Origin of the sequence: Janthinobacterium sp. BJB446, assembly GCF_002735655.1 — a bacterium.
In the GTDB taxonomy this organism is placed as follows: Bacteria; Pseudomonadota; Gammaproteobacteria; order Burkholderiales; family Burkholderiaceae_D; genus Janthinobacterium; species Janthinobacterium lividum.
In genome coordinates this window covers 2282581-2340251 of record NZ_PDZK01000001.1, presented here as the reverse complement: position 1 = coordinate 2340251, position 57671 = coordinate 2282581, and the positions used below count along the sequence as shown (strand labels likewise).

The following is a 57671-nucleotide window of genomic DNA, read 5'->3' as shown; positions in this document are numbered from 1 at the left end:
CGCCAGGACGGCGGCGAGCAGTCCGGCGGGGCTGTCGTGCGGCAGAATCAGCTCGTCGAGCATGGGCCGCAGCAAGGGCTCGCGCGCGGCGAGCCGCAGCGCCAGTTCGCGTACCTGCTCCCAGGCGCAGTCCACGCTGGCGGGCTGGCAGGCTGCGGCGGCGTCGATGCGGCGCAGGGGCGGCGCGGGCGGCAGGGGGCTGGCGTATGTCAAGTAAGTCATCGTGGCGCCTGTCCAGGCAAAGGAAGGAAAAGTGGAGCGCCTGGCAACAACGCCGGCGCCGGCTGGCAAGTGCCCAGGGCCCCGGAAGGCCGGGCTGCGCGGATTGCGGGTACACGATAAGCCGCCGCAGGGGGCGAAGCAAATCGTAAATACTGAGCGCGCGGCTCACGATTCCTGATGCTTGGGGAGGGTGTGGCAGGGGCGCATGCCGCGCCGGCGCTCGGGCAGGCGGCGCCATGGGGCGGTGCGATGTGGCGGGAAGGAGGGGGCGCAGCGTGGCCCCGCGAAATTACAGCGCGTTGAGCGGAATCTTCAGGTAGCGCACGCCGTTGTCTTCCGGCTCGGGCAGCTTGCCCGCATTGATGTTGACCTGGATGGCGGGCAGGATCAGTGTCGGCATGTCGAGGGTGGCGTCGCGGCTGGTGCGCATGGCCACGAACTGCTCTTCCGTGATGCCGTCGCGCAAGTGGATGTTGCCGGCGCGCTGCTCGGCCACCGTCACTTCCCAGCGCGCCTCGCGGCCGTTGGGCGGGTAGTCGTGGCACATGAACAGCCGCGTCTGCGGCGGCAGCGCCAGCAATCGCTGCGCGGAGCGGTACAGCAGGGCAGCGGAACCGCCGGGAAAGTCGCAGCGGGCCGAGCCCACGTCCGGCATGAACAGGGTGTCGCCGACAAACACGGCGTCGCCGATCTGGTACGCCAGGTCGGCCGGCGTATGGCCGGGCACATGCAGGGCGCGTACTTCCAGCTTGCCGATATGAAACACCTGGTCTGGCGCGAACAGCTGGTCGAACTGCGAGCCGTCGGCCCTGGCGTCATCCTGGTGGTAGACGGCCGCGAACGCCTGCTGCACCGTCTGGATGGCGGCGCCGATGGCCACGTCGCCGCCCAGCTGCTGCTGCAGGTAGGGCGCGGCGGAAAGATGATCGGCGTGCGCGTGGGTTTCCAGCAGCCAGCGGCATTGCAAGCCGTGTTCGCGCACGAAGGCGATCACCTTGTCGGCCGAGGAGGTGGACGTGCGCCCCGCCTTGGGGTCGTAGTCGAGCACGGAATCGATGATGGCGCAGTCCCGGCCATCGGCCTCGTACACAACATAGGTGACGGTGGCGGTGGCGGGGTCGAAGAAAGCTTGGATTTGTGGAGTCATCACGGCGGCAAGGGGCGGGCAAGGGAGGGACAGGGAATGGCATTATATCGCCAGAGTTTGCCCAAAAAATGTTGAAAATTGACATTTAACATGCGAAAAACAGATAAGCGGGCGCGCATGCGCCTGGCACAGTCGTGCGCACCCTGGCGCTTGCAGCATGGTAACCTCATTCTTACAAGGAGGAATTCATGAACGATATCACTGCACGCAGCGAACAATACCGCGGTTTTACGATTTCGGTGACCCCGCAAAAGGATAACGACGATTTATGGGATTTCACCTACCGCCTGCAGCGCGAAGGCGAACCCGAGGCACAGGCGATCACGCGCAGCCGCACCCTGGGCGGCTACGCGGCCCCGGAGACGGCTTGCACGGCTGGCCTGGAAGTGGCCAGGACGGAAGTGGATAATCTGCTGCGCCCTTGAGCCGGCGTAAATCGTTTAGCCCGATTGCCCGCTGGCGCGTGAAACACATCGCTGCCAGTCGCGCTTCATGCTACGATTTCCACTATTGAGTCAGTCACGAAGGAGGCACCCCATGGATAGCAGTTCTAAAATTCACTATAAAGGCTGGGAAATCGTTCCCCTGGCCGTGCCCACCACCGACGGCAAATGGTCGGCCAGTTGCGATATCGAGCGCGCCACCGCGGAAGGCCTGGAAGTGTTCGAAGGCTCGACCATGCAATTCGTGCGCGACGACGAGGAGGGCGCCATTGCCGCCGCCTGCGAAGAAGCCGTGCGCCAGATCGACAACATCATCGCCAACCCGCTGGTGCGGCTGGCCTAGTTTGCCTTCGCACTATCTGTCGCAGTCCCTGTATTACTCAGCCGGCGCCCGCCGGCTGTTTTTATTGCGCGTCTTGCCAGCCTTGGCCTTCATCCCCGCTGTTCTCCTGTTTGTTGCATGTTTCATGCTATGTTTCAAAGTGGATTAAATGAAACATAATTGAAACATCCTTGACGCCAAACGTGACATCGCTGCTCCGCTGCGTGACAGCGCACGATGCCCGGCACATGGCCGTCTTGCCCACATTTTCACTCTGCGGCAGATGGTGTCGCCCCTGGCCGGCGGGTCCTGGCACGGCATTTGCAATACTGATGCTCATAGCCACTCCGTGAAACATTCGGGAACATCCGAAACCCATAAGGTGAACACATGACTCAATACTCCGCAGGTGCCGCATTCCGCAAGGCCGTCCAGGAAGAATCCCCGTTGCAAGTCGTCGGCGCCATCAACGCCAACCACGCCTTGCTGGCCAAGCGCGCCGGTTACAAGGCCATCTATCTGTCCGGCGGCGGTGTCGCGGCCGGCTCGCTGGGCTTGCCCGACCTGGGCATTTCCAGCCTGGATGACGTGCTGACCGATATCCGCCGCATCACCGACGTGTGCGACCTGCCGCTGCTGGTTGACGCCGACACGGGTTTCGGTTCGTCCGCCTTCAACGTGGCGCGCACCGTGAAATCGATGATCAAGTTTGGCGCGGCGGGCCTGCATATCGAAGACCAGGTGGGCGCCAAGCGCTGCGGCCACCGTCCGGGCAAGGAAATCGTCAGCAAGGAAGAAATGGTCGACCGCATCAAGGCGGCCGTCGATGCGCGCACGGACCCGAATTTCGTCATCATGGCGCGCACCGATGCGCTGGCCGTCGATGGCCTGGAAGCGGCGCTCGAGCGCGCTGTCGCCTGCGTCGAAGCGGGCGCCGACATGATCTTCCCGGAAGCCATCACGGACCTGGACATGTACGCCACGTTCGCCAAGGCCGTCAACGTGCCGATCCTGGCCAACATCACGGAATTCGGATCCACGCCGCTGTTCACGCTGGACGAATTGCGCAGCGCCCACGTGGGCCTGGCCTTGTATCCGCTGTCGGCCTTCCGCGCCATGAACAAGGCGGCGGAAAACGTCTACCAGGCGCTGCGCCGCGATGGCACGCAAAAGAACGTCGTCGACACCATGCAGACGCGCATGGAGCTGTATGAATCGATCAATTACCATGATTTCGAGCAAAAGCTCGACGCGCTGTTCGCCGCGCAAAAGAAATAAACAGAAGCAGGGGCCGCATGCCGGCCCCGCAGTGACGCAACCGAGACTAGTCAATTTTTGGAGAAATCAATGAACGCACCGCAAGCCGCCACTTTCAAGCCTAAAAAATCCGTCGCCCTGTCCGGCGTCACCGCCGGCAACACGGCGCTGTGCTCGGTCGGCAAGACCGGCAACGATTTGCACTACCGCGGCTATGACATCCTGGACGTGGCCGACAGCTGCGAGTTCGAGGAAATCGCCTACCTGCTGGTGCACGGCAAGCTGCCCACCAGCGCCGAACTGAAAGGCTACAAGGCCAAACTGAAATCCTTGCGCGGCCTGCCGTCCGCCGTCAAAGCCGCGCTGGAAGCCTTGCCCGCCGCCGCGCACCCGATGGACGTGATGCGCACGGGCGTGTCCGTGCTGGGCTGCACCTTGCCGGAAAAAGACGACCATAACGCGCCAGGCGCGCGCGACATCGCCGACCGCCTGATGGCGTCGTTCGGCTCCATGCTGCTGTACTGGTACCACTATAGCCATAACGGCAAGCGCATCGAAGTGGAAACGGACGACGACTCGATCGGCGGCCACTTCCTGCACCTGCTGCATGGCGAAAAACCGTCGGCGTCGTGGGAAAAAGCCATGCATACGTCGCTGATCCTGTACGCGGAACACGAATTCAACGCTTCGACCTTTACCAGCCGCGTGATCGCCGGCACGGGTTCGGACATCCACTCGGCCATCACGGGCGCCATCGGCGCGCTGCGCGGCCCGAAACACGGCGGCGCGAACGAAGTGGCGCTGGAGATCCAGAAACGCTACGACAACGCCGACGAAGCGGAAGCGGATATCCGCGAGCGCGTGGCCAACAAGGAAGTGGTGATCGGCTTCGGCCACCCCGTCTACACGATCTCCGACCCGCGCAACGTCGTCATCAAGGAAGTGGCGCGCAATCTGTCGCTGGAAGCCGGTTCCACGAAAATGTTCGACATCGCCGAGCGCCTGGAATCGGTCATGTGGGAAATCAAGAACATGTTCCCTAACCTGGACTGGTTCTCGGCCGTGTCGTACCACATGATGGGCGTGCCGACGGCGATGTTTACGCCGCTGTTCGTCATCTCGCGCACCTCGGGCTGGGCCGCGCACATCATCGAGCAGCGCATCGACAACAAGATCATCCGCCCGAGCGCCAACTACGTGGGCCCGGAAGACCTGGAATTCGTGCCGATCAAGGACCGCAAATAATGAGCATCAAGATGAATACCTTGCACCGCAAATCCTTGCCGGGCACCCAGCTAGACTACTTCGATACGCGCGCCGCCGTCGATGCGATCCAGCCAGGCGCCTACGCCACCTTGCCCTATACCTCGCGCGTACTGGCCGAAAACCTCGTGCGCCGCTGCGACCCGGCCACCCTGGACGCTTCGCTGAGCCAGTTCATCGAACGCCGCCGCGACCTCGATTTCCCCTGGTTCCCCGCGCGCGTCGTCTGCCATGACATCCTGGGCCAGACGGCCCTGGTCGACCTGGCCGGCTTGCGCGACGCCATCGCGGCCCAGGGCGGCGACCCGGCCCTCGTCAATCCGGTGGTCCCCACGCAGCTGGTGGTCGACCATTCGCTGGCCGTCGAATGCGGCGGTTTCGACCCGGACGCCTTCGCCAAGAACCGCGCCATCGAAGACCGCCGCAACGAAGACCGTTTCGACTTCATCGACTGGACGAAAAAAGCGTTCAAGAACGTCGACGTGATCCCTCCGGGCAACGGCATCCTGCACCAGATTAACCTCGAGCGCATGTCGCCCGTGATCCAGGTGCAGGACGGCGTGGCCTATCCCGACACCCTGGTGGGCACGGATTCGCACACGCCCATGGTCGATGCGCTGGGCGTGATCGCCATCGGCGTGGGCGGCCTGGAAGCGGAAAGCGTGATGCTGGGCCGCGCCTCGTGGATGCGCCTGCCCGACATTATCGGCGTCAAGCTGACGGGCAAGCCGCAGCCGGGCATCACGGCCACGGACACGGTGCTGGCGCTGACGGAATTTCTGCGCAAGCAGAAGGTCGTCTCGTCCTACCTGGAATTCTTTGGCGAAGGCGCTTCGCACCTGACCCTGGGCGACCGCGCCACGATTTCCAACATGGCGCCGGAATTCGGCGCCACGGCCGCCATGTTCTACATCGACGCGCAAACCATCAAATATCTGAAACTGACGGGCCGCGACGACGAACTGGTGAAGCTGGTGGAGCTGTATGCCAAAGAGACGGGCCTGTGGGCCGACAGCCTGGCCGACGCGCAGTACGAGCGCGTGTTGAGCTTCGACCTGTCGTCCGTCGTGCGCAATATCGCCGGCCCATCGAACCCGCACAACCGCGTGCCGACGTCGGAACTGGCCGCGCGCGGGATTTCCGGCGTGGTGGAAGACGAACCGGGCAAGATGCCGGACGGCGCCGTCATCATCGCGGCCATCACCAGCTGCACCAATACGAACAATCCGCGCAACATGATCGCGGCCGGTCTGATCGCGCGCAATGCGAACCGCCTCGGCTTGACGCGCAAGCCGTGGGTGAAATCGTCGCTGGCGCCCGGCTCGAAAACCGTGGAACTGTACCTGCAGGAAGCGGGCCTGATGCCGGAACTCGAAACACTGGGCTTCGGCGTGGTGGCTTTCGCCTGCACCTCGTGCAACGGCATGTCGGGCGCGCTCGACCCCGTGATCCAGGATGAAGTGGTGTCGCGCGACCTGTACGCCACGGCCGTCTTGTCGGGCAACCGCAACTTCGACGGCCGCATCCACCCATATGCGAAGCAGGCTTTCCTCGCTTCGCCGCCGCTGGTGGTGGCCTACGCAATCGCCGGCACCATCCGCTTCGATATCGAAAAGGATGTGCTGGGCCATGATGCGGACGGGAAGGCTATCCTGCTGAAGGATATCTGGCCGTCTGACGAGGAAATCGACGCCATCGTCGCTTCCAGCGTCAAGCCGGAGCAGTTCCGCAAGGTGTATATCCCCATGTTCGCCAAGCAGGCGGACGACGGCATCAAGGTCAGCCCCCTGTACGACTGGCGTCCGCAGACGACGTATATCCGCCGTCCGCCATACTGGGAAGGCGCGCTGGCTGGCGCTCGCCCATTGAAAGGCATGCGTCCCCTGGCCGTTTTGGGCGACAACATCACGACCGACCACTTGTCGCCATCGAACGCCATCATGCTCGATAGCGCGGCCGGCGAATACCTGGCGAAGATGGGCTTGCCGGAGGAAGACTTCAATTCCTACGCCACGCACCGGGGCGACCATCTGACGGCGCAGCGCGCCACGTTTGCCAACCCGACCCTGAAGAACGAGATGGTCATCGAGGATGGCAAGGTCAAGGCCGGTTCGCTCACGCGCATCGAACCGGAAGGCACGATTTCACGCATGTGGGAAGCCATCGAGGTGTACATGGAGCGCAAGCAGCCATTGATCATCATCGCCGGCGCCGACTACGGCCAGGGTTCCTCGCGCGACTGGGCCGCCAAGGGCGTGCGCCTGGCCGGCGTGGAAGCTATCGTGGCCGAAGGCTTCGAGCGCATCCACCGCACCAACCTGGTGGGCATGGGCGTGCTGCCGCTGGAATTCCTCCCTGGCGTGAACCGCAAGACCCTGGGCCTGGACGGCAGTGAAACCTACGACGTCGCCGGCGAGCGCACGCCGCGCTCCAGCTTGACCTTGTTGATCCATCGCAAGAACGGCGACACGGTGGAAGTGCCCGTCACCTGCCGCCTCGACACGGCGGAAGAGGTGTCGATCTACGAGGCCGGCGGCGTCTTGCAGCGCTTTGCGCAGGACTTTTTGGAGTCCTCAAAAGCCGCGTAAACGGGTAGGTCGGATTAACGTAGCGTAATCCGACAATATTTGTGAAAAACCCGCCAACAATGTGTCGGATTACGCGTGGCGATGCCACGCTAATCCGACCTACTTTCGGACAGACAATGACTCACATCCCCCAAATCAAGATCCCCGCCACCTACATGCGCGGCGGCACCAGCAAGGGCGTGTTCTTCCGCCTGCAGGACCTGCCCGCCAGCGCGCAAGTGCCGGGCGCGGCGCGCGATGCGCTGCTGCTGCGCGTCATCGGCAGCCCCGACCCGTACGGCAAGCAGATCGACGGCATGGGCGGCGCCACGTCGAGCACCAGCAAGACGGTGATCCTGGCAAAAAGTAGCAAGCCGGAGCACGACGTCGACTACCTGTTCGGCCAGGTCTCCATCGACAAGCCTTTTGTCGACTGGAGCGGCAATTGCGGCAACCTGTCGGCCGCCGTCGGCTCGTTCGCCATCGCAAGCGGACTGGTGGACGCCGCCCGCGTGCCGCAAGACGGCATCGCCACGGTGCGCATCTGGCAAGCCAATATCGGCAAGACCATCATCGCCCATGTCCCCATGACGCATGGCGAAGTACAGGAAACGGGCGACTTCGAACTCGATGGCGTGACTTTTCCGGCCGCCGAAGTAAAACTGGAATTCCTCGATCCGGCCGCGGAGGAAGAGGGGGGCGGTGGCGCCATGTTCCCTACTGGCAACCTCGTCGATGACCTCGACGTGCCCGGCATCGGCAGCCTGAAAGTCACCATGATCAACGCCGGCATCCCGACGATCTTTGTCGACGCGGACGCCATCGGCTACACGGGCACGGAACTGCAGGACGCCATCAATGGCGACCCTGCCGCGCTGGCCCGTTTCGAGACCATCCGCGCGCATGGCGCGCTGCGCATGGGCCTTATTGCGCATCTCGACGAGGCGGCGAAACGCCAGCACACGCCGAAGGTCGCGTTTGTCGCCAAGCCGGCCGGCTATGTCTCGTCCAGCGGCAAGCAGGTGGACGCGGGCGATATCGACCTGCTGGTGCGCGCCATGTCCATGGGCAAGCTGCACCACGCCATGATGGGCACGGCCGCTGTCGCCATCGGCACGGCGGCAGCCATCCCCGGCACCCTGGTCAACCTGGCGGCGGGCGGAGGCGAAAAAACCAGCGTGCGCTTCGGCCATCCGTCCGGCACCCTGATGGTGGGCGCGGAAGCGGCGCTGGCCGATGGCGCATGGAGCGTCACCAAGGCCATCATGAGCCGCAGCGCGCGCGTGCTGATGGAAGGGTTCGTGCGCATTCCCGGCGACGCGTTTTAAGTCCAAGCAGGCGGATGCGCATGCAGATCAGTTGATATTTCTGCTAGCAAAGAAATTGAGCGACAAGGAAAATGGGGGAGCGCCGGCAGCGATGCGCATGCGGCGGCGACCTTCCATGCTTCCCGACGGGTGAATTGATGCTATTTAACTCCTACGTCTTCCTGTTTGCGTATCTGCCCATCACGGTGGCGGGATTTTTCATCCTGGGACGGCGCAGCCAGTTGTGGGCCGCCGCCTGGCTGGCTTGCGCCTCGCTGTTTTTCTATGGCTGGTGGGATTACCGCTACCTGCCGCTGCTGCTCGGCTCCATCCTCTTCAATTACGGCAGCGCCGCCCTGCTTGGGCCCGGACGCATCCGTCACCGCAAGGGCCTGTTGATCGTGGCCATTGCCGCCAACCTGGGGCTGCTCGCCTATTACAAGTATGCGGGATTCTTTGTGGCCAGCCTGGCGCAATTGCTGGCGCAGCCGCTGCCCGCCCTGCACGTGGTGCTGCCTATCGGGATCTCGTTCTTTACGTTTACCCAGATCGCCTTCCTGGTCGATACCTACCAGGGCAAGGCGCAGGAAAGCCGCTTTGTCCATTATCTGCTGTTCGTTACCTATTTCCCTCACCTGATCGCCGGCCCTGTATTGCATCACAAGGAAATGATGCCGCAGTTTGCCGACAGGCGGATATTCAGGCTCTCGGCCCGGAACATCGCTATCGGCAGCACGATCTTTTTCATCGGCCTGGCAAAAAAAGTGTTAATTGCCGACAATGTCGGTCCGTATGCGGCGCCGCTGTTCGATGCCCCTGCCGAACCTTCGCTGCTGCTCGCCTGGGGCGGGGTGCTGGCGTACACCTTCCAGCTGTACTTTGATTTCTCCGGCTATTCCGATATGGCCATCGGTTTGTCGCGCCTGTTTGGCGTGCGCCTGCCGCTCAATTTCGATTCGCCCTATAAATCGCGCAATATCGCCCAATTCTGGCGCCGCTGGCACATGACGCTGTCGCGTTTCCTGCGCGATTACCTGTATATTCCGCTGGGTGGCAAGCGCTGCGGGCCGGCGCGGCGCTACCTGAACCTCATGATCACCATGGTGCTGGGCGGCTTGTGGCATGGCGCCGGATGGAATTTTCTCGTCTGGGGTGCGCTGCATGGCGCCTACCTGGCCATCCACAAGGCCTGGAGCGCGGCTGCGCGGCGGCTGCATCTGCCGCTCGATAGTCGCGCCTGGAAGATCGTCGCCACCTTGATCACCTTTGCCGCCGTCAGCGTTGCGTGGGTCTTTTTCCGCGCCCCGGACATGGCGACGTCATGGACGATCCTGCAGGGTATGGCGGGCCGCTATGGCGTGGCCGTGCCCGATGTGCTGGCCAGCGGCGTGCCGTCGCTGCAGCATCTGCTGGAGACGATAGGCACGACGTTTTATCTGGGCGGTGGACGTCTGTTCGTCGAGACCTGGGCGTGGATAGCCGTCGCCGCGCTGCTGGCCTTTGCCTTTCCGAACACGCAGCAAATCATGCGCCGCTGCGAACCGGCGCTGGATTTCCGGCGTGCGCGCACTGCAGGAACGGCAAGCCGGGACATGGCGCGCCTGCTGACGTGGCGCGCCTCGCCGGCGTGGGCGGCCGCCATCGCGCTGCTGGCGCTGGCGGGCATCCTGGGCCTGAACCGGCCCGCCGATTTCCTGTATTTCCAGTTCTGATGGGGATCGGTGAAATGACAAGACCATCGTACGGCCGATATCTGTCCATTCTGGTGCTGGTGCTGCTGTCCTGCGCATGCCTGATATGCGCCTTTGTGTACATTGTCGACCCCTACAATCTGTATGGCGCGGTCAGGCGCGACAATTTCAACGCCGTCAAGCCTGGCCTGCAACGCTACCAGAGCCAGATCAAGCACGAACACGCGCTGCGCCTGCAGCCGCGCTTCATCATCCTGGGCAATTCGCGCGCGGAGATTGGCTTCGATCCACGTGCCGCTGCATTTGGTGCAATGCATGGTGCCGGCTACAATATGGGGATTCCCGGCACCGGAATGGCCACGGCCATCAGCCAGTTCGCGCAACTGTCGCAGGCAGGCATCAAGCCGGGGACGGTGATCGTGGGACTTGAGTTCATCGACTTTCTGAAGCCGGCCATCGCGCCGCCGGCGCGTACAGAGGCGCCGTCCGGCCATGTTGCCGGATTCTGGCGTTTCGATACCTTGTTTTCTCTGGCCTCGGTGAAGGACGCCGTGAAGACTCCGCTCATACAGCATGACAGGGCGGCGTTCACCATGGCGCCGAGCGGCCTCAATCCCGCGCTGGACTATGGCGCGCAAGTGGTCCGCGATGGCTATTACAAGGTGTTCAAGCATCGGGCACAGAAAAGTGCCGCTCGATTTGTCAAAATGTCGACGACCGATTTTGCCGACGGCGATTTTCAATCGCTGCACGACTTCTTGCTGGCGATGGCGGCCACGCAGGCCGATGTCAAACTGGTGATCTATCCGTATCACGCACAGATGCTTACCCTGTTCGAAGGGGCAGGCCTGTGGCTCCTGTTCGACGAGTGGAAACGGCAGGTTGTGCTGGAAGTGGCGGCAGTGAAAAAAATGAACCCGTCGGCCAGCATCACGGTGACCGATTTCAGTGGCTTTGGCCCGTACAACTGCGAGCCGATTCCCACACAACAGCAGCGCCACGCCAGCACGCGGTGGTATTGGGAAGCAGGACACTTCAAGAAGGCGCTGGGCGATATCGTCATGCAGCGCATCATGACGCAAAAGGATAGCGCACCGGACGACGGCCAGTTTGGCATGCCGCTGACCGGCGCCACCTTGGCGGCGAACCGCGACAGGATTGCGGCCGAGCGTCGCGCCTGCGTGGCGGCGCAGCCAGAGATGTTCGCGTTCTCGAAAAAACTGTTTGAAAAATTTTTGGAGGGTGCCCCGATCCACAGATAAAAAGAGCTGCGCAGGCAGACGATATACAGGTGATACAAAGGTGGAACACAAAAGCGCGGCGGCCAGACCAGTTCGCCCAAGCCCGATACAAGGTTGCACGACTACCGGAGGAGACATGAATTTCGCAGCATTTTACCAACGCTCGATCGACACACCTGACGCTTTCTGGCGCGAGGAAGCGGACAAGATCGACTGGAACATCCCGTTTTCGCAAGTGCTCGATTATTCCCGTCCGCCATTCGCCAAATGGTTCGTCGGCGGCACCACGAATTTGTGCCACAACGCCGTTGACCGCTGGGTGGAAAGCCAGGGCGATGCCGCCGCGCTGATCGCCATTTCCACCGAGACCAATACCGAGCGCAGCTACAGCTTTCGCGAACTGCAGCGCGAAGTGGAGCGCTGCGCCGCCATCCTGCTGGCGCTGGGTGTGGGCAAGGGCGACCGCGTATTGATCTACATGCCGATGATCGCCGAGGCGGCGTTCGCCATGCTCGCTTGCGCGCGTATCGGCGCCGTGCATTCCGTGGTGTTCGGCGGCTTTGCCGCCAACAGCCTGGCCAGCCGCATCGACGATGCGCAGCCCAAGCTGGTGTTCTCCGCCGATGCCGGCTCGCGCAATGGCAAGGCGATAGCCTACAAGCCGCTGCTCGACGAAGCCATCCGCATCGCCGCGCACAAGCCGCGTCAGGTGCTGCTGGTCGACCGCCATCTCGTGCCGATGGAACTGACGCCCGGCCGCGACGTCGATTACGCGGCTCTGCGCGAGCAGCACATGGACGCGCAGGTGCCCGTCGCCTGGCTCGAATCGAACGAGCCGTCGTATGTGCTGTACACCTCGGGCACGACGGGCAAACCGAAGGGGGTGCAGCGCGACGTGGGCGGCTACGCGGTGGCGCTGGCATCGTCGATGCAGTACAACTTCTGCGGCAAGCCCGGCGAAACCTTCTTTGCCACCTCGGATATCGGCTGGGTGGTGGGCCATTCCTACATCGTGTATGGTCCGCTGATCGCCGGCATGGCCACCATCCTGTACGAAGGCTTGCCCATCTGTCCCGATGCCGGCATCTGGTGGAGCATCGTTGAAAAATACAGGGTCACGCGCATGTTCTCGGCGCCGACGGCCATCCGCGTGCTGCGCAAGCACCCGGTGGAACTGATGCGCAAATATGACCTGTCTTCCCTGAAGGCGCTGTACCTGGCGGGCGAGCCGCTCGATGAAACCACTTCGCAGTGGATCGCCGATGAACTGAAAGTGGACATCATCGACAACTACTGGCAGACGGAGACGGGCTGGCCGATTCTCTCGGTGGCGAAAGGCGTAGCTGATACCCCGACGCGCCTGGGCAGCCCCGGCCTGGCCATGTACGGCTACCAGGTCAAGCTGCTCAACGAAGCGACGGGCGAGGAGTGCGCCGCCAACGAGAAGGGCGTGCTGGTGCTGGAAGGCCCGCTGCCGCCGGGCTGCATGCAAACAGTCTACGGTGATGACGAGCGCTTCGTCGACACCTACTGGTCCACCTTCAGCGGCCGGCAAGTGTATTCCACCTTCGACTGGGGCCTGCGCGATGCGGATGGCTATTATTTTATTCTGGGCCGCACCGATGACGTGATCAACGTGGCCGGCCATCGCCTGGGCACGCGCGAAATCGAGGAAAGCATCACCAGCCACCCGAATGTGTCGGAAGTGGCGGTGGTGGGCGTGGAAGACAAGCTCAAAGGCCAGGTGGCGATGGCTTTCGTGATCCTGAAGGACCCGCGCGGTTTCGACAGCGTCGAAGCGAAAGCGGTGCTGGAGCGCGAAGTGATGGCCGTCGTCGACCGCCAGCTGGGCGCCGTGGCGCGGCCTGCGCGCGTGCTGTTCGTGTCGCAGCTGCCGAAGACGCGCTCGGGCAAGCTGCTGCGCCGTTCGATCCAGGCCATCTGCGAAGGGCGCAGCCCGGGCGACCTGACGTCGATGGACGACCCGGCATCGCTGCAGCAGATCCAGGCAGCGCTGGCGTAAGCACCAGGAAGCAAGCGAAGTTTATCAATCGATAAACTTCGCTTTCAAATCCGGTCGCTTTCCTTGCGCACGACCCTGCCGACGATCAGGCATTCATTGCCACGGCACAGCTTGCGATGGTATTTGCGCTGGTCGGGGTTGTCCGACGTCAGCCACCATTCGCCGATGTCGCGCGCCATGCGCTTGACCACCGGCTCGCCTTCATAATTGATGGCGAACACAATGCCGTCGGCTGGCCGGTTGTCGGCCGTGTTGATGATCACCACGTCATCCTCGTACAGGGCCGGCTCCATGCTCTCGCCCTTGACCTTGATCGCCACCAGTTTTTCAGGATGGTAGCCATTGCGCTCGACCCAGCTGCGGGGCACGCTGATGGTGCTGCCGTCGTGCGTTTCCGGTTCGATGGCAAAGCCCGTGATGCCTGCCGACAGGCGCAGTTTCACCTTGCGGATCGGGTAGAAGCGTTCATCCTCGCCATCTTCCACCACCACGGCCTGCACGCCTGCCAGCGCGCGCGCGGCCATGGTCACCTGGTCCGGCGCCGCACCCTGGTCGAAGTACATGCTGTCCAACTGCAGGTCCGCTTCCAGCTTGCGCGCGATCTTTTCGCTGAAGGCGCGGCCCTCGCGGTAGGTGGGCGAGAGGATTTGCGAGATGCGCGCCTCGCTCCAGCCGCTGACGTCGGAAACTTTCTTGCGCGTGTTGTCGTAGTGCTCGCGGATCAGGGCCAGCAGGCGGTCGCGTCTGTATTGATACATATTCATCTCCACATTAAACCTGAAATTTACCGTTTGATAAATTACCAAATGCTTGACTTTAACATTAGCGATTGATAAAGTCCACTCGTTGCCTGTCGCAAACGCACTACAGCGTTTGCCGGTTGGCGACACCACGGGAGGTCAGGCAGATGTTGAACAGCAGTCAGTTGGTTGAAAGCAGGGCGGCGGCGCGGCAGGGGCGCCAATTACAGGGACGCAGCAAGAAGTCGCAGCTGCATATCGCCCGCATCGCGCAGTACATACGCGAGCAGGGCCAGGCCAGCGCGGCGCAATTGTCCGCCTTGCTGGGACTCGATGCGGGCACCATGAGCCGCTATTTGCGCCACATGTGCGGCATGGGACAGATCCACCTGGCGCAGCGCCATTGCACGGAACCGGGACGCCAGCGGCCCGCCCTGTACGCGCTGGGCGAGCAGGATGACGAGGTCGATGGCTGGGCCGAACTGCCGCCGCAAGTGCGCCGTACGGCCAGCTGGGCACGCGGCACGGCGCACCGCGATCCGCTGGTGGCGGCGCTGTTTGGCCCGGCACAGAATAACGATTAGTATCAACGAGGAGAAATCATGGGGTTTGCAGAAAAATTCATCGCATCGCTGTCGTCGCAGAACTTGCGCGACGATGCCGTCCACCACGACCTGGATGTTATCGCGGCGGCCGCGCTGGCCGGCGACATGGGTGCCTTGCTGTGCCGCGTCAAGTATGCGGACGGCACCGTCAGCCGCCTGTTCGAAGGCAATGCGGGCAACCTGGCGCAGTTGCTGCGCGCCTGGACGGCTGCCGTGACGCAGAAGGGCCGCGCGCGGCGCTGGGTCAAGGCGCAGACGGCCTGGGATGCGCAGGCGGCCAATACCTTGTACCGCCGCGTTGCCGAAGCGTCGCTCGCGCATTGGCTCGACAGTAAATGCAAGGTCTGCCACGGCACGGGCGTCGTCGCTGCCATGCAGGCCGGCGCGCCTGTCGTCTGCAAGGCTTGCCACGGCGCCGGCGAGGCGGCCATCAGCTGCTCCGGCGGCTTCGAACTCGAACGCATCAAGGATATGGTCAGCGAACTGGAAGGCATCTTCCAGTCGCACGGCGCCCGCGCCATGCGCCGCCTCGGCCACTGACAAATTTTCTGCAATATGCCTGGCACTGGAAAAAAACGCCCCTACAATAGAGTCTCGATCACGCAGCAACAGCAACACCGGCAGCACCGCAGTACACCACATGCTTCTCCACTCGTAATAGACGCGCCCAAGGCGCGACACCGATAGGGGAACTCAGCGCAGCGAACGGCCTTCATGGCCTTTTCGCCCACCTTCCGTCCGGCATGGCCCCGCGCCATCCGGACGCCAGCCCGCCGCCTCACCGCGCGCGGGTTTTTGTCTTCCTGATTATTCGCAGTTCCTTCCCCAAGACCGCAGATGCGGTCTTTTTTTTCATCCCACGAAAGGTATTACTTATGGCATCGACAGCAAACGGCATCGACAGCTTGATCGTTATCAGCAAACAAAGCGCCGAAGGCAGCAAGGCCGCCGCCGGCGGCGGCCAGATTTATCCCCGCGTCACTGCCACTTTCGACACGGAAGCGGACAAATACGCGAGCGCCGAAATCGACGCCAGCCAGCAGCAGGGCGATACCCGCCTGGGCAATTTCCGCACCACGGGCGCCATCAAGGCCGAAGCGGCGTGCGGCACGTATGCGCCGCTGATGGCGGCGCTGCTGCGCCGCGACTTCACGGCAGGCGGCGTGGCTGCCGCGCAAACCACTATCGCCGCGGCAGCCTCCGGCCTGACGCGCAGTGCCGGTTCCTGGCTGAGCGAAGGCTTCCGTGCCGGCAGCGTGGTGCGCATCACCGGCATGACGGCGCCGGCCGCCGCCAACAACGCGAAGAATTTCTTCGTCACGTCGGTGACGGCCACCAACCTGAATGGCCAGTTCATGGACGGCTCGGCGATGATCGTCAAGGCGGCCGGCGACTCGGTCGGCGTGGCGGCCGTGGGCAAGCGCAGCTTCACCCCGTTGACGGGCCATACCACCGACTGGTTCACGGCCGAAGTGCAGGACCCGAAGATCGGCGTGCACCGCAGCTTCATCGACCAGCTGGTCAGCAAGATGGATATCGCGGTGCAGCCGAACGGCATCACCAGCCTGGACTTCACCCTGATGGGCAAGGCGGAAGGCCCGACCACGGCCGTGCCGTACTTCCCCGCGCCGCTGGCCGCGCCGGGCAGCGGCAAGTTTTCGGGCGCCACGGCCATGTTGTCGGTGAACGGCATCCCGTCGCAGATCTGCACCGGCATGTCCGTCTCGCTCGATGGCCAGGTCAAGGTCGACCCGGTGATCGGCTCGAAGTACGCCACGGCCGCCTCGCGCGGCAAGGTGATGGGCTCGGGCCAGTTCACGGTGCTGTTGCAGGACGCCACCTACCTCGACTACTTCAAGTCCGAGACGGAAATCCCGCTGGCCTACGCCATGGCATCGGGCACCGCGCCGGCCGCCGACGTGCTGGCGCTGGCCATGGGCCGCATCAAGATCACCTCGGCCAAGATCGACGACGGCGAGAAGAACAAGATCGTCACCTGCGCCTTCGACGTCCTGCGCTACAAGGGCACGGACGCGCAGCACGAAGCGACCACCTTGACCATCCAGGACAGCGCGCTGTAAGCGGCTGACGCTTGACCCGGGGCCGCCTGATGGCGGCCTTTTTACTTTTACCTCAATCAAGAAAGCAAATACATATGAACAACGCACAAATGATCGCCTCGGCTGGTTTTGATATTTCCCTGTTGAATGATGGCAACAAATCGGTGGATCAGGTGCACCTGGTGTCGGTGTTGTTTGACGAAGACGGCGCACACAAGGCGGGCTTTGAAATCGTCAGCAAAAATTCCGACCAGTACCGTGCCGTGATTCGCGAAACGTCGGTGGTGGCGATCAAGCGCTCGGTGCAAAAAAGCAAGCAAATCGACGCGAAGACCGACGAAGGCGCCGCGGAACTGTATGACCTGGCGGAAAACCGCAACATGAAGATCGCCATCGCGGTGGTGGTGGGCATGCCTGGTTTCGTCGACAAGGGCGTCCCGGTACAGCCTTCCCCGGCTTTGCTGAAGGCGATTTTTGAAAAAATGCCGTCCTGGCAGGAAAAAGTGCTGGCCGCACTCGAGGCGGACGGCAATTTTTTGACGGTCTAACCGCCGCCTTGCTGCTCTTTGCCGAGGAACAGTTCGAGCGTTCGGCAAAGGCGGCTGATGGCAATGCGAAAGGCGAGCACCTGGATGCCGCCAAGCGCCATCCACTCTACCGGGAGCCGCAGGCTCCCGTTCGCGCGCAACTGCCGTTTGAACTGGCGCATGTGTGGCAGTTTTTCGTGCAGATGAGCCGCAAGCGGCAAAACGGCATGGCGGTCAATCCCTTGAGCAGCCTGGATATCCTGGCATGGCAACTGCGGCATCGTATCCGTCTGGCGGTTTGGGAAGAGGAGCTGGTCGATCAGCTCGACGCAGCCTATATCTCCCATCAAAACAGTTCGCCTTAGCCCTGGTTTTGCCCTGATTTTTACAGCAGAGGTGACACGGAAAACACAACAGCCGTCGTGAAGGTGGCCTCGATTGCACGGTCACCTTTGCGGTGGCTTTTTTTTATGGGTAAATTATGACCGTTGAAATTGAAACATTACAGATACGCATCGATACGCTCAATGTGCGCATCGCGGCAGATGACCTGGAACGCATGCGCGAGGCCAGCGAGCGGGCTGCCAAGTCGACTTTCAAACTCGAAGATGTCACGAAAAAATACACGGAGATACTCTCCAACCTGGGTATTTCCAACAATATTGGCCAGATCGTCAAACTGTCTGATGAATATACGAAACTGACAGCGCAACTGCGCATGTCGACCAGTTCGACGCAGGAATATGGCGAGGCGTACGACAATGTCAAGCGCATTGCCGCCTCGGGGCAGACAGACCTTGCCGCCACGGCAGGGTTGTACGCCCAAATGAACGATGCGACCAAGAAACTGGGCATCAGCCAGGCCGAAGTGGCCGGCATCACCGAGGCGCTCAATCTTGGCGTCAAGATCAGCGGCGCCTCGGCGGCAGATTCCGCCACCGCCTTCAAGGGGCTGTCCGACGCCTTCGCCGATGGCGCCCTGAGCAGCCAGCAATTTAACGATATCAGCCAGGCTGCGCCCGAAGTCATGGCGGCCATGGCCGCCGGCCTGGGCGTGTCGAAAGAAGCGCTCGCCGGGCTTGCTGGCGCAGGATTGATCACTGCCGACGTGATGGCCGTCGCGCTGCCAAATGCGCTGGGCGAGTTGCGCAAGGAAGCTGTGCAGTTCGAAACCATCGGTGGGAGCTTTACCGTCTTGAGCAACAACGTGATGGAGTTCACGGCGAGACAGGCGGAGTCGACCGGCTCCGTGCGCCTGATGACGAGCGGCCTCGAATTTCTGTCGAATAACCTGACCCTGGTCGTTGGCGTGCTCGAAACGCTGACCACCGCGAAATTTGGTTCCTGGGCTGCCGGCGTCGTCGTGGCTACGTATAGCAAGGTCACGGCCAACCGGGCCTTGCTGGCATCCACCCTGGCGGCGGCGAATGCCGACGTGACGGCGACCGCCGCCACCTCTGCACTGGCGACCGCACGTGTTGCTGAATTACAAGCGACGATACGCGCCAGCCAGGCCGACGTGGCGCTGGCGCTGACCACCAATGGCCTGATTCCGGCACAAGCCCGTGCTGCAGTTGCCGCCGAAGCCCATGCTGGCGCATTGGTGGCGCAGACAGCGGCAATGCGTGCCGCGTCCGTTACCGCTGGCGTTTTGCGCGGTGCGTTGGCCTTCCTGGGCGGCCCGATCGGCTTGATTGTCACGGTGCTGGGCTTGGGCGCAACTGCCTGGGCCATGTGGGGGAGTTCTTCGAAGGACAATGCGGAGAAAGCCGTAGAACCCATGCGCAAGAGTACCAAGGAAATCGTTGCTGAACTCGACAAGCAGATGGTCCAGCTTGCAAAGCGCAATGAGCTGGCAAAGCTGGGCGTGTCGGAGAAAGGACTGAATACCCCGGCTGGCGAACGCATGCTGGAGATTTCGACGGAAATGGATGCCGTGCGCAATCGCACGGGAAAATACCAGTCCCTGGACAAGGCCGGGGTGGACAGCAACCTGGCAAGGCTGCAGGGCGAACTGGATATGGTGCGCGGCAAGCTCAAGCAGCTAGAGCAGCAAGGTGCGTCGGGTAAACCGCAGGGTGGAACTGGTACAGGCGCGCCATCGCTTCCCGCTCCGCCCACGCCTTTCGAATCCATGATGAATGAGATGCACGGCAAGGCCCGCGACCTGAAGCGTGAAGCTGCCGGCTATGCCGAGATGAACGAGGCGCAAAAGTTCGATTTTCAGTTGAAGGAACTCCGCGAGAGTCAGACGAAAAAACTGACTGCGTCGGAGCAGGCGGGATTCGAGGTTGCGCGTAAGGTGCTTCAGGCCCGCGTCGATGAGATCGAGGTGGGCAAGCAAGCCAAGGCTGTGACCGAGCAGGCGCTGGCAGACGCGAAAGCGCTGTCCGATACACGGACGCAGGCCGTCGCCGATGCCGTCAAGGAAGCCGAGGCTGGCGAAAAGCTGGTGGCGGTGTATGGCATGAGCAAGACCGCCATCGCGCAAAACGAAATGGCGCTGCTGAAGGAACAGCGCGCGGCGCTGGCGGTGAGCAAGGAAAACGCGGCCCAGATTGAGTATTTGAATGCATTGATCGATGCCAAGCAGCGCAGCATGACGGCGACGGAAGAACTGGCCGCCAAGGAAGCGTCTGCCGCTGCGGCCAAGAAGGCCTCCGATGACTGGGCCGCCAGCGCCAAGGATATCGAAAAGTCACTGACTGACGCGTTCATGAACGGCTTCGAAGGCGGCAAGAACCTGGCGACCATGTTCAAGGATAAGTTGAAGAGCATGTTCAACAACCTCGTGTTGCAACCGATCATGTCGCCCATCGCGGCCGGCTTTGCCTCATTCCTAAATCCGGGCGCGGCGCAGGCACAGGGCAGTTTGGCCAACGGCGGGGGCATCCAGTCGTTCCTGAGTTCGGCGAAGGGCATCTACGATTCACTATCCAGCGGACTTTCCGGTATTGGTACATCGGTGGCCAATGGCGTGCAGCGTGGCATGAGCATGCTGCAAGGCACTCCTTACACGGCCGGGGCCAATGGCGCATTCGCCACCGGTGCTGGTGCGGCGGCAAGCGTTGCTGCCGGCGTCATGGGCGGAGTATATGGCGGCAAGATGATTTCAGGGGAGTACGGCCGTAATGGCATCGTCAATGCTGGCACGGCGATCGGAGCTGTCGTTGGCAGCGTTTTCCCGGTGGTAGGTACTGCCGTGGGCGCGCTGGTGGGCGGCTTGCTGGGCGGAGCAGCGAACCGCCTGTTCGGCATGGGCGAGAAAAAGGTCAGCAGTGCCGGTATTTCCGGCAACCTCGGTGCCGATGGCTTTACGGGTGAGAGTTATTCGAACTGGACCCAGAAGGGCGGCCTTTTCCGCAAGAATAAAAAAGGTACCGACCGCTCTGAAGTCGATGCCGAGCTGGCGGCCTCGCTTGGCGATACGTATGCGCAGATGAAGGCGGTGACGGGCGCTTTCGCCAGTACCTTGGGCGTCAACACGGATAGCCTGGTCACACGCACGCAGTCGCTCAATATCGTCATGACCAAGGATGACGCCGCGAACCAGAAAGCCATTGCCGATTTCTTTACCGGCGTCGGCGATGCGATGGCAAAGGAACTGGTGCCATCGCTGTCGCAACTGAGCCAGAAGGGCGAATCGGCCAGCGCTGCGCTGCAGCGCCTGGCGGGCAACTACGCGGTCGTCGATGGCGTGCTGGCTACCATGGGCAGCACATCGCAGCAGGCATTCGGCGCCGTTGGCGTGGCGTCCCTGGCGGCACGCGAGCAGCTGGTCAAGGCTGCCGGCGGCGTGGAAGCACTGGGCAATCGGACTGCATTCTTTGCCGAAAACTATCTGACTGAAGCCGAGCGTCTGGCGCCCGTGCAAAAACACGTGACGGAACAGATGGCGGCCCTGGGCTATGCCAGTGTGACTACGCGAGCGCAGTTCAAGGACACGGTATTGCAATTGGTCAATTCTGGCGCATTGGCTACCAAGACGGGGGCCGACCAGTATGCGGGCCTGATGGCATTGGCCGATGCGTTCGCGAAGACGCATGCGGCGACGGAAAGCCTGACCAGGTCGGAACAGAGTATTGCCGACGAGCGCAAGGGTATCCAGGAAAAGCTTGACCAGATGACGATGACTACGGCGCAATTGCGTGCCAGGGAGCGTACAGCGGTCGATGCCGCTAACCTGGCCTTGTATGACCAGTTGCAGGCGCGGCAGGATATTGCAATTGCCTATGAAACGGAGTCTTCGGCCCTTAAGTCCACCATCGAGCGCCTGAAATCGTTTGGCGACGGCATCCGCACCTTCAAGGATTCTCTGTTGCTGGGCAACTTGTCGACCTTGACGCCGATGCAGAAGATGGTAGAGGCGCAGCGTCAGTATGAAGAGACGCTGGCCAAGGCGAAGACGGGCGATGCTGCGGCGCAGTCGGCGCTGACAGGTACTGCCACCGCGTATTTGACGGCCAGCCAGGTCGTGAACGCTGCAAGCGCGAGCTATGCCGCCGATGCGGCCAGGGTCCAGGCCGAGCTGGCGGCGCTGGCTGCGGTCACCGGAACACAGTTGAATGATGCGCAGAAGCAACTGACGGCACTCGATATGCAAGTGGGGCAGTTGATCAACCTAAACAAGACGGCGGTCGGCATCCAGCAGGCGGTCGATGCGCTGGGTGCTGCGTTGCGGGCAGGCGGGCAGACCGATGTCACGGGTGGCATGCGCTTTGCGCCTGCTGCCGGCATGTCTGTCGCCGCCTCCTTTGGCGAAGCAGCGGTGGAAGCGCCGGCCGTCTTCGACCCCGTGCGCTACTCGTCGGCGGCGAACGTCGGCTCCGATGTACTGGTGGCCGAAATCCGCGGCCTGCGCGAAGACAACCAGGCCATGCGCGTGGAGCTGGAAGGTTTGCGCGCCGACCAGCGGGCGCAGACGGGCGCCACCATCCAGGCTACCTTTGAATCGAATGCCAACGCCGCCAGGACGGTGGTCGATGGCGTGGATAAATCGTCCCGGGCATCCGCCTGGGCCAATGCAGTGAAAGGAGAGTACGCATGACCGATGCGCAATTTCAGGATTGGCTGCAAAGCCCGTCGGCCATCCGCATGGTGCTGATCGAGGCGCAGGTGAATGTGGCCGGCAGCGAGGTGACGCGGTATATCGCTTCGCGGCCCTACATCACCGGGCCGCGCGAAGTGCCGGCGAATACCGTATACCAGCCGGTGGCCAAGGGCGGCCTGGCCTTCACGGAACAGGTCAGCCTGTCCGGCGAGGCGGGGCTGTCGGGCGGCGATATCGAACTCGATAACGCCGATGGCGCGCTTGATGGCTGGCTGGATGATGTCTGGATGAACCGGCCGATCAAGGCCTGGGCCGGCGATCCGTCCTGGCCGCGCGCCGACTTCCAGCTGGTCTTTGACGGCATTATCGCCGACGTGGCCAGTGCGGGGCGCGAGTCGGTCAACCTGGTACTGCGCGACAAGCTGCAGCGCCTGAATACGCCGATCTCCGAGGCGAAGCTGGGTGGCACGACGCCGAACAAGGACGCCATCCTGCCGATACCGTTTGGCGAGTGCCACAACGTGACGCCCTTGCTGACCAATCCCGCCACGCTGGAATACGGTTTTCTTGGCGCCGTCGAATCGACGTTTGAAGTGCGCACCAACGGCAAGCCGATTGCCGTGGCCTTGAATGACCAGGCGGGCCGCTTCAACCTGACTACCGATCCGTTTTCCACCACGATCACGGCCAGCGTACAGGGCGACAAGGGCGGCGGCTATGCGCCGCGCATCGCGCCGCTGGTGCAGCGTATCGCCACGGCCTACGGCAAGGTGGCCGACCGTTTTGCCCTGGCGGACCTGGACCTGGACAACCTGGCCGCCTTCGACGCGTCCCACCCGCAGCTGGTGGGGCTGTATGTTGCTGACCGTACGAACCAGGCGCAGGCCATCCAGCAACTGGCGGCCAGCGTGGGCGCCCAGGCGATCATGTCGCGCACGGGCCAGCTGCGCCTGGTGCAGATCGCGCTGCCGGCCGCCGGCGTGCCGGTGGCGATCGGTCCGGAGCAGATGCGCGAACGCTCGCTGCGTCCCGCGCAGCGCCTGCCGGTGACGGCCGCCGTGAAGATCGGTTTTGACCGGAACTGGACGCCGCAGGCTGGCCTGACGACCAGCATACCGCCCGCGCATGCGGATTTGTATGCCACCGAATGGCTGACGGAGACGGTGGTCGACGCGGCGGTGCGCACGCGTTACCGCTTGAGCGACGACCCGGTGCAGATCGATACGTGCCTGAAGACGCGGGCCGATGCCCGCGCGGAAGCGCAGCGGCGCCTGGCCTTGAGCAAGGTACCGCGCACCATTTACGAATTCGATGGAGAACCCGAGATGATGATGCTGGAACTGGGACAGCCCGTACAACTGCGCGCTGAACGCTTTGGCTTGCAGGACGGCGTGCCGGGCGTGGTGGTACTGCTGTCGCGCTTCTGGCTGACCGGCCGAGTGACGGTGGGGGTGCTGGCATGAGCGCCATAGTGGGGGAACGCGATACGCTGCTGCAGGCGACGGCGGAGCGCTTCAGCACGACGGCCGATGGCAAGGCGCTCCTGATGTCCGCCAGTACGCCCGTCTTTCGCGTGAACAGCGCCGGCGCCGGCGCGCCCGGCTCGATCGCCATCACCGCCAAGCCCGTCAATGTGGTGGGCGATATCGTCTTTTCCGTATCCGCCGGCACGGCGTTGCGGGTGAACGGCAACGTGGCCACGGTCGATTTTTCCAGCATGACTACGGATACGGCGCTGGTGCAGGCACGCATCCGTGAATTTGGTGTCGATTACATCGCCAACTACATGGTCAGCAAGGTCTTCGACGGCGTTAATGGCGATACCGGCCTGGCCGGATTGAACACGGGCCAGGCCTTCGCCTACAAGCGCGCCGCTGCGGTACCCGGAGACTCTCCGGGCGACGTTATCTTTACCTTCGCCACGGCGGCCATCACGACGCCGGCCGGCAATGATCTGGCCAATGGCTGGTCGAAGAACATCCCTGCCGGCACGGCGCCGCTGTACGTGCGCGTGGCTGCAGCCAGTTCGCGCAATGCCACGGACAATATCGCCGCCAATGAGTGGTCGGCGGCGGTGCAACTGGCCAAGGACGGCACCGACGGTTTGAACGTGGCACCCGTGCGCATCTACCAGCGCGGCGCCACCAACATCGCGCCGGCACTGCCGAGTGCGGCGTGCACGTTCACGTTTGCCAGCGGCTCGCTCACTGGCCTGAACAATGGCTGGTCGGCCCAGGTGCCGACGACGGGCGGTGCGTACCTGTTCACCTCAGGTGCTACGGCCGCATCGCGCACGGCGACCGACGACATCGCCCCAGGCGAATGGGCCGCCGCGGCGCGCCTGGCCGCCGATGGCGCCACCGGCCAGCGCGGTACCGTGACGGTGACGGCGCCCGGGTACTCGGCCTGGTCGGATGCCTCGGCAGTGTATGAACTGGGGCGTGCAGGCTATGGCGCACCGGTCAACCGCGACGTGGTGACCTTGTATGACGCGACGCATGCGGTGACGAAGTATTTTGATAATGGCGCCTGGCTAGTGCTGGGCACGGTGCTGAATGGCAATCTGCTGGTGGACGGTTCGGTGGCGGCCAAGGCGCTGTCGGTGGACAAGCTGGCGGCTATCAGCGCGGACCTGGGGAGTGTGACCGCTGGTGACCTGTACGGCACTACACTGCACGGTGGACCTGGGTACCCGACCAATGCATATTCCTGGCCGGGCGCCGCCGCCGGTGGAGGATTTCACCTAAGCGCGGCCGGCCTGTTGATGGGCAATCGCAATGCCGGCGCTTTCGTAGAAATGCGCAGCGACGGTTATGTGGCCATGCCAGGCCTGACCATTTCGCCGGATGGGCGGGCGTCATTCAGCGGGCAGCTGTCGGCGGCTGGCGGGTCGTTTAGAGGCGAGCTGGTGGCTGCTACTGGAACCTTTGGCCTGATTCGCAGCGCAGAGAGCGGCCAACGGACTGAATATGACAGTAAGGGTATCCGTATTTATAACGCAGCAGGCAAATTAATTGTCAGATTGGGGGAGTGGTAATGCCTTCCGGTCTTCAGGTATTTAATGCTAATGGGGTACTTCGATTGGAAATTACCGATCGATTGACTAGATTGGTTGGAACTTTCACATTACCGGCATGGAATGACACAGCGTTACGATTTATACCTGTTACTGGTATGTCTGACGACGGTTTCTGGGCTGTTACACTGCCCTGCCCAGATTATTACTATCAGATTGTAGATGGTGGAATTAACGTGTGGTCTACCGGCGTCAGATTCACCGGCTTTACCTCTGTTCCTATTACAGTATATCGGATATAAAAATGACAGCAGGTCTTCAAATCTTCAATACTAACGGTGTTGTCCAGATTGACGATAACTTAAAAAATCCTCGTTACGTTACCGGAGGTTCTGTCGCTAAAGGCGCGGATAACAGCGGCTACGGCAACTATGTGATAAACCTTGGCGATTTCGGTATTGATCTGAATGCAGAGATTCCGCTTATCCTTGTTCGTCCTAATGAATATGGTAAATACGTTGGCGGCATCTTCTTGACTAAACAATATGGTACGGTGTTCGGGGGAAACTTCTGCTTGATCGATGCTTCAGACTCTGGCTTCGACTATGCAGTATTCTCCACTCGTGTTGGCGGCGTAACCGATTCCGGTAACTTTGGTTTGCAGGTATTCAACGCCGCAGGGGAAATTACATATAACAGTAATAATCGGCATGCGAGGATTATTGAAAATTTGATCCACACGGCAACGCCGAACTTCACTTACCCGTACTCCTATGCGTTCTCAGGATTCAACGAGATGCCTTGGATTGTTGTCAATCCATTGGTAGCCAGTTTTCTAGGGGAGCAAGATTACCCTGCTGGGGTCTACGCCAAGGTGACTGCAGTAAATTCTATAACGATTGGTTTGCAACTTAATGGCGCTGCCTCCACCCCTTTTCTGGATACTTATGGTTTAGTTGCAGCAAAGAATGCTGATCCCTACAACGGGAAAAGTGCATCTTTCGCTTTAGCCAACTGGGCTTAATTTAAAAAATGACGAATCTCCGAATTATCCACGACAACGCGGCCGACCGCGCGGTGTTGATGGCATCGAGCCAGGCCGGCACCTTGGGGCCGGCCAATCTGCAGCGCGAGGGAAAGTCTCTGGTATTGCGCTCAACCGGCGCTGCGCTGAGCATCACGGCAACGTGGCCGTCACCGGAAATCATCGGTGGCGTGGCGCTGCCGTTTTGCAACTTGACCTCAGGGGCGACCATCCGCGCACGCGGCTACATCGAGCCTGGCCACACTGCGCCTGCATTCGATACGGGCCTCATGCCTGCGTGCGAGTATGCGCGGTTGGGCATGTGGGATTGGGGCGCGTTGCCGCTGGGCTTGAATGCCTACAGTTATGGCGGCGGTACCTACGCCCGTTGCTGGTTCCAGATGCGCAGTATCAGGAAGCTGGTGATCGACCTGGCCGACCCCGACAATCCTGCCGGCTACATCGAGGCTGCGCGCCTGGTCGCAGGGGCATATTGGAGTCCCGAGCAGAACGCCTCGTATGGCGCTGGTATTACACCGGTCGATACCAGCACCCAATACCGTAACGGCGCTGGCGAACAGAAGGTGGAACGGGGTGTGATGTACCGCAAACTGTCGCTGGCGCTCGATCACATGACGCCGCTGGACCGTGCAGAACTATGGCGCATCGTGCGCGGCAACGGTCTGTCGCGCCCGCTTTTCGCCAGCATGTATCCGGATAGCAACGATGTCGAACTGGAGCAGGCACACCAGGTGTATGGCCGTCTGGCCAACCTGGCCGCCATCACGACGCCATCTTTCCAGGCTTATGCCAGCAACATTGAAATCGAGGAACTGTAATGGGTGATTTTTTTTACTATGGCCAGAAGGACACGATCCAACGCTTGAACGAGCTGGCTGGACGGGGCGCCGTGGTGGCGTCGTATGCGCCAGCCGTGGGGCGGTCGCCGCTTGGTGGGCCGAATGGGTACATGAATCCAGCGTGGCTTGATCCAAGTATTTCCATCACGACATCAGCACCTGTAGTAGTTGGAGTTTCTAATAAGTACGGGTACAGCTATATTGGCCAAAATCCACCAACAGGCCTCTGGTATCGAATCGCCACATTTGCAGCTGACGACAGCAGCAATGCGCAGCATCTGCGCATTGACGGGGTATTGAATGATGGCTGGGCAGCAAACGCCAATTCCCCCTTCGTGCTTATGCTGGCCGTCCGAGGTGGATTTTATTACGATTCGACCTTTAATGGAGCAGTCCCGAACAACGCCAGAATACAAGTATATCAACTGGTAAATGGGACGTTTGAGGTGTATTTGAACTTCAGGGCAGGTTCATTCGGCGCAGCGTCGTTTAATCTGCTGGGCTTTACCACCACTACATACGCACAACCTGTATCAGTAACAGCAACACCTCCTGGAACACTGATCTACGATTCGGGCAATGCAGCGGCGTACCCGCCACGCATAAGGGGAATATCCTCGTCCGGCCTGTACTCCGGCGCACAGAACGCTGTGCAGATCAACAACGGCTTATTTATCGGTGACTGGACGACGGGCGGGTCATATATTTTGAACTGCCCAGTTGGCGCTGCAGCAGGCAGTGTGAACAGCGTCATTTCTTCGGGCATCGGCGGACTGGTCGGCACCTACTCGGCTGGCAGTATCGGTTGGTACGTGTCCGGCGGAAACGGAGCCTTGCCAGGCAAAGAAGGTTACCGTTATATCCTTCGGGCTTACGACAAAAACTCCAATACGACCTCGGCGGACATAGCAAGGTTTGGCGGGAATGGCCTGGTCTATATTCAGCTCTTAAAAGCAGGTAGCGGGGATGTTAATGCCCGGCATAACATCAGCCGAGGCTCAGCCCAGGGCGAGGAGATATTGTATGTCGGTAGGGACGGCGCAACAAACCCTAGTTTGGCAGTCCTTGCGGCAGACGGGCTTGGCGGGTGGAACGGTGCCAATAACGTGTTGTACGTCGGTAAGCACTCTGTGTCTGGACGTAGTGTATCTACAGCGGGGACAGTAAATACTGGGGGTAACGACTATGCGGAGTATATTTTCAAGTGTCCGACCTGCGGCATTGTCGCTCCTGGTCAAATAGTAGGCATCACTGCTGATAATAAAGTCACCGACCAGTGGGCCGATGCCGTCATGTTTTCGATCAAATCGACGGCGCCCTCGTTTGTCGGCGGCGATTCCTGGGCGAATGACGTAGGGCAGCGACCATCGCCTCAGGCAGGGCCGGCGCCGACTCAAGCCCTCCGCCGTGATGACGTGGTCGCGCAGCAGGCAGTACCGGGCACCAACCCACCGGAATACGAGGACGTGGTCACCGAGCTTGGAGACACCGACGACGAGTGGGCAGAAAAACAGGCAGCGTTCGCCGCTGCATTCGCCGCCCACGAACTTGCCGTGCTGCAAGACGCCGAGGCCATGGCCACCTTCGACGCGGCGCTGGAAGCCGAGCGCCAGAAGGTCGACCGCATCGCCATCGCCGGCCGCGTGCCGGTGAACGTGCTGGGCGCCCAGCCGGGCGACTACATCGTGCCGGTCCAGGACGGTGCCGGCATCGAGGGCCTTCCCGTCCGCCAGGCGGACCTCACCCATTTGCAGTACCTGCAGGCGGTCGGGCGCGTGATCTCGATTGAGCCGGACGGACGGGCCTATGTCATGGTCAAGGTCGTGTAGCAAAACAGTAGTCACCACAAACCCGCTTCGGCGGGTTTTTTCATTTCCACCACCTGAAAGGCAACCATGGCCGTCGAAACTAGCGCCGGCGGCGCGTTGAGTTTCCGCTCGCATCTTGTGTAGCAAATGGGGCCGTCATGACGATCCAGCCTGTCGTGACGGGCTGCCCAACCTCCGACCCGTCATACGATCCCAGCGTTGGCACCAATCGCCGGCGCGCCGAATTCTATCGGAGCATGCGGCGCCGCACGTCCGGTGCCGAGATAGTCGAGGTGATGCTGTCGAAGCGGCGCTGTTGATATACCGCCACCGAGCCTATCGGCGTTACCACTGGGTTGATTTTACCAACCACTTACCTCATCCTGGAAGGGGCAATGCTGCCATGAGAAATCTTCGCATCATCCACGACAATGCCGCTGACCGCGCGGTGTTGACTGCATTAAGCCAAACCGGCGAACTGGGCCCGGCCAACCTACAGCGCGACAGCAAGAATGCCGTGCTGCGCGCCGCCGGCACGGCGCAGACCATCTCAGCTATATGGCCGACACAGGAGTCCATCGCCTGCGTGGCGCTGATCTCCACCAACATGACCAGTAGCGCGCGCATGCGCGTGCGCGGTTATGCCCGGCCGGGCGACGCCGTGCCGGTATTCGACACAGGCAGCATCTTCCCGTGCCCGGCTGCTGTGCATGGATCCTATCCTTGGGGTGTGCTGCCGCTCGGCTGGAACGCCTACCAGTGGGGCGGTGTGAACACCTGGCCTCGCGGCGGCGGCTCTGACGGCGTGACATGGTTCGCGCCGGTGCGCGTACGGCAGATAGTGATCGACGTGTCTGCGCCACAAAGCCCGGAAGGCTACCTGGAAATCTCGCGTCTGGTGGTGGGCAACTACTGGTCACCGCAATATAACGCCGATTACGGCGCCCAGTTGCAGACGCAGGATAGCAGTGAAAATTACCGAACGGGTGCCGGCAACCTGAAAACCGCGCTGGGCACGACCAGCGACAAGCTGAGCATCAATCTGACGCATCTGACACCGATGGACCGCGCCCGCTTCATGCGCATCCTGCGCGAGAACGGCAAGGGCAAGCCGATGCTATTCAGCTTGTTCCCGGAAAATCCGGATCCGTTGGTGGAACAGGACTACATGCTGTATGGCAAGGTCAGCAATATCGATGCTGTGGCTACGCCGTACTTTGACACTTACTCTGCAGCTCTACAAATTGAAGGAATTTAAATGGCTGATAAATTTTATGACGGTATGCCTAACGTCAACGAGAAATTGAATGAAATGGATCGGGCGTTTGCGGCGGGTCCCTACAATGCATTGCCATTGTCCGGGGGGAATATGAAGGGCACGATCTATTCAAATGCCCCGATCATCACATCGCAATATGTGCAAGCTTGCGCGTATGGCCCAGGCGCTATCGTGAACACCGGTATGAAGGCAGGCTGGTGGCGAATCGGGAAGTTTAATCCCGCACAGCAGGGAATGGAGGCATCAATTCGTGTAAGTGGAACCACGTCATACGGTGCCATTGCCGGAATGTCGAACGCCATGGTAACCATTATTCAGCTTCGAGTAGACAACGACAGCAAGATACGCAGCGTTTTTCACAACGAAGGTGGCATGACAAATAATACGGTATCGGAAGTAACCATCACGGATGATGGTCAGGTATACATCCTGTGTGGCACCTTCTTCTCTCTGGCGGTTTACTGTGAGTCCAGCTGCTGGCAGGATTCTGACGTATCGTATTACGGTGTGGCGGCTGAGCCCCCAGCCGGGACCTTGGCGTCTTCCATCTTTGGCTTGAAACTTGGTGCCCAGAATACGGTTACGTTCGAGCGGCAGCGGACTACTTTCGATTCTTCGTCAGTATTGATCGGTCCGAAACAAATAATTGCCGGTGGGATATCCAGTACTCTTTGGGCAAGCGCTCTTCGGGCACCGAATGATGGTGGAGCGGGTGGCGCTGGCATCTACTATGAAGTACTCTCCATGGGGGCTGCATCGGTTCCAGGCTACTCCAATACAGGTAGATTTTTTTGGAGTACACGCAGTCATCCGGGGACTAACGGAAAGGGATTTCAACTGCGTTTGAATGTTGTCGATGCAGGCTTGCCTGACAATGTCACACCAGTTTTGGATATTAATGGCTCCGGCGACATTACCCTGCCAGGCATTATTACTGCTGGCCCAGTTATCCCGTTAAGTGCGCATCAGTTAACCCGTAGGACTGCAGAGTTCGGCGAACTTTGCTACGTCGGGCGCGTCGAGACGGGGGTAACCTCCTCGTGTTTTGCGATTAGAGCCTCCAATGGTGCCGGCGGTTGGGGCAACAGTGCCTCGGTTGCATACGTGGGGCGAAATTCCACGACAGCGCGCTCGATTAGCGCCGCCGGCACCATCAACGCCGGCGGTACCGATTACGCCGAATACATGTTAAAAGCGCCTGGATGCATGGGTATTCTTCCGGGGCAGATTATCGGTATTGATGTTGATGGGAAACTAACCGACCAGTGGCAGCGCGCCATTGCCTTTGCTGTTAAATCGACCGATCCTTGTATGGTTGGCGGAGATCGGTGGGCGCGGCATTTGGGTGACCGGCCAGTGCCGGTAGAGCGCCTCATGCCTTCCACGCGTAAAGTGCTGCTCAGCGCGGCCGTTGATGCCATGGATGCTGTGCGGGAAGAGGTTGATGGCAAGTTGGTTGAGGTTGCACCTGCCGTACCGGCCCGCGAGGCGCAATATCGCGACGAAACCATACCGGGAGATACGGATGAGGAATGGAGCCTTAAATGCGCACCCGGTCTGGCGTTTGAGGCCGCTCTGGAAGCGGCGCGCCAGCAGGTTGACCGCATCGCTTTCTGCGGCCAGGTGCCTGTGAACGTTCTGGACGCGACACCAGGACAGTACATTGTCCCGGTGCAGAAAGGCGAGGGCATCGGGGGCTTGGCCGTGCACGAGGATGACATGACCTTCAAGCTTTATTTGCTGGCGATTGGCAAGGTCATCGCCACCGAAGACGATGGGCGCGCCCGTGTAATCGTGAAGGTGGCATAAAGATTGTGCTTGCAACATCCAAACCCGCTTCGGCGGGTTTTTTCATTTCCACCACCTGAAAGGCAACCATGGCCCTCGAAACCACCGCCGCCGGCGGCGCATTGATCAAACTGTTTGGCGTGCCCGTGCTGGCCGGCGCCGCTGCCACGTCGTTGGGCTTCATGTTCATGTGGCCCCAATCCACCAAGGAGGCATTTATCCGTTTTTGTTCCAGCATCATCATTTCCACCTTTCTCGGTCCCGTGCTCGTGGCCGCCGTGCTGTCGTGGTGGCCCAGCCTGTTCGACAGCGCGAAGACCGTGGCGGGCTTGTATGGCGGCGATCCGGCCACGGGTTTTTTATTCATCGCCGCGCCGCTGATGGTGGCGGCCGGCTTGCCAGCCTGGTGGGTACTGGGCGCCTGCGTGCGCTGGTTCGACAAGCGGCGTGGCAAGGATATCGGCGAACTGGCGGCTGATGCGGCCGCTGCCGTCAAGGACGTGCGGGGCATGCTGTGACAGGCGCCCAATTGATGCAGATCATGCCATTGGCCGGCCGCCGCGCTACGCTGTTCCTGGCGCCCTTGAATGCGGCGATGGCCGAGTTCGAGATTGATACGCCACTGCGCCGGGCGTCATTCCTGGCGCAGGTGGGCCACGAATCGGGACAGTTGCGCTATGTGCGCGAACTGGCCAGCGGCGCGGCCTATGAAGGGCGGGCGGACCTGGGCAATGTGATTGCTGGCGATGGCGTGCGCTTCAAGGGACGCGGCTTGCTGCAGGTGACGGGGCGCGCCAACTATGCGGCGTGCGGCGTGGCGCTGGACCTGGACTTGCTGGCCGCGCCGCAGTTGCTGGAGCAAACGACTGCCGCTTGCCGCTCGGCGGGCTGGTTTTGGCAATCGCGCGGCTTGAACCGGCTGGCCGACGCGGGCGACCAGGAGCGCGTTACGCGCCGCATCAACGGTGGCGTGAACGGCCTGGCCGAGCGCCTGGCTTTGTATGCGGCAGCACGCAAGGTGCTGGCATGAAGCCGCCCTTGCTTGTGCTGGCCATGCTGCTGTTGCTGGGGGGCGCCGTGTTTTGCGCCCAGCGCTGGGGGCATGAGGCTGGCCGTGCCGCATGCGCGGAGCAGGTGCAGGAGGTGCACGGTGTGTTGCAGCGCCAGACCCAGGCGCTGAATGCGATGCGGGAGGAGGGCGTACGGCGGTCGACACGGGCCCGGCAGGCGTTGGACAATGCGCAGGCCGGGCAGGCAGACGCCCAGGCGGCAGCGGCGCGCATCCTGGCGCTGCAGCCGGATGATGACGCTTGCCAGGCGGCCGAGGTGCTGATCGCCAGTGAAATGGCTGGAAGACCCGCTGGCGGGACGCCATGAGGGCGGCAATGACGAGTGCGCCAGCGCTGCTGCGTGTCCGGGGCTACTTGCAGGCTTGTTTATGGGCTGGCGCACGGGCTCGCTCATCAGCCTGCTCACTGACCTGCTCGCTACCCCATTCACTGACCTGTTCATGGGCCTGTGTATTGGTCTGCGTGCTTGCTGGGCTGCTGGGTGGCTGCGCGGCCGGTGGGACAAAGCTGGAAGCCGCGGCGGAAAGGCTGCCCATCGGCGTGCCCTGTATCGCCGTTCGTCCTGCGGCACCCGTCTTGCCAACCGTGCCGCAGCATGGCATTTTTGAACAAGTGCAAGCCTTGCTGGCGCGTGAACACTTGCGCGCGGCCTATGTGCGGCAGCTGGAAGCGCTGATGGATGGCTGTGCCGGCAGCTAGCGTCGATTGTTGCGCAACGACGTCGGCGGCCGCTCTACGGCTGGCCTGCGGCTGTTTGCAGTTGGCTTGCAGCTTGCTTGCGCCGCGCGTGATCCCCTGAGGTCGTCGCCTGGCGCCACTCGCCATGCCAGAGTCCCAGACCTTGATACCGCTTCGTCGTGCCAGGTCTGGACGCCGCTTGCGATGCTGCCTTCTGGTGCGGCCGCGTGCCGGCGCGCCAGAAAACAGTGCACGGCTGCGCGTCCAGCATCCGATTTTTTCAGCCGCGATGCTATTTCGGCACAATTCCTGTATACAATTTACCTGGCACGATGCATGCATGGTATTCCTTGGTCGTCCCATCCAAGGAGCTTCGCATGCATCATCCGCAGCCAGTGCGTTCCTGTCGTCCCGTTTCTCTCTTGCTTTTCCCTTTCATCTGCGCCCATCCGGGCCGCGGTAACCCAGGAAATGGAGCGTAAATGGCCACTCCCCGTCTGAAATCCATCCACCGCAGCGTGCCGGGCGCCATGCCTGCCGTGCCATCGCCCGTCGATGAAATCCTGCCAGCCGGCAAGCTGTTTACGCTGGGTTTGCAGCATGTGCTCGTCATGTATGCGGGCGCCATCGCCGTGCCGCTGATCGTCGGCCGTGCCCTCAAGCTGCCGCCCGAGCAGGTGGCGGCGTTGATCAGTGCCGATCTTTTCTGCTGCGGCCTCGTGACCCTGATCCAGTCCCTGGGGATAGGCAAGTACTTCGGCATTCGCCTGCCCGTGATGATGGGCGTGACCTTTGCCGCCGTCAGTCCGATGCTGGCCATGGCGAACAATCCGGCCCTGGGCATCACCGGCATCTTTGGCGCCGTGATCGGCGCCGGCGTCGTGTCCATGCTGATCGCTCCCTTCATCAGCCGCCTGCTGGCCCTGTTTCCGCCCGTGGTCACGGGCAGCATCATTGCCGTGATCGGCGTGTCGCTGATGCGCGTGGGCGTGAACTGGGCCATGGGCGGGCCGCCAGCCATGGCGCAGATTGCCGATCCTGCCTTCGTCAAGATGGCCGCTGCCGCCACGGCGGCCGGCTTGCCCGCTCCAGCCGGTCCCGTACCCATGATTGCCAACCCCGGTTATGGCGCGCTCGATAACATGGGCATTGCCTTCTTCGTGTTGGCCGTCATCTTGTTGGTGGCCAAGTATGGCCGCGGTTTCCTGTCGAATATTGCGGTATTGATCGGCATCATCGCCGGCACGGCCCTGTCGTTTGCCCTGGGCAAGGCCGATTTCGCCAAGGTGGCCAGCGCCAAGGCCTTTGCCATCGTCACGCCATTCCAGTTCGGCATGCCGACCTTCGACGTGGTTGCCATCGTCACGATGAGCCTGGTGATGATCGTCGTCATGATCGAGTCGCTGGGCATGTTTCTGGCGCTGGGAGAAATGACGGACAAGCGCATCACGCAGGCCGATATCAGCCGCGGCTTGCGCGTCGATGGCCTGGGCACCTTGATCGGAGGCATCTTCAATACCTTCCCGTATACCTCGTTCTCGCAAAACGTGGGCCTGGTGGGCGTAACGGGTGTGCGCAGCCGCTGGGTCTGCGTCGCGGCCGGCATCATCCTGCTCGTCATGGGCGTGATTCCAAAGATCGCGCAGACGGCCGAAGCCGTGCCAGCGTTCGTGCTGGGCGGGGCAGGGCTGGTGATGTTCGGCATGGTCGCCGCCACCGGCATCCGCATCCTGGCTGGTGTCGACTACAAGAGCAACCGCAACAACCTGTTCATCGTGGCCCTGTCGATCGGCTTCGGCATGCTGCCGCTGGTGGCGGAACAGTATGCGCAGCACATGCCCAAGGCCTTGTCGCCGTTGCTGCACAGCGGCATCCTGCTGGCCGCCATCGTCGCCGTGCTGCTGAACCTGTTCTTCAACGGGCTGGCATCAGCCGATGATGCGCAGCACCGGGCGCGGGAAAGTAGCCATGGGAGCGAGTAGCACCGAGAGTACGGCAATGAGGCAATTAATGGGCAAGATGGTGTAATCGGTATCACTTGTGCTAGAATCTTGCCGCGCTGCCCGGATGGTGAAACTGGTAGACACTGGAGACTTAAAATCTCCCGCCTGTAAGGGCGTGCCGGTTCGATTCCGGCTCCGGGCACCAGGAAAAAGTTAAAAGATCAAGAATTGTAGAAGACCCGCATTTTTCGTTGAAAAGTGCGGGTTTTTTTATTGCAGGAGCTTGCTAACACCGCTCAAAATTTTGTGGCATGCCGGTGTCTGCCGCTTGTAATACTTACTGTGCTTGAGCACGGCTACGCTATCTGCTTACGACTGCCGTCCATTCGTGAAGGTTGGTCAGGGTTTGGCTTGCTCGGCAATACCTGTCGTGGGAGACCATGCTTTACGCAGTTGCTGAAAATCGTGGAAAAGCTGTTACTATATGACGATGCGGAATTTAATGTTCAGTCAGTAATTTTTTCCGTAACAAGTAACTCAGGAGATATTGAAATGAATGCATTTATACAAGGCTTTATTACTGGCGCACGGGAAACTCCTCGAGGCTTTTTCATGCCGCTGATCGCACTGTGGCGTTTGCTGGGGAAGATGATCAAGTTCGCCGGCTCGCTAATATCCTCCAAGAAAATGTAATTTCTACCCATCGGTCCAGGTCGGTGGACCACATGCTTCGGCACGCGCTGAAACTCTCTACTGCCTACGTCAATGTACGGGATCTGCAGAAGGCTCAAAATACCGGGATGGTGTTGTCGCAAGACTACTTTTCGTAGCCTCTGGACGTGCAAGCTGCCCTATTTTTCCTGCCGGAAATTAAATCCTAGGTGCTAATTGGCCATGGCGTGGTTGCTTCGGTGGTGCTGCCAATCTGCATCACAATCCATTTTCCCTGAATAAAAATAAACAAAGGCCAATTCTCTGATGTCAGAGACTGGCCTTTTTGCGTATTAGCCTAAAATATGGCTATGCGTTCTGATGACTGGGACAGATATAATTCAAATAATGGGCTTCCACCAAATGGGGAACTCGGCACTTTTTGCAAAGAGCAACCTTGACATTGTCAGAGGAAAATTTCGATGAACCTCCTTTGAGAATGCCACGCCAGCCGATGTTAAAGCCTGTACCTACCAGTAAATTCAAACGTTCCACACTGACAATTGGCTTGTTCAAAGTCAAGCGTATGTACATCTTATAAGTGATAACGACGGCTAAGCCATGCGCATCTGGAGAAGAGTCAAGAGCTGCGCGATAGGATGCATACATCGCCAGCAATAGCGCTCCGTGCTGCCGTCTTACTTGGTTAAAAAGAAACCATTCGTGGTCAGTTGGAGTCTGGCCCGGCTGGGACTGAACTCCACGGACCAGCTTGTATTGCGCGCGAGAATCGGCTGGTTTCGTCTTTGCGATTGATGATATGGTTACTGCACGTGCACCCAGACTCGCTAATTCGCGGGCAATAGCGAGCTTCGCTGCGTAATTCCTGCTTATGTGTGTCAAGTTCGTCTCCCGATCTTAAGCGCTCATTGCGCTGAGGGACGCGAGTCCGAACGAATTGAGAAGCATCGAAACTGGCGCGGATATTCCATCGTTCTCCGCGAAGAGCAAGGCTTGTGGCCAATCCTGACGTACAGCGAAGATGGGGACCCCAGTGAGTACCAATTGCAATGTACGGGCTCGCGGTAACTGGGACAGAGCAAGAAGAACATCCTGTTCTGCTCCAAACAAATGAGATGCTAATGGATCGTCAAAAGTTTGCAGGCTTCGCACAGCATCTAACACACTATAGTTAGCCAGTTCGATCAGACGACGTGCGCCATCCTGAACTTCCAGCATTGCTTCAGAGGAATTTGGTGGCCGTTGCACACTAAACGGTTCTCCCAGGGACAGGAGCGGTGGAGCTTGATCGAAAGTGCCAAGGAGCATCGTCATAGCCGTATCCGTGCCTTGCGGTTCGTTAAGGACGTTCATGAACCCCATGGTGGCGATGCGTAGCGAGAAAATTGGCAAGCCTATTGTTAACGCCGTGGCAAGAGCACTTTTCGTTGCTCCAGTGATAAGTGCCAGATGCTCATTGGACAATCCGAATAGATTCGCAGCAATGGGTGCATCGAAGTCCATCGTGCCATTGATGGCGCTAATGATAGCGTAATTGGCCGCAATGATTTGTTTCTGGAACTTATCTTGTGCGTTGAGCACCAATTGCGACTCAGGTAGATCTAGGTGAAGACTGTTCATTAAAATTCCTTACGGGCTTTCCGGTCAAAAATGGCCGCGGCAAGAAACTAAGCTTGCTCTGTTGCTGTACAAAGTTGATTGCCAAATTGAATCATGAGCTGCCCCATTGCCTCCAGCGCGGCTTTTGTTTCAGCGCTTTTGCTTGAGATTGCTCGCAACTTAGCCAGTGGGAACTTGAGAAGAATGGACTCGACAGCAGCTTTGATTTCAACCAGTTCATCTCGTTGAGCACGGAGAAGGCCCGCATTTTTTTCAATGGCCTGATGCTTTTCTTCTAACGTCTTCGCTTGTGCCTCAGCCAACTCAGCGCGGGCAGTGATTGCAGCCAAACGGATTTCTGCAGCCACAGTGGCTTCTTCGATACTTGCCAATCCAGCGGGAAGAACCTCGCGCACGATCTCGACCGGATGGGCGACAATCGTGGCCTGGCTGCGGGATTCGTTCAGCTCTTCCACAAGTGCCACGGTCTTTTCCTTTTCCCTGCGTAGCAACTCGTCTTGATTGGCCAAGCGATCCTTAAGTCGGCCATTTTCCAAAGCGCGCTGCTGCTCTTTCTTTTGCAGATCGCTCTCCTGACTACGCAGCTTGGCCTCCGCTAACGCAATTTTTTCTTCATAGTCCACATTGCGTGAATCGATGATACGTCGAACTGTTGCTTCATCGATAGTCTGTCCATTTTTTGCAAGTGCACGTACCTCTTCGATCACATCGACATCGGTCACGGGTTCGAGCAGATATAAGGCGTTGCGACGATAGTTGCGTGCCTCATTCAAATCGATCTGTCCATTGGTGGAGATATGCTTGACCAGGCATGCGTTGATGGCGAGAAGACGCCGGGCAGTATGGCGCTTGAGGCCCAATTCCCGTTCAGAGAATTCATAGAACTTGTCTTTTAAGAGATCCTGAATCGCTTTAAGACGAGATGAAAGGATCAGATACTCTCCTTCTACCCGTGTAAATGATGCCCTGTATTCCGCTACATAAATATGCAGAGAGAGCAATTGTTCGTTGTTCAGGTTTCCCAAATCGATATTGCTTATGTCTACCGAAGAACCAGCAGTAGTCGTTACGTCAAATGTTTGAAGCATTACGAACCTCTAAAATCAGCGTTGCTATTTGTGTAAAAAGTATGCGTTATTTGCCACATGGAAATTTTCCAAATTATTGATAAATTTCAATGGGTTTCAAATTCCTTTTCATTTCCTTCGGAGACAAACCAACTCTTAGCGCAGAAGGCGACTAACAAATCCTCGTTTCCGTCCGGTCTGACCACTTCGCCAGAGACCAGTAATCATTTGGTAGTTGCGACATATACTAATTTTTGGAAAGACGAAATAGACAAACTAAAAGTAGTCTCGAAGAAATTAATAAAATACACAAACTGAGATCAAAATAACAATTTTCATTGCATTTTAGGCACAACGATTGTTTTAGGAATGTAGTGTATTCAACGTGAATTAGTGCGATATTTGGATTTTATAATTAAAAAAGTACATAATAATCATGTACTTATAAAAAAAGATCGCATCACAAATTGTCCAGAAAAGATGCCGGTTTGCCACTTGGCAACATTATTAAATGGTGCGAATATTTAGTCAATTATTGGTTCCGTGCTATGTAGCCCTAATCCGATAATGTATGGATGCAAAATTTTATGTTACCAGCGAGCTCGTCTGACTTAATTGCATCAGAAGCAACTCGAATAAGCGAAATTCACACTGCAGCCGGCGTTCCGGAAAAGGTTTTTTCACGGTTCTACCTTCCTGTACTCTTGGCGTATATGGACCACGTGCAAAAAATGCCGCTATCCAACGCCGCTTTTTCCAGGCCTGGCGGTGCGATCGATTTCGGCTTGACGTCCGCTCTGATTTCTTTGCGTTTGGCCGGAACGCAAATGTTCAATCCAACACTGGCATCGGAAGAAAGGCGTGTGCTGGAACCACAATGTCGGTTTGCAGCTTTTGCCGCGACCATGGCCACTGGGGTTGTGTTGCTCTCAGAAAATACGCTGATTACTACGCGTGACAATGATGTTGAATATCATCCACTTGTGTCCCCTGTCCCTCTCGCGGTTTGGCTAACGCAGCATCCGGTCTCGATGTTTACATGGCGAAAAGGAGCACAGGAACTTACCCAGAGTGAGGGTGCAGCTATTGCGGCACGGTTTATGCCAAATGGAATTCTTAACAATTTCGATTTACGTGTGTCATTGATGCTATACAACGCCATCAATCCCAAACCGCTTCAGAATGGTATCGAAAGTACAATCGCGCGCGTCGTCAGGCAAACGATAAGCAAGGTAATTACACATCATGTTCAGGTAGAAGAACGCCAGTATCAGGAACGCGGATCGGACGTTCACTATGATCCTGCGGCAGATCTGTGCATAAAAGCTGATGCATTTATGCAAGACGACATGATAGGGCCGGGAAGTACAATCGAATCGATTGAGTTCCCGCTCCAAACGGCACCCGCATCCCATCATAGTTCTGCGCTGCCGGGGGGGGCCGTCCGCAATATTGAGAACAACGACAGGGGTGACGCACTACTTAATATGGCCCATCCGGTTCTGCGCGAATGGTTTCAGATGCTGTCGAAACATGAAAACTTTCCCAAACTAAAAGAGCTGCTCAAGGTCTCAGAAAGAGGGATTGCTGTTCCTATCACCATGTTAGGAGCTTTCGGCGTTGCAGGGACATCCATCCGCAAGATGATGGTAGATGCAGATTTGATCGTCGACCGTACTGAAGACGGAAGAGGTATTCTACTCAAATTGCAACTTCAGCCTTGGTTCATGGGAGGTAGCTAATGGCACGGACATACAATGATATGTTTCGGCCTGCATACGAGGCCACCGCTACTCTTTCCTGGGGCGCATCGGCGGTTTCAATGCTCGTGCTACAGCCGCCGATGTGGCCACTGTTAGCAGCGGGGACATTGGCGCTCTCTGGTTTGCGTGCCAGAGAGGCATTTCAATTATATCGATTCCGTGCGTCGATATCGGCGCTCCGCGTTCAAAAGATTCCCGTACTTGCCGCCGTCGAAAAATCAAAGCGGCAGTGGGAGCGAGGTGGTTTCTGGCTCGGCAGCGGGTTCAAATGGACGCAGCAACATGCCGAAATCGCTCGACAAATCATGTTCCGCAGCCCTGGTGAGATTCAAGGTCCGCCGGCTTGGTTACCTCCCTTTATCCGGGAAGCCGTCTACCCCAGAGACTCTGTAACGCTCAATGATGCCATGAAAGAGAACGTTGTCGGCGTACCGTGGATACATGGCATAAATCCGGAGGAAACGGAACTCAGATTACCGTTTGAAGGATTGTCGGGGCACACGTTAATAGTTGGAACAACGCGGGCGGGTAAAACTCGCCTGTACGAAGTACTGGCAACACAGATCATCCATAAAGGCGATAGCTTGATTGTGATGGATCCCAAGGGTGATAAAGATCTCAAAAATCGTATTGAAATGGAATGCAAGAGGACCGGACGGAAATTTTTATATTTCCATCCGGCGCATCCATCGAAGTCCATTCGCATCAATCCCTTGGCTAACTGGAACACCGTAGGCGAGCCAGCAACGCGCATCGGCCAGTTAATCAGTGCAGAGGGAACTTTCGCAGCGTTTGCCTGGAAAACATTGTTCAGGATTATGCGTGCACAGGTTGCAAATGGCTCGATGCCATCGATAAAATCAGCGAAAGAATTTGTCCAGCAAGGAGTGGAACCACTGTTGGAATCGCTTATCCAAAAGCAGCTATTCAATCTCGAAGGAACGAAGTGGGACGCAAACCTGCATACTTTCAAGATAGAGACTCCAAAGGGTAAAATGCCGACTATCAAAACGGATCGTCTGCAGTGCATGGTCGCAAAATTCGAGCATTCTGGATTAAAAGATGAAGCCATTGAATCGTTGATCGCGATGGTAAATCACTCAAAAGAGCACTACACTAAAATGATTCAGGTACTTGAGCCGATCCTGGAAATGCTCGGTTCGGATGAACTTGGATCCATGTTATCTCCAGATCCACTGGACCTGAATGACAAGAGGCCAATTTACGACACGACAAAAATTATAGAAGAGAATGCGGTTTTATATGTCGGGTTGGATTCGCTGTCCAACAAGACTATTGGGTCGGCGATCGGATCAATTATGCTTGCTGATTTTGCATCTGTGGCCGGCTCAATTTATAACTTCAAAAATCCAAAAGACATTCACCTAATTATCGATGAAGCAGCGGAAGTGATGAACGAACAAGGCATTCAACTCTTAAATAAAGGTGGTGGGGCCGGAATCAAGGCTTACATTGCGACTCAAACAATTGCCGACTTCGATGTTGTTTTTGGCGACAGCGCTCGTACAAAACAGGCACTCGGCAACCTTAACAACGTAATTTGTCTTCGTGTCAAAGACCCGGATATGGCTGAGTGGATTGCGAAGTCATTCGGAACAACAGCGGCAAGGACGGTGACTACTTCGCATTCAAGTGGCTCTGGCTCGTCAAAGTCGTTCACCGAATTCAGTGGATCAACCTCCAGGACAATGAGTGAAGTGGAAATACCTTTTGTTGCCCCAGAACTATTAACTAGATTGCCCGGGTTGCAATACTTTGCTTTCTTGGCAGGCAGTACCCTATACAAAGGGCGACTTCCTCTTTTATATTGAATGTATACTAAATTACTATTGCTCTCTTGTCTGGATGGAAGTGATGAGCCATGTGGTAGAAGCACAATGAAGAGTTAACCAAAAAAGACATAACCATGAATGAAAAAAAGATTCTATTAGATGCGATAAAGAATGCTGGGCTCTTGACGCAGACAAAATTTATATGGCTAGTCAATCCATTGTTGGAGGATATGGCGCTTAAATTTGCCAACTACGTTGGCCCATACTCATTGACGAAAAGCGGAAAATCTCTTCTTGGTTATTGTCTTAAACAGGCTGTTAGTCAGCACAAAAAAGAGAACGACCGAAGCGGGGATGTGCAAGCGGCTGCCGGGGCTTTTGCAAGGGTGTTGATAAATCATAGCCAGGATGTATTCTCTCAGCAACTGGTGGTGGAAACCTCTAGCGGTGATATTGTATGGTCGCCGTTCGTTTGTGGTGCCGATAAATTTATTAATAAATGGGCCGAATATCCCATGAGAAATTCAAGAATTGAATCTAATATTTCAGTTTCAATAGCCTCTGCATTTTTGATGATCCAGATTATGCCTCACTCTCTTCTGGATAATGAGTCATTGGCAGAATTTTTTCCAAAAAATGAAAAAAATTTCTAGTCATGGCTATTCATCCTGTTGAAGTAAAAAATACATTCTTGAGTCACTTCATCTTGTGGGCACTGTTTTTGCCTTTATTGACTATAATATCGGTTCCATTATTCAGTCCTGACCAGGGGGTGCAGAGCGAGGAAGTTGAGATGTTGAGAAGTTTTGGCGTGAATCTGGATAAGGTAAATGCTTCAGCCAACGATACATTTACTTCGGTATTTATTGCGACTGGCGTGATGCAATCAACGGAAGGTTTGGTTAATACAAAATTCCCGAGTTCTGCAGCTACAAGGTATGCAGCAAAATGGCTACGAGGAGTATATCTGATGATATATAAAAGCATATGGCGTCTATATGCACTGACGTCCATGTTTTTTATCCCTGTGCTCGCGCTGTGTATTCCATCCGCAGTAGATGGCTTCATGATTCGAGCAAGGAAAAGCTATAAATTTGAGACATCTAATCCTGTTTTCTTTTACTCCTCGATGCATGTATTTAGTTTGGTATTTGGTCTGTTTTTCTTTCTGCCGATAGCTCCTGTTACGCTATCGGCAAATATACTCGCGGTCATGCTCTGCAGCCTTGCGATTGCCGTGTGGGTAGCTAGCTCAAATTTTCAGTCGGGGAATTAAGCAACAATTTCTGGCGGTGGTGGGCACGCATAATCGCTGTCAGATACGACTCGTGCGGATTGAGAGTGCATTCTTCCGAGATCACTCTCAACATCCTTTGGGCGTCTCCACTGCACATGGCAAGCAGCTCAAGCATCAGCTTCGAGTGTATATCCGCTGATGCCTCTGCCATGCCGGGTGCTGGCGGCTGGCTTAACCCTGACATGGGCTCCACTTGCCCATTTTTTTCGTCCGCCACGGTCGGCACATCAGCTTCCAGGACGAATAGCCGGTTATAAAGCGTTGGCCACGCGATAAACAAAACGGCCCCGCCTAATGTCCAGACTGTTGCAAAAACTCGTACTGGATCAGGCATGCCTAGTTTTAATGTGAGTTGACTCAGCATCACACCAGGTGCGATACAAACCAGAAATCTCAGCAGAGGTCTTGTGTTGACGATCCTTAGGGCCGTAGCTAATTTATCTTGTTTCATCTTCATTTCTATTTCCTTAAAAATTCAATCTCTTTGATGAGTTCCGCTTACACTCCGCGCAAGTTCAGGCTTGACAGGAGCCTGAGCCCTCGTTTTACCTCTGAAAAATTCGGATGCTTCGAGTCACGTACGAGTTGCAATAGGTCGACCTTGCCCCGCGCAACAACGAGCAGGAAAGAATTCAGTGCAAGTGAAACGGCAAGACTTGAAGAAAGGCCGGTAGATTTCATCATTGCATCGAGGACCATCTCCTCAGTAAGCGACCCGAACGTGATTTTCCTAAAATTGCTTTTCTTGACTATCGCGTGGAGAGCACTTTCCTCACTTTCCTCGTGCTGGATCTGAGTTTCGCTTTGGGCCATTGTTCGTTTCCCCTTTGGCGATAACCATAACTCGGAGAAAGTCTTTATATGTGAATAAATTTTTCGTGTCGTAAAGTCGGAAGGCCGTGGGTATCCATAGGCCTCGACATGTCGCGCAACCTGACCCATGGTTGGATTCGGGGGAAGGGAGGTACGTAGCAAGCTGCATATGGTCTCAAAGTAGCGACACTTCTCAAGGCTAATCAGTGCAACCACCGCTGCACAGTAAGAAAAGCTCTTGCGTTCTCCAAGGCTCAGGTAAAAGTTCTGAATTTTCTGGCGCCCTGGGGAGTCGCCGATATTTTCCTTTATCTTGGCCAGGACACTCTGTCGTTTTGCTATTGGAATGAGATGGGCTTTTAGCTCAAGCACTACATTTTCACAAAAACGCATGTCTCTGGACTGGTTGGCTTGTCTGAAAAGGTCATATACAGCCGACGCGGATGGCGAAAAACCCAGTTTTTCCGATACTTGCGCCAACATTTTTTCTTTGTCGCATTCGGTTTGATCAAAATAGCCATCAACAATATCCATACGTAAGTCCTTTGTAATTCTCATAAAATGATCGTTCTTCATCTTCTCTCAGGAAATGAGGCCCATCCAGGCAAATCGCTTCCCAGGCTTTGTCGCCCGCCGTTCGTCCTTGTGTGAAATTTCAAGACGGATTGAAATTTCCATGTTGTTTCATATTCTAAAGCAATGTTCTTTGCCAACAATTCAATATAACTCTCAATTTTTTGAAGGAATCGAAAATATTTTATTTTAGGGTTGGCAAAATATGGAAAGTGCGGTAAAGTTGCTGTGTCGAAATTGCGGCATTGCGGTTTTTAAATTAATACTCCCACCTTGGTGCCCGCTTCAATCTGGCGTCAAAAAACAAAATCTCCAGTCTTTTCATTGGTCTTTCAACGAAAAGATATTCCAATCTCCAATTTTTACTTCGCCAGTTTTTGGCATAAATTATTGGAGGCTACATGTTAAAAATCCTTGTATAAAAACATTGCGCAAAAAAATATCAAAATCCATTTTTTTTTGGATTTTATATATATTTAATCAATGAAAATTTTTTAAAATATTCCGTCAGATCTGATTTCTGACGGTACACATTGCAAATATGGAGTTCCATGAAACATCACTTGAAAATTCTCGGAGAATATGTAGGGCATTTGACAATAGGCGCACTGATGTTTGCTGCACTGCTATTTTTTGGCGGGGTACTGAATGTTCTGGTTCATTGGGCAACGCCAATCGTTGGTGACAATTCTTTTGCGAATTTGATGAAGATCGTAGAAAAAATTATTTTATATACAGATGCAACATTCATTATGTATTGGGCAATTTATTCAACGTATACGGCAATTAAGGAAATGATAAAATGAACATGTTTATGCAAGGTTTTATTGCCGGTGCACGTGAAACTCCCCAAGCCTTCTTCAAGCCTCTCGTCGCAGTATGGCGGTTGCTCAGAACGTTGATCAAGGTCATCAATTTAGCACTGTCTTCCAAAGCAGCTTAATATTCACCCAGCAGTCTACCTTCGGTAGACTGCTTCCTCACATCCAGGCTAAATCAGATAGGAGTGAATGGACTCGGCCCCTTCAGCGAGGAGCAATATACAGTGAGGCCAAGAAATTGGCTAACGCATTGATCTCTTCTTTAGCGTCATGCGCATTGCGAACAAAGTAAAAATTCGAGTTACTCCGTACGTGCTTCAATACTTCGCAGAGCGAAGCATCCCGATGGGAGTTGAGGCCGGGTGTCCAGTGGCGTTTGGTCGTCGCTGCCCTTGATCGTAGCCGCTCGTTCCGGCTCTGCGCCGGTGCCCATACATAGGCGATCTTGGCAGTCGCCGGTAATAGCGGCAGATGTGCAGCTAGTACAGGAAAGCCATCGATCACGCAGCGATCATAAGACAAGGCATGCGCCAATAGCTTGCGCACAACATCGTCAGACAGCGGCTTGCTTGGTCTCATTGTTCGAATTGACAACATCAGGGTGATGGGGATATCGCCAGGGTAGGTGCCGGAGATCGCCAATCTTCGGAGCAGGCCTAGGTTCAGATGCGCATACCCGATTCTGGCGAGTGCCTGGCCTAACGTCGATTTCCCCACGCCATGGCGACCAATAAGACAGATAAGGTCGGCCATCAAAACATCCTGGTACGCTTCAAGATATCGGCCTCCAGTTGCAGGACCAGTTCGCGTGCGGAGCTGACATGCGATAGCGCTTGATCAATCAAGGGCGCATCGGCCGGTGATATTTTCTTTAGCCGCCGGAAGGCCTTCATTCCTTCCGATAGACAGTCGTTGCCATCGCGAAGATTCTCCGTGACTTTCCCATCTGCTGTATTCATCGTTTTCCAATCAATGTACATTAATACTATGGCGCTTCGGCGATCCCTGTTGATACGAGAATCGGCATCAGTTGCATAAGCGCCAAATTCAGTTTTTCTGCCGCAGCCCACAGCTCACTAAGGTCGCCCATCCATCCAAGCACTGAAATAGCGAGAATAACTTTTGCCAGAACGAACCAGCGCCGATTCCACCAAGCTTCGCTTGGCTTGCGGTATCGCGAGTTGGTGCGCAGCAGAAATGACTCGATTTTTGATCGTCGCAAGTTATTTCTCGCTGAGCAGTCTGAAGCTCTTGCTGGCTGGTCTTGGCTCTTGAGATAAAAGAACAAATTTGCCAGCTTCGGGAATATCATCAACCTTCTTCATCGGGCTCTCCGCGATGTCTTCACCTTCCCGTGCCGCCTCCTTTGAAGTCAGCTTGCCTACGCTTACGGTGGCTACCTGGCGGCTACTCGATTGCATCACGATTGGTAGTGGCGGCAGTGGCAAATCGACAGATCCGAACGGTTGCATTTGCATGTTCGCCTGGTCTGGTACGGTGACGGATACTGGCTTTACTGGCTGCATTGGACGCGACGTCGTTTCAATCGTTGCCAATCTGCTTTGCAGCTCGGAGATCGTACGGGTCGCCATTGTAAAATCGCGGTATAAATTTTCTGCCCGAGCGTAGAAATGATGGGCACTACCGGCAACGATGACGACGGCCGCCGAGGCCAGCACTACGCGCCATGGCAATACTATGGACTTCTGGAAAAAAGGAGCAGCGCGGTATCGAAGTTGCTCGGCAATGAGCGTGCCTGCGTGATAGCAGCACTGTCGGGACAGGGATGCCGCTGAATGCAAGAACTGCTGAGAGTACCGTGGCAACAGTGTTGAGAAAATGGCTGTATCGCCAAACCATTTTCCTGCCGGATTGCCTGAAGCACCATCCTGTATCCGCACGGCAGCATGCTGTTGATCAAAAAAGGGCATATACGCTGCAGGTCTTGGATGTAGGCGCTCCTGCGGCAGTCCCACATGATGATCATTTGCTGCGCAACCGAAGCGCGCGCTGAGTGACTCGGTTGCTGCAGGCGTATTGTCAGCTGTTGTCTTCGGCAAGCTTTGAATCGCTCTTGACAGATATTGTTCTTCGGCGAGGTTGGCCCATTCTGTGGAAAAGAGACGGCTATATGGCTTTGCTTCCGACCGGCGCCACATCGCAGCGACAGGCCGGTCTTCTCCAAAATGGAGCGGGCGTGATTCTATAGTTTCACTCATCAAGAAGACCTTCGCGACAACGCGCCATAGTTAGTTGAAACTTGGACTTTAGCAACGGCGCAATATTTTCTTAGAGCAATATCAAACCCAAAACAACTGGAATTCGACATTTCCTGGATTGTCTGCCTGGGGACGGCAATACTGCTGAAAAAATACAGTTTTTCACTGTAAGCGTTGCCGGGAAGATTGGCAGCATGATGATTCTTAACCACAAACGGAATCGTCATGACAATCGAAAGTCCAACCGCATCCACAGAATTGCACACAGCGATCTCGGAAATCGCTGCCGCGGATGATCAACTCACCCATATTCTCGACGGTGGCGCAGCTGGCGGCGCATCTTCTGGAGTCAGCATTATTTCGGAGAGCGAAGTTGTCGCATTGCGCGAGCGCGCACAGCGTCAACGGGCGCGCGGTGTAAAGCAGCTGTCCAACCGGCATGACGGTGTCGCCTCCATTCTTGTGACGGTAAGCTTGAACGAACGCAGCGTCGGCTCTGCATTCGAACGTTGGTTTTCCAGCATTGAGAATGGTATCTATGTCACGTGGAAGCGCGGTGAAATGTTTGTCGGCAAGGCCGGTGCTGAAGTATTGATGCAGATGATTACCGATAAGGTCTGTGAACTGGAAGCAGACGCGAGCGCCTCCGAAAAATCAGTTCAGCAATCCATGCAAATGATGCTAACCGACTCATCGGTTCTGCCCATGTATACCAGTCCGGCAGCAAAGCATGAGGTACAGCTGCGCACTCTCTTGAGCAACCGCGTGCTTAGCGTAATCGAAAGAAACGATCGTACGCTGACTAACTTGGTTAAATTGCAATGGAATGGCGAAGTTGGACAAGATGAGATCGAAGCCCAGGAAGGCAAGGTCAAAAAGGGCCTGCGGGAACTTGCTGGCCTGCTTAACCGCACAGTCCGTGCCTTCCGTCAACGTGGCGATGCATTGGCGGAAGCGAATACCGGTCAGGAGGCAGGGCAGGGCCTGATACAAGCGACCGCTATTGATGCATCCTGCAGTTGCCAAGATAGCCTGATCGCGCCGTCGATTCCTCTTAACCCTTCGTCAGCCTGCACGGTAGTGACAGGTGGGCGTTGATTGGCATTGCTCAACCACGCGATGCCAGGCCTGAACCGGCGCTAATGCCGGCAGCATATCTTGTTCCTCACATCCAGCGTCTTGACATGTTGCTGGCGGACCTGTCTGAGGGCGCAGGGGCGCGGCCATGCCGTTCTCAAAGGCCACAGGCCGCCGCCTAACGCTGGCAGCAAACGCATGCCAGCGTGGTTCGCCGGTCTCCTGCAGTGTCCGCACGTCCTGCAAAAATGGCATGCGGCATGCGGCATGAGAAGCATTCGCTATTGTTGTCGAAGCAGAAGCCAAACGCCTTCTCATACGCCGCTCAATTTCCGACCTCCAACACAAGCAAGGTCCAATTTCCGAGGTGCATGAAGAATAGTCCCAGCAGATCAACGGGTTATGTGTGCGTCGGTAGAACTTTATGTTGCTCCAGGCACGCATTCTGAAACATGGGAAATTGAGTGTCGGATTTGACGGATTGCAAGCCGGCGCTACATGGATGATTCGTCCAGCTGTTGCTCCCATGATGATCGAAACAAATCAAAAAAAACCCGATGCTGAATCCGCAAATTGTAATTGATATCCTGAATAGCCAACTCGTTCCACTGGCTGCCTGGCTGAAAGACAAAACGGTCACAGAGATCATGGTCAATCCAGGTGGCCACGTCTTTGTCGAGGCAGCGGGAACAATTACTTATGTCGGCCAACTGCTCACCGAACACATGATCTCGACTGCCATCAAGGCAGTGGCAAAACATGTCCGGAAGGATGCCCGGGCCAATACTAACTCGGCAATTGTTAATGCAAGCATTGATGATTTGCGAATCTCGGGTGCACTTTCCCCCGTGAGTCCAGGCGGTTCATTCATCACGATCCGCAAACACCAGGATGCGGGAGATCGCCCCACCATGGAGGATCTGATCAATAAGAAGCAGGCGTTGACCGCAAAACAAGCGCAGACGATTGAACAGTTAGTTCTCCATGATCGGAACAACTTGATCATCGCCGGTGGCACGGGATCTGGCAAAACAACGCTGTTGAACGCCCTCCTGAACAAGATTCCTGGTCATGAGCGCATCATCACAATCGAAGATTCGCGCGAAATCCAGATATCTGTCCCGAATTTCATTCCCTTGCTGACAAATCCGGATGAAGGCATTTCGGCCCGGGACATGGTCAAGATGGCCATGCGGTCGCGGCCAGACCGCCTGATATTGGGGGAAACCCGCGGCGACGAAACCTACGACCTGATTCGTGCCTTCAACTCTGGCCACCCGGGTTCGATTTCTACCATCCATGCTGACTCTGCAGAAGAAGCCCTTGGCGCGCTGGAGATGTTGTTTCAGATGAGCTTGCCAGCAAATGCATCGATTTCCTCGGAACTTGCCAGGGGTTATATCGCAAAGTCAGTAAAGGTCGTTGTCTTTGTAAATCGCAGTATCGAATTCTCGGATGGACAGGCCCGGGTAATTCGCAAAATCCAAGAAATCTGTCTTGTTAAAGGAGTTATAAATGGAAATTATGTCCTCGAAAACGTCGCCTAAGAAGTTCACTTTTGCATACCTTAAGGCCGCGATCATCGCCAATACACCATCTCAGAAATCCTGCCTCCAAACCTTGGCGGCTATCCTTTGTGTGGCCATTCCAGAGATCGCGCTTGCGCAGGCTCAAGCTGGCGCCGGCGCAAATTTCTTCTGCTATATCGCACAGTATTTCAAGGCGATTGTCGGCACGGCGTGTTTGGTCACGATCGTACTTTGGGCTCTTGAGCACATCTTTGGCGTAGCCAAACTGCATGACGTTGTAATCAAGGTTGGTGTTACCGCTGCAGTCGTCATTGCCGGTTCGGCATTGATTACCAATTCCGGCCTGACCACTTCCTGCGTCGTATAACACATGCGCACTTCGCCAGTGACCCGGGCAATCAGCTTGCCCAGACTAAACTACGGAGTGTCCTCCAAGGCTCTTGGGTATTGTTGGGGACCGACCGCCCTAGTGGCAGTTCTCACCGGCTCCTCCCAAGGCTGGCTTTGGGCGGGAATCCCGATCAGCGTCGGGTTCACAGCGCACCTCATATTGCAATGGCTTTTCCAAAAGGATGCCAGGATCTTTGAGATGTATGTCAACTATGCGCGGCTGGCGGATTCCTATCACCCCCATGCCCGAGAAAGTTTACCCGCCACTTTTGAACGCCCACACAAAGTCGGGCGCGGAATCAGATTCTAGCGACACCAAATCATGTTGAAAATTAAATTCCGCGAGACGGACTTGGGGCATCCCCTGCAGGCGCTTTGTCCATGGATCGACTTCATCACACCCGAACTCGTGCTGAATAAAGATGGTTCCTTATTGGCCGCTTTTGACTACCGCGGCATCGATCCTGACAATGTCAGCGACTCAAAGGTCGACGGGACAGCTACGCGTATCGAAGCATCGAATGCGCTATTGGACAGCCGTATCACTGCCTGGTGGATCGTTGACAAGCGCAAGGATACATCCTATATCAGCGGGGAATTTACCAGCCAGGCGGCGAAGGATCTGGACACTATTTATTCCAGGAGCTTTACGGACGGAGAGCACTACACCCTTGATTACAAGTTCTATATGTTGTTCACCGGTGAAACTGGGGCGAACAAGTTCTTTGACCGAGTGGAACGCATCCAAACTGAAGAGGGCGCGGCCATCGGTAGTGCGGTGATTAAAGCAATTAAAGAGTCGCTGTCAGGTAGCCGCGCATTTGCCAAAGACATGGGCGTTCTGCGTAGCAATATTGGGGCCTTTGAAAGGATTATCTCCGCCTTTACCAGCGCATCGCCGCTGAATTTCACGCGCCTTTCCAAAAGCTCGGGTTTTGACAGGACCCTCGCTACGCTTCTGAATCGCGCCAGCCCGCCGGCCACGCATGCCAAGCCTGAGCGAATGATGCTTGACTCCTGGGCACCGGCAAACTACGTCGCCAGTGGGCCTGATGTGATTCAGTTCAAGGGCAACACGCGTACAGTTTATTGCGCGGCGATGGGCGTCATCAAATGGCCAGACCATACTTCTCCGATGTTATTTGAGACATTGTTGAAGATGGACGCCGAGCTGACCGTGTGTCAAATCACGCGCTTCCTCAATTCTCCTGAAAGTACCGCTGAGATTGACAAGGCTATCGAATATTACAACCTGACGCAGTATGGTCTTATTGCGCATTCGTTTGCTGCGGCGACCGGCAACGTAGCCGAGCCAAAGGCTGGCAAACGCGAGCTGTTCGACGAGTGCAAGGCCGCGAACGCGCGAATTGGCAGCGAGGGCATTACCTACGCCTACCACAATCTTACAGTCTTCCTGTACGGCGATAGCATTCCGGAACTGGAGGCGCGCGTTTCAGAGGCGGATCAAAAAATGAGCGCAGCCCGGTTTGGAATGATACGTGAACGGCTGAACACCTTGCCGGCCTTCGCGTCGATGCTGCCTGGCCAGTGGGCAATGCAAACGCGCTATGAATTGATGTCCGGGGAAAACGTTGCCGACTGTACGCCGATGTTTACGCTTGATGAAGGGTCACGTTCGCACAAGTACTTTTCCTCGATGATTTTTCAGCGCCCCGTGTCGAGTTTCGCCGTATTCGGCAATGCATACGGTACGCGATCCTATTTCTCCCCCCATGTGGGACAAATTGGTCATCTGCTCCTGATCGCTCCCACTGGCGGCGGCAAAACCACATTCGTCAACTTCTGTCTGTCGCAATTTCAGCGTTATCCGAAGAGAAATACATATATCTTCGACCGGAATTATTCGTGCAAGGTTCTGACAGCCTTGCACGATGGGCGTCATATTGACATCCGTACTGGCGTTGGGAAGTTCAATCCGCTGTTTGCCATGATGGACGGCTCGCCGGACGGCCAGCTTTGGGTGCGCGAATTTATTCTGCGGCGATTTGCCGAGGGAGACTTTGCCGCGACTACCGAAGACCGCGCCGACCTCGACACGGCCTTGACTGGATTGGCGCAAGAATATGAACGGACGGGCAAGCCACTTCGCTTGAGCACGCTTGCAGCAATGCTGCCAAGGCGGCTTGAGGCCGAACTAGGTGAGTGGCTTGAGGGCCGGCCGTACGGGATGTTTGATACGGACGAAGACGACTTTTCCCTGGCCGACTGGACCACTATCGAAATGAAGGATCTGATGGCTGTAGAGCGTTTGTCGCGCGCCTTCATGGACTATGCATTCCGAAAAATCTATGTCTCGCTGGATGGCACGCCGACATTTATTTATATCGAAGAGGCCACTTTTCTGATCGCGAACCCCAAGTTCAAGGACATCCTTGATGACTGGCTGAAAACTTTCCGCAAAAAGAATGCATTCATCTGGATGACGATCCAATCCCCGGAAGCGATCAGCAATTCAGATATCGCGGCATCGATTCTGGATAATATTTTCAGTTTCCTGATGCTCTACAACGAAAAGGTGGAGCCACATCGCGCGGCGTACCAGAAGTATTTCGCTTTGGCAGATCATCATATCGACATGATTGCCCAGCTGATACCAAAACGTGACTATCTTCTGATCCAGTCTTCCGAGGGGGGCGGAGCATCGACAGCCCGCGTCTTACAGACCTCATTCAGCGCGGCTGAGTTGGCCTACCTCAGATCCGAGGAAACGATCCTGGGTATTTTCGATCGGCATTACGCCAGCGGCGCTGTCGACTGGAAGGCAAGATATCTGCAAGAAGTCAGTTCGATGTGAGTGCAATTCAATTAACCCGGGAAATCATATGAAATCCAAGTTCAAATTTTTCGTCGTGATCTCATCCTTTTTGTTGGCCTTTCTGACCGCGCCAGCGAACGCCATCTTTGGCGTAGGTGATATCGTGATTGATCCAACTAACCTCATCCAAAATACATCGACTGCCATCGCGGCTGTTAAAACAGAGGTTAGCACCGCTGCCTCGTATATTAAGCAGATTCAACAAACAATTGCTTTGGCCAGATCCTTGGCGTCTGTCGATGGGCTCGCGAAATTGGCAGGCGTCGAGAATGAATTGGCGTTGTACCGGGACCTCAAAAAAGCTGGCGACCAGTTGGTGGTGGTAATGAATCAAAGTAAACAACTCTCGCAGAATGTAAAGGCTGAGTTCGGTTCTTCGGATTTCAGCTGGAAAAGATTCTTGACCTCTCGCTCGACCATTCTGGGTAATCAAGCCCAATCATTGGCTGCACAATACGAATTGCTTAATAAATCATTGATGCAAATTGCGACACGGCGTCAAGTTATCGTGAAAGAGCTCGAGAAGTCGACGGGGCAGACTGCGGCTATCCAAAGCGTTGGTGCCGCAATTGACATGATGGTAGGACAAAATCAGCTGATGGTGGCGACATTGAAGATGCAGGGAGACTCTAAGCAAATCGACGTTCATCTTGATGATGCCGCCCGAAAAGCAGGGCAAAAGGTAATGAGTGAATATCAGCAAAAACTGCTGGATGAGGCTGCAAAATACGATCGCCCGTAGTGGACGACTTAACCTGCGTATAGAAATGTACGCAGGGCGAAGATGGTCATGGGGGTACAAGATTTTCGTGGAGTAGCTTATTTATTGCCAGGTGATAACGATACATGACAACATGAAATAGTCTGCCACTCCCGTCAGATAAGCACATGCATGGCTATTCCGCGTCAAGACTCTTTTTTTGACCGCCATGTTTTGCCTCTCTGGTTTTTCAAAGATATTCTAGTAAGAATTTCACATAATTGATTCAGGCGGTTGACTGGAAAATTATGTCAATCAACCTCTAAGATTCTCAAATATGTAAATGGAAATGAAAAAATACAACCAAATAAAATCCATCTTTCTCGCAATGCTTCTTGTTATGTGTGCAGTTTTTGCATCCTCGGCGGCTGCCGCATCGAGTGCGGAGGGTAATAAGGCGCCTGGTGCATTTTTTGACAAACTCGATAATGGCGTCAAAAATATCCAGGAAAATGCCCGCCGACCTATTGCCACAACGCTGTTTGACGCAGGTCTGACAATCGCGTTCAGGACCATCCCGTGGGCATTGGCGATCGCCGGATCGCTGGCTGTTCTTTACATGATCATTGAGGCAATGGGAGTCTTGAGTGGGAAAAATGGTTCAATGCTCACCGTAATATTCGATGTTGGATTGCCGGTGGTCCTTTGCTCCTACTTGTTGCTCAAGTATCCAACGGTCATAAAGGATTTCGCTGGGGCGGATGGACCGCTTCAATTCATACGAATGATCGGCGGGGATGCCATTACATCGGTCTTCAATATGTATTCCAGTATCCTAAAAATGATCGCTTCTGCGATTTCCAACAGCACGGCTACCGTCCTGAAAACTGCAAGCTTCTTCAATCTTGACAACACCATGGTCGCGATTTTTGATGCATTGATAACAGTTATTTTTGCTTTGGCAATTATTCTTTTATGCTTCGTCGGCCTGGCAGAGATCATGGGCCTGCTGCTGATGGGCCCATTTCTTACCGCTGTTGCTGTGGCGTTTGGCCCGATCTTCATTGCGGGGATTGTCACTCCGTGGACACGGGAATATTTCTCGAAATGGCTCGGTTTCCTGGTCGCGGCAGCCGTTTTGACTGGCGTGCTGGGTGTCAGTGTTTCCATCGCCGCGACGCTGTTTGAGCAATTTGGCTTTGCCGAAGTGGTCGCAAGTCCCACGCCTACAGCAATCGGAATGTTGATTGCCACCATAACCCTGATGAGCATTAATTCGCTTATCCAGCAAACGCCTGCAATTGCCAATGCACTGGTTCCTGGCTCATTTGGCGCGACTAAAACAGCGGGAGCGGCCGTCAAGGATGGCGCAAAAACGGCCAAGGATGCAGCCAAGTCAGTCTCCGGCGGGGCAGGAAAAATTCGCAAGGCTGCCATGGCAAAGATTTTGCCTGGCAAGAAAATTTCTTAGCCGCGCTACCGGCCGGAGCGTTCATCTGCTCAGGCCTTCAGAAACCCTGGAAGATCAGTATGACAAAAAAGACGATTTCTCGATTCGCCCTGGTTGCATGCTTGTCGGCATGCAGCACGGCGAATCCAATTCAGGATGCGATTGAATTCGGGTACGTTGTGGACGGTGACGAAGCGCATGAAATAGTGCAGGTCTTCGAATTAAAAGGGGACACCGTCATACAACTCAGAAATTTTGAGGAAAGCGCACCCGTGTTCATGGGGGCGCAAGGTGCCATTACCTATTCGCGCGTTGGTCAAAGTGCCGTAGTAAAAGGAATTCATACAACACTCAGCCTGGACCGCAGCTGGGGAAAAATCGCGATAAGGCGAAATACCGTTCCAAAGCCGGTATTACCCAAGCCCGCATTGGCGATCGGCACAGCAGGCAGTCCAGATAGTGAAGAGTTCAAAGCCACGCGGCGCCTCAAGGCAGAAATCGCGGCAATGCGGGCGGAGCTCACGCGGTTGAAGAGTCAACTGGCGTCAGATCGTATCGTGCCATCAGCACCGATTTCTGCATCGGAGACGGCATTGGCCGAGCGGTTTGCGCCGATCTCGGCCGAAATCAAGATCACATCCTACAGTGTGAACTTCAAGAATAACAGCGTGTCTTTTTCCCCCAATCGACAAACTAAATCCCTGTTTCTTGCCAAGGCAAAAGGGGCGAGCCGAGTGTTAATTACCGGATACACGGATAGCGTTCAGGCCAATGCGGCAAGCTCCAGATTGGCAAAAGGACGGGCGGCATCCACTCAGGCATTTTTGATACAAGGCGGCATCTCCCCGGAGAAGATCCAGTTGTCGTATAGGCCCGCCGGCGGATTCATCGCCGATAACTCAACGCTGGAGGGAAAACTGGCCAATAGAAGGGTAGAGGTCCAGTTTATCTGATTTTTATCCATCTTTATTACCCCTGCACGATGCGTATCTTGCCTTTGAAATTCCGATCAGAAAAATGCGTCGTTTTGTCGTTCTTCCTTTGCCCTTCCTCTTCACAATCAACACATGAAACCACAACAAAAAAACCTCGCGGGCAAGGTTCCCGATTTCGCTCCAGG

At 56.9% G+C, this 57671-nt stretch carries 54 protein-coding genes and 1 tRNA gene (2 of these 55 only partly in view); 43 read left to right on the top strand and 12 right to left on the bottom strand.

Annotated features, from left to right (window positions below; genetic code table 11):
- On the bottom strand, window positions 1-222 hold the 5' end (the start) of the coding sequence (gene cysE, locus CSQ92_RS10295) for a serine O-acetyltransferase (protein WP_080753494.1). It extends 636 nt beyond the left edge of the window; only the first 222 of its 858 coding nucleotides appear in the window; its start codon is at window positions 220-222; the stop codon falls past the left edge of the window.
- A gap of 289 nt (window positions 223-511) precedes the next feature.
- A complete protein-coding gene (locus tag CSQ92_RS10290; RefSeq protein ID WP_034783945.1) occupies window positions 512-1369 on the bottom strand; it encodes an MBL fold metallo-hydrolase in 858 nt (285 codons plus the stop codon).
- Window positions 1370-1557: 188 nt separating this feature from the next.
- Here CSQ92_RS10290 and CSQ92_RS10285 point away from each other — a divergent pair, with 188 nt between their 5' ends.
- From CSQ92_RS10285 to CSQ92_RS10245, 9 genes are all read left to right on the top strand, one after another.
- A complete protein-coding gene (locus tag CSQ92_RS10285; protein ID WP_070257673.1) occupies window positions 1558-1794 on the top strand; it encodes a hypothetical protein in 237 nt (78 codons plus the stop codon).
- A 112-nt stretch (window positions 1795-1906) separates the two neighbouring features.
- The gene (locus CSQ92_RS10280; protein WP_034783948.1) at window positions 1907-2155 is read left to right on the top strand and encodes a hypothetical protein; all 249 of its coding nucleotides are present in this window, start codon (window positions 1907-1909) and stop codon (window positions 2153-2155) included.
- A 369-nt stretch (window positions 2156-2524) separates the two neighbouring features.
- On the top strand, window positions 2525-3412 hold the full coding sequence (prpB, locus tag CSQ92_RS10275) for a methylisocitrate lyase (RefSeq protein ID WP_034783951.1): 888 nt from the start codon (window positions 2525-2527) through the stop codon (window positions 3410-3412).
- 69 nt (window positions 3413-3481) lie between these two features.
- On the top strand, window positions 3482-4636 hold the full coding sequence (prpC, locus tag CSQ92_RS10270; protein WP_034783952.1) for a bifunctional 2-methylcitrate synthase/citrate synthase: 1155 nt from the start codon (window positions 3482-3484) through the stop codon (window positions 4634-4636).
- An 11-nt stretch (window positions 4637-4647) separates the two neighbouring features.
- A complete protein-coding gene (acnD, locus tag CSQ92_RS10265; protein WP_099394661.1) occupies window positions 4648-7242 on the top strand; it encodes a Fe/S-dependent 2-methylisocitrate dehydratase AcnD in 2595 nt (864 codons plus the stop codon).
- Between the two features lie 116 nt (window positions 7243-7358).
- A complete protein-coding gene (gene prpF, locus CSQ92_RS10260; protein ID WP_092605657.1) occupies window positions 7359-8549 on the top strand; it encodes a 2-methylaconitate cis-trans isomerase PrpF in 1191 nt (396 codons plus the stop codon).
- 137 nt (window positions 8550-8686) lie between these two features.
- Complete coding sequence (locus CSQ92_RS10255) at window positions 8687-10240, top strand: MBOAT family O-acyltransferase (RefSeq protein ID WP_099394055.1); 1554 nt, start codon at window positions 8687-8689, stop codon at window positions 10238-10240.
- Window positions 10241-10254: 14 nt separating this feature from the next.
- The gene (locus CSQ92_RS10250; RefSeq protein WP_143450340.1) at window positions 10255-11481 is read left to right on the top strand and encodes a hypothetical protein; all 1227 of its coding nucleotides are present in this window, start codon (window positions 10255-10257) and stop codon (window positions 11479-11481) included.
- A 115-nt stretch (window positions 11482-11596) separates the two neighbouring features.
- Window positions 11597-13483, top strand: a complete 1887-nt coding sequence (locus CSQ92_RS10245; RefSeq protein ID WP_099394053.1) for a propionate--CoA ligase — start codon at window positions 11597-11599, stop codon at window positions 13481-13483.
- A 44-nt stretch (window positions 13484-13527) separates the two neighbouring features.
- Here CSQ92_RS10245 and CSQ92_RS10240 read toward each other — a convergent pair whose 3' ends face one another.
- Window positions 13528-14241, bottom strand: coding sequence for a S24 family peptidase (locus CSQ92_RS10240; protein ID WP_099394660.1), 714 nt, complete (start codon window positions 14239-14241; stop codon window positions 13528-13530).
- A gap of 149 nt (window positions 14242-14390) precedes the next feature.
- On the opposite strand from CSQ92_RS10240, the gene CSQ92_RS10235 reads away from it, so the two are divergent.
- The 20 genes from CSQ92_RS10235 to CSQ92_RS28695 all read left to right on the top strand — a co-directional run bounded on the left by CSQ92_RS10235 (window position 14391) and on the right by CSQ92_RS28695 (window position 36624).
- Window positions 14391-14807 (top strand): FeoC-like transcriptional regulator, encoded by a 417-nt coding sequence (locus CSQ92_RS10235; protein ID WP_099394052.1) that lies wholly within the window; start codon window positions 14391-14393, stop codon window positions 14805-14807.
- 18 nt (window positions 14808-14825) lie between these two features.
- Complete coding sequence (locus tag CSQ92_RS10230) at window positions 14826-15368, top strand: zinc finger-like domain-containing protein (RefSeq protein WP_034783962.1); 543 nt, start codon at window positions 14826-14828, stop codon at window positions 15366-15368.
- A 335-nt stretch (window positions 15369-15703) separates the two neighbouring features.
- A complete protein-coding gene (locus tag CSQ92_RS10225; RefSeq protein ID WP_099394051.1) occupies window positions 15704-16909 on the top strand; it encodes a phage tail tube protein in 1206 nt (401 codons plus the stop codon).
- Window positions 16910-16938: 29 nt separating this feature from the next.
- Window positions 16939-17436, top strand: a complete 498-nt coding sequence (locus tag CSQ92_RS10220) for a hypothetical protein (RefSeq protein ID WP_139144556.1) — start codon at window positions 16939-16941, stop codon at window positions 17434-17436.
- Between the two features lie 8 nt (window positions 17437-17444).
- The gene (locus CSQ92_RS10215; RefSeq protein ID WP_070257666.1) at window positions 17445-17780 is read left to right on the top strand and encodes a phage tail assembly chaperone; all 336 of its coding nucleotides are present in this window, start codon (window positions 17445-17447) and stop codon (window positions 17778-17780) included.
- A gap of 194 nt (window positions 17781-17974) precedes the next feature.
- Entirely contained in the window at window positions 17975-22462 is a 4488-nt protein-coding gene (locus CSQ92_RS10210; protein ID WP_180276985.1) for a tape measure protein, read from the top strand.
- Window positions 22459-23928, top strand: coding sequence for a hypothetical protein (locus tag CSQ92_RS10205; protein WP_099394049.1), 1470 nt, complete (start codon window positions 22459-22461; stop codon window positions 23926-23928). The genes CSQ92_RS10210 and CSQ92_RS10205 overlap by 4 nt, the downstream gene beginning before the upstream one ends.
- Window positions 23925-25502, top strand: a complete 1578-nt coding sequence (locus CSQ92_RS10200; RefSeq protein WP_143450339.1) for a hypothetical protein — start codon at window positions 23925-23927, stop codon at window positions 25500-25502. The genes CSQ92_RS10205 and CSQ92_RS10200 overlap by 4 nt, the downstream gene beginning before the upstream one ends.
- A gap of 283 nt (window positions 25503-25785) precedes the next feature.
- On the top strand, window positions 25786-26505 hold the full coding sequence (locus CSQ92_RS28710; protein ID WP_139179092.1) for a hypothetical protein: 720 nt from the start codon (window positions 25786-25788) through the stop codon (window positions 26503-26505).
- A gap of 8 nt (window positions 26506-26513) precedes the next feature.
- Complete coding sequence (locus tag CSQ92_RS10190; protein WP_099394047.1) at window positions 26514-27344, top strand: hypothetical protein; 831 nt, start codon at window positions 26514-26516, stop codon at window positions 27342-27344.
- A complete protein-coding gene (locus tag CSQ92_RS28705; RefSeq protein ID WP_143450338.1) occupies window positions 27344-29194 on the top strand; it encodes a hypothetical protein in 1851 nt (616 codons plus the stop codon). Before CSQ92_RS10190 ends, CSQ92_RS28705 begins: the two co-directional genes overlap by 1 nt.
- A gap of 382 nt (window positions 29195-29576) precedes the next feature.
- Window positions 29577-30431 carry a hypothetical protein gene (locus CSQ92_RS10180; RefSeq protein WP_099394046.1) on the top strand — a complete coding sequence of 285 codons (855 nt, stop codon included), beginning with the start codon at window positions 29577-29579 and terminating at the stop codon, window positions 30429-30431.
- Window positions 30432-32261 (top strand): hypothetical protein, encoded by a 1830-nt coding sequence (locus CSQ92_RS10175; RefSeq protein WP_099394045.1) that lies wholly within the window; start codon window positions 30432-30434, stop codon window positions 32259-32261.
- A gap of 68 nt (window positions 32262-32329) precedes the next feature.
- The gene (locus CSQ92_RS10170; protein ID WP_034785835.1) at window positions 32330-32758 is read left to right on the top strand and encodes a hypothetical protein; all 429 of its coding nucleotides are present in this window, start codon (window positions 32330-32332) and stop codon (window positions 32756-32758) included.
- 14 nt (window positions 32759-32772) lie between these two features.
- A complete protein-coding gene (locus tag CSQ92_RS10165; RefSeq protein WP_099394044.1) occupies window positions 32773-33270 on the top strand; it encodes a glycoside hydrolase family 19 protein in 498 nt (165 codons plus the stop codon).
- Window positions 33267-33617: a hypothetical protein gene (locus CSQ92_RS10160; protein WP_143450337.1), complete on the top strand. Its 351-nt coding sequence runs from the start codon at window positions 33267-33269 to the stop codon at window positions 33615-33617. The genes CSQ92_RS10165 and CSQ92_RS10160 overlap by 4 nt, the downstream gene beginning before the upstream one ends.
- Before the next feature lie 155 nt (window positions 33618-33772).
- The gene (locus CSQ92_RS28700; RefSeq protein WP_143450336.1) at window positions 33773-34009 is read left to right on the top strand and encodes a hypothetical protein; all 237 of its coding nucleotides are present in this window, start codon (window positions 33773-33775) and stop codon (window positions 34007-34009) included.
- Between the two features lie 509 nt (window positions 34010-34518).
- The gene (locus CSQ92_RS10155; RefSeq protein WP_099394659.1) at window positions 34519-35970 is read left to right on the top strand and encodes a nucleobase:cation symporter-2 family protein; all 1452 of its coding nucleotides are present in this window, start codon (window positions 34519-34521) and stop codon (window positions 35968-35970) included.
- Between the two features lie 79 nt (window positions 35971-36049).
- Window positions 36050-36136, top strand: a tRNA-Leu gene (locus CSQ92_RS10150).
- 260 nt (window positions 36137-36396) lie between these two features.
- Window positions 36397-36624: a hypothetical protein gene (locus CSQ92_RS28695; protein ID WP_139144199.1), complete on the top strand. Its 228-nt coding sequence runs from the start codon at window positions 36397-36399 to the stop codon at window positions 36622-36624.
- Between the two features lie 327 nt (window positions 36625-36951).
- Here CSQ92_RS28695 and CSQ92_RS10145 read toward each other — a convergent pair whose 3' ends face one another.
- The 3 genes from CSQ92_RS10145 to CSQ92_RS10135 are packed head-to-tail and all read right to left on the bottom strand — an operon-like array spanning window position 36952 to window position 39311.
- Window positions 36952-37485 carry a FlhC family transcriptional regulator gene (locus CSQ92_RS10145; protein ID WP_071653700.1) on the bottom strand — a complete coding sequence of 178 codons (534 nt, stop codon included), beginning with the start codon at window positions 37483-37485 and terminating at the stop codon, window positions 36952-36954.
- A gap of 15 nt (window positions 37486-37500) precedes the next feature.
- Window positions 37501-38223, bottom strand: a complete 723-nt coding sequence (locus CSQ92_RS10140) for a hypothetical protein (protein ID WP_099394042.1) — start codon at window positions 38221-38223, stop codon at window positions 37501-37503.
- Between the two features lie 47 nt (window positions 38224-38270).
- A complete protein-coding gene (locus CSQ92_RS10135; protein ID WP_092605621.1) occupies window positions 38271-39311 on the bottom strand; it encodes a hypothetical protein in 1041 nt (346 codons plus the stop codon).
- Window positions 39312-39865: 554 nt separating this feature from the next.
- On the opposite strand from CSQ92_RS10135, the gene CSQ92_RS10130 reads away from it, so the two are divergent.
- The 4 genes from CSQ92_RS10130 (at window position 39866) to CSQ92_RS10120 (ending at window position 44122) form a co-directional block, all read left to right on the top strand.
- Window positions 39866-41032 carry a TraI domain-containing protein gene (locus tag CSQ92_RS10130; protein ID WP_099394041.1) on the top strand — a complete coding sequence of 389 codons (1167 nt, stop codon included), beginning with the start codon at window positions 39866-39868 and terminating at the stop codon, window positions 41030-41032.
- A complete protein-coding gene (traD, locus tag CSQ92_RS10125; RefSeq protein ID WP_099394040.1) occupies window positions 41032-42885 on the top strand; it encodes a conjugative transfer system coupling protein TraD in 1854 nt (617 codons plus the stop codon). The genes CSQ92_RS10130 and traD overlap by 1 nt, the downstream gene beginning before the upstream one ends.
- Before the next feature lie 95 nt (window positions 42886-42980).
- Window positions 42981-43499 carry a hypothetical protein gene (locus CSQ92_RS28690; RefSeq protein WP_070257653.1) on the top strand — a complete coding sequence of 173 codons (519 nt, stop codon included), beginning with the start codon at window positions 42981-42983 and terminating at the stop codon, window positions 43497-43499.
- A 2-nt stretch (window positions 43500-43501) separates the two neighbouring features.
- Window positions 43502-44122 (top strand): DUF4400 domain-containing protein, encoded by a 621-nt coding sequence (locus CSQ92_RS10120; protein WP_099394039.1) that lies wholly within the window; start codon window positions 43502-43504, stop codon window positions 44120-44122.
- Here the strand turns inward: CSQ92_RS10120 and CSQ92_RS10115 are convergent.
- Together CSQ92_RS10115 and CSQ92_RS10110 are read right to left on the bottom strand one after the other, a co-directional pair.
- On the bottom strand, window positions 44094-44600 hold the full coding sequence (locus tag CSQ92_RS10115) for a hypothetical protein (protein ID WP_099394038.1): 507 nt from the start codon (window positions 44598-44600) through the stop codon (window positions 44094-44096). The genes CSQ92_RS10120 and CSQ92_RS10115 overlap by 29 nt on opposite strands.
- Window positions 44601-44641: 41 nt before the next feature.
- Entirely contained in the window at window positions 44642-45532 is an 891-nt protein-coding gene (locus tag CSQ92_RS10110) for a hypothetical protein (protein ID WP_070257651.1), read from the bottom strand.
- 548 nt (window positions 45533-46080) lie between these two features.
- Between CSQ92_RS10110 and CSQ92_RS10105 the strand changes: the two genes are divergently transcribed.
- Complete coding sequence (locus tag CSQ92_RS10105) at window positions 46081-46335, top strand: hypothetical protein (RefSeq protein ID WP_070257650.1); 255 nt, start codon at window positions 46081-46083, stop codon at window positions 46333-46335.
- Complete coding sequence (locus CSQ92_RS29030) at window positions 46332-46472, top strand: hypothetical protein (RefSeq protein ID WP_167468678.1); 141 nt, start codon at window positions 46332-46334, stop codon at window positions 46470-46472. The genes CSQ92_RS10105 and CSQ92_RS29030 overlap by 4 nt, the downstream gene beginning before the upstream one ends.
- Before the next feature lie 82 nt (window positions 46473-46554).
- Here the strand turns inward: CSQ92_RS29030 and CSQ92_RS28685 are convergent, their stop codons facing one another.
- From CSQ92_RS28685 to CSQ92_RS28675, 4 genes are read right to left on the bottom strand one after another with little or no spacing between them, the layout of a single operon-like run.
- Entirely contained in the window at window positions 46555-47103 is a 549-nt protein-coding gene (locus CSQ92_RS28685) for an AAA family ATPase (protein ID WP_143450335.1), read from the bottom strand.
- A complete protein-coding gene (locus tag CSQ92_RS10100; RefSeq protein WP_092605609.1) occupies window positions 47103-47309 on the bottom strand; it encodes a hypothetical protein in 207 nt (68 codons plus the stop codon). Before CSQ92_RS10100 ends, CSQ92_RS28685 begins: the two co-directional genes overlap by 1 nt.
- A gap of 26 nt (window positions 47310-47335) precedes the next feature.
- Complete coding sequence (locus tag CSQ92_RS28680; protein ID WP_143450334.1) at window positions 47336-47572, bottom strand: hypothetical protein; 237 nt, start codon at window positions 47570-47572, stop codon at window positions 47336-47338.
- A gap of 1 nt (window position 47573) precedes the next feature.
- Window positions 47574-48569, bottom strand: coding sequence for a hypothetical protein (locus CSQ92_RS28675; RefSeq protein ID WP_143450333.1), 996 nt, complete (start codon window positions 48567-48569; stop codon window positions 47574-47576).
- A 225-nt stretch (window positions 48570-48794) separates the two neighbouring features.
- On the opposite strand from CSQ92_RS28675, the gene CSQ92_RS10090 reads away from it, so the two are divergent.
- The 8 genes from CSQ92_RS10090 to CSQ92_RS10055 all read left to right on the top strand — a co-directional run.
- Window positions 48795-49667, top strand: coding sequence for a hypothetical protein (locus CSQ92_RS10090; protein WP_143450332.1), 873 nt, complete (start codon window positions 48795-48797; stop codon window positions 49665-49667).
- 536 nt (window positions 49668-50203) lie between these two features.
- Complete coding sequence (locus CSQ92_RS10085) at window positions 50204-51193, top strand: CpaF family protein (RefSeq protein ID WP_070257645.1); 990 nt, start codon at window positions 50204-50206, stop codon at window positions 51191-51193.
- The gene (locus tag CSQ92_RS10080; RefSeq protein ID WP_139144195.1) at window positions 51162-51542 is read left to right on the top strand and encodes a hypothetical protein; all 381 of its coding nucleotides are present in this window, start codon (window positions 51162-51164) and stop codon (window positions 51540-51542) included. The genes CSQ92_RS10085 and CSQ92_RS10080 overlap by 32 nt, the downstream gene beginning before the upstream one ends.
- A 345-nt stretch (window positions 51543-51887) precedes the next feature.
- The gene (locus CSQ92_RS10075) at window positions 51888-54380 is read left to right on the top strand and encodes a VirB4 family type IV secretion system protein (protein WP_070257643.1); all 2493 of its coding nucleotides are present in this window, start codon (window positions 51888-51890) and stop codon (window positions 54378-54380) included.
- Window positions 54381-54408: 28 nt separating this feature from the next.
- Entirely contained in the window at window positions 54409-55143 is a 735-nt protein-coding gene (locus CSQ92_RS10070; RefSeq protein ID WP_092605598.1) for a hypothetical protein, read from the top strand.
- 301 nt (window positions 55144-55444) lie between these two features.
- A complete protein-coding gene (locus CSQ92_RS10065; RefSeq protein WP_099394035.1) occupies window positions 55445-56572 on the top strand; it encodes a type IV secretion system protein in 1128 nt (375 codons plus the stop codon).
- A 59-nt stretch (window positions 56573-56631) separates the two neighbouring features.
- On the top strand, window positions 56632-57504 hold the full coding sequence (locus tag CSQ92_RS10060) for an OmpA family protein (protein ID WP_070257640.1): 873 nt from the start codon (window positions 56632-56634) through the stop codon (window positions 57502-57504).
- A 114-nt stretch (window positions 57505-57618) separates the two neighbouring features.
- Window positions 57619-57671 carry the start of a type IV secretion system protein gene (locus CSQ92_RS10055; protein WP_070257639.1) on the top strand. 640 nt of this gene lie beyond the right edge of the window, so 53 of the gene's 693 nt are visible here — the first part of the coding sequence; its start codon is at window positions 57619-57621; its stop codon lies off the right edge, out of view.

What these genes read in the sequence shown, in the direction of transcription:
- CSQ92_RS10290 (WP_034783945.1), bottom strand. Translation starts at nt 1,369, where the DNA reads ATGACTCCACAAATCCAAGCTTTCTTCGACCCCGCCACCGCCACCGTC.
- CSQ92_RS10285 (WP_070257673.1), top strand. Translation starts at nt 1,558, where the DNA reads ATGAACGATATCACTGCACGCAGCGAACAATACCGCGGTTTTACGATT.
- CSQ92_RS10280 (WP_034783948.1), top strand. Translation starts at nt 1,907, where the DNA reads ATGGATAGCAGTTCTAAAATTCACTATAAAGGCTGGGAAATCGTTCCC.
- prpB (WP_034783951.1), top strand. Translation starts at nt 2,525, where the DNA reads ATGACTCAATACTCCGCAGGTGCCGCATTCCGCAAGGCCGTCCAGGAA.
- prpC (WP_034783952.1), top strand. Translation starts at nt 3,482, where the DNA reads ATGAACGCACCGCAAGCCGCCACTTTCAAGCCTAAAAAATCCGTCGCC.
- acnD (WP_099394661.1), top strand. Translation starts at nt 4,648, where the DNA reads ATGAATACCTTGCACCGCAAATCCTTGCCGGGCACCCAGCTAGACTAC.
- prpF (WP_092605657.1), top strand. Translation starts at nt 7,359, where the DNA reads ATGACTCACATCCCCCAAATCAAGATCCCCGCCACCTACATGCGCGGC.
- CSQ92_RS10255 (WP_099394055.1), top strand. Translation starts at nt 8,687, where the DNA reads ATGCTATTTAACTCCTACGTCTTCCTGTTTGCGTATCTGCCCATCACG.
- CSQ92_RS10250 (WP_143450340.1), top strand. Translation starts at nt 10,255, where the DNA reads ATGACAAGACCATCGTACGGCCGATATCTGTCCATTCTGGTGCTGGTG.
- CSQ92_RS10245 (WP_099394053.1), top strand. Translation starts at nt 11,597, where the DNA reads ATGAATTTCGCAGCATTTTACCAACGCTCGATCGACACACCTGACGCT.
- CSQ92_RS10240 (WP_099394660.1), bottom strand. Translation starts at nt 14,241, where the DNA reads ATGTATCAATACAGACGCGACCGCCTGCTGGCCCTGATCCGCGAGCAC.
- CSQ92_RS10235 (WP_099394052.1), top strand. Translation starts at nt 14,391, where the DNA reads ATGTTGAACAGCAGTCAGTTGGTTGAAAGCAGGGCGGCGGCGCGGCAG.
- CSQ92_RS10230 (WP_034783962.1), top strand. Translation starts at nt 14,826, where the DNA reads ATGGGGTTTGCAGAAAAATTCATCGCATCGCTGTCGTCGCAGAACTTG.
- CSQ92_RS10225 (WP_099394051.1), top strand. Translation starts at nt 15,704, where the DNA reads ATGGCATCGACAGCAAACGGCATCGACAGCTTGATCGTTATCAGCAAA.
- CSQ92_RS10220 (WP_139144556.1), top strand. Translation starts at nt 16,939, where the DNA reads ATGGCGGCCTTTTTACTTTTACCTCAATCAAGAAAGCAAATACATATG.
- CSQ92_RS10210 (WP_180276985.1), top strand. Translation starts at nt 17,975, where the DNA reads ATGCGCGAGGCCAGCGAGCGGGCTGCCAAGTCGACTTTCAAACTCGAA.
- CSQ92_RS10205 (WP_099394049.1), top strand. Translation starts at nt 22,459, where the DNA reads ATGACCGATGCGCAATTTCAGGATTGGCTGCAAAGCCCGTCGGCCATC.
- CSQ92_RS10200 (WP_143450339.1), top strand. Translation starts at nt 23,925, where the DNA reads ATGAGCGCCATAGTGGGGGAACGCGATACGCTGCTGCAGGCGACGGCG.
- CSQ92_RS28710 (WP_139179092.1), top strand. Translation starts at nt 25,786, where the DNA reads ATGACAGCAGGTCTTCAAATCTTCAATACTAACGGTGTTGTCCAGATT.
- CSQ92_RS10190 (WP_099394047.1), top strand. Translation starts at nt 26,514, where the DNA reads ATGACGAATCTCCGAATTATCCACGACAACGCGGCCGACCGCGCGGTG.
- CSQ92_RS28705 (WP_143450338.1), top strand. Translation starts at nt 27,344, where the DNA reads ATGGGTGATTTTTTTTACTATGGCCAGAAGGACACGATCCAACGCTTG.
- CSQ92_RS10180 (WP_099394046.1), top strand. Translation starts at nt 29,577, where the DNA reads ATGAGAAATCTTCGCATCATCCACGACAATGCCGCTGACCGCGCGGTG.
- CSQ92_RS10175 (WP_099394045.1), top strand. Translation starts at nt 30,432, where the DNA reads ATGGCTGATAAATTTTATGACGGTATGCCTAACGTCAACGAGAAATTG.
- CSQ92_RS10170 (WP_034785835.1), top strand. Translation starts at nt 32,330, where the DNA reads ATGGCCCTCGAAACCACCGCCGCCGGCGGCGCATTGATCAAACTGTTT.
- CSQ92_RS10165 (WP_099394044.1), top strand. Translation starts at nt 32,773, where the DNA reads ATGCAGATCATGCCATTGGCCGGCCGCCGCGCTACGCTGTTCCTGGCG.
- CSQ92_RS10160 (WP_143450337.1), top strand. Translation starts at nt 33,267, where the DNA reads ATGAAGCCGCCCTTGCTTGTGCTGGCCATGCTGCTGTTGCTGGGGGGC.
- CSQ92_RS10155 (WP_099394659.1), top strand. Translation starts at nt 34,519, where the DNA reads ATGCCTGCCGTGCCATCGCCCGTCGATGAAATCCTGCCAGCCGGCAAG.
- CSQ92_RS10140 (WP_099394042.1), bottom strand. Translation starts at nt 38,223, where the DNA reads ATGAACAGTCTTCACCTAGATCTACCTGAGTCGCAATTGGTGCTCAAC.
- CSQ92_RS10135 (WP_092605621.1), bottom strand. Translation starts at nt 39,311, where the DNA reads ATGCTTCAAACATTTGACGTAACGACTACTGCTGGTTCTTCGGTAGAC.
- CSQ92_RS10130 (WP_099394041.1), top strand. Translation starts at nt 39,866, where the DNA reads ATGCAAAATTTTATGTTACCAGCGAGCTCGTCTGACTTAATTGCATCA.
- traD (WP_099394040.1), top strand. Translation starts at nt 41,032, where the DNA reads ATGGCACGGACATACAATGATATGTTTCGGCCTGCATACGAGGCCACC.
- CSQ92_RS28690 (WP_070257653.1), top strand. Translation starts at nt 42,981, where the DNA reads ATGAATGAAAAAAAGATTCTATTAGATGCGATAAAGAATGCTGGGCTC.
- CSQ92_RS10120 (WP_099394039.1), top strand. Translation starts at nt 43,502, where the DNA reads ATGGCTATTCATCCTGTTGAAGTAAAAAATACATTCTTGAGTCACTTC.
- CSQ92_RS10115 (WP_099394038.1), bottom strand. Translation starts at nt 44,600, where the DNA reads ATGAAGATGAAACAAGATAAATTAGCTACGGCCCTAAGGATCGTCAAC.
- CSQ92_RS10110 (WP_070257651.1), bottom strand. Translation starts at nt 45,532, where the DNA reads ATGAAGAACGATCATTTTATGAGAATTACAAAGGACTTACGTATGGAT.
- CSQ92_RS10105 (WP_070257650.1), top strand. Translation starts at nt 46,081, where the DNA reads ATGAAACATCACTTGAAAATTCTCGGAGAATATGTAGGGCATTTGACA.
- CSQ92_RS29030 (WP_167468678.1), top strand. Translation starts at nt 46,332, where the DNA reads ATGAACATGTTTATGCAAGGTTTTATTGCCGGTGCACGTGAAACTCCC.
- CSQ92_RS28685 (WP_143450335.1), bottom strand. Translation starts at nt 47,103, where the DNA reads ATGGCCGACCTTATCTGTCTTATTGGTCGCCATGGCGTGGGGAAATCG.
- CSQ92_RS10100 (WP_092605609.1), bottom strand. Translation starts at nt 47,309, where the DNA reads ATGAATACAGCAGATGGGAAAGTCACGGAGAATCTTCGCGATGGCAAC.
- CSQ92_RS28675 (WP_143450333.1), bottom strand. Translation starts at nt 48,569, where the DNA reads ATGAGTGAAACTATAGAATCACGCCCGCTCCATTTTGGAGAAGACCGG.
- CSQ92_RS10090 (WP_143450332.1), top strand. Translation starts at nt 48,795, where the DNA reads ATGACAATCGAAAGTCCAACCGCATCCACAGAATTGCACACAGCGATC.
- CSQ92_RS10085 (WP_070257645.1), top strand. Translation starts at nt 50,204, where the DNA reads ATGCTGAATCCGCAAATTGTAATTGATATCCTGAATAGCCAACTCGTT.
- CSQ92_RS10080 (WP_139144195.1), top strand. Translation starts at nt 51,162, where the DNA reads ATGGAAATTATGTCCTCGAAAACGTCGCCTAAGAAGTTCACTTTTGCA.
- CSQ92_RS10075 (WP_070257643.1), top strand. Translation starts at nt 51,888, where the DNA reads ATGTTGAAAATTAAATTCCGCGAGACGGACTTGGGGCATCCCCTGCAG.
- CSQ92_RS10070 (WP_092605598.1), top strand. Translation starts at nt 54,409, where the DNA reads ATGAAATCCAAGTTCAAATTTTTCGTCGTGATCTCATCCTTTTTGTTG.
- CSQ92_RS10065 (WP_099394035.1), top strand. Translation starts at nt 55,445, where the DNA reads ATGGAAATGAAAAAATACAACCAAATAAAATCCATCTTTCTCGCAATG.
- CSQ92_RS10060 (WP_070257640.1), top strand. Translation starts at nt 56,632, where the DNA reads ATGACAAAAAAGACGATTTCTCGATTCGCCCTGGTTGCATGCTTGTCG.